This is a genomic window from Microcystis sp. M_QC_C_20170808_M9Col (assembly GCF_007095495.1).
Lineage (GTDB): Bacteria > Cyanobacteriota > Cyanobacteriia > Cyanobacteriales > Microcystaceae > Microcystis > Microcystis aeruginosa.
This window is the reverse complement of sequence record NZ_SFBZ01000311.1, coordinates 1-57,671: the sequence shown is the minus strand read 5'-3', so window position 1 is coordinate 57,671 and position 57,671 is coordinate 1. Positions and strand designations below refer to the sequence as shown.

Here is a 57,671-nt window from a genome sequence, read left to right as displayed (position 1 = left end):
ATAGGTAAAATCTTTAATTAAAGTATGATCGCCGTAAGCTTTCGAGATTTTTTCTACTTCGATAACTTTTTTGCCGATGCGTCTTCCTGCGGTGGCAATATCGACTTTTCCCTCCACCTGTTTAAATTCCTTAGTCCCCATTGCTTGAATGCGATCGATCCGCGCTTTTTGTTTGGTACTGCGCGCTTTTGGTCCCCGGGATAACCATTCTAATTCCCGTCGTAAAACTCCCGCGTGTTTGCGTTGACTACTGGCGATCAATTCTTCCGCTAAAGCTTTTTTTTCTAGATAATAGGCATAATTACCAGAATAAGTAGATAAATCTCCCCGATCGATTTCAATGATGCGATTAGTCACTCGATCGAGAAAATAGCGATCGTGAGTAATTAATAATAATCCTCCCCGAAAACGGGACAAATAACTCTGTAACCACTCCACGGAAAGCGCGTCTAAATGGTTTGTGGGTTCATCCATCAATAAACAGTCAGGATCGGCTAAAAGTGCGGTAGCGATGGCGATTCTTTTGCGATATCCCCCCGATAAATCTCCCACGCGAGCATTAAAATTATCGATGCCCAGTTTACTTAAAATAACTTTAGCGTTAGTTTCTAAATCCCAGGCGGCAAGTTTATCAATTTGTTGCGAAACCCTTGACAAACGCTCCATAATAGTATCCAGATTTTCTGGCTCATGGACAAGGCGATCGGACAATTCCTCGTATTCCTTAATTAAAGTCATACTTTCGCCACTATCGGCGAAAACCTGCTCTAAAACCGTTTTATCATTGTCTAGATCGGGTTGCTGGGGTAAATAGACGATTTTCATCCCCGAATTGATTTGAATTTCGCCACCATCGATCGCTTCTAATCCGGCGATCATTTTCAATAGGGTCGATTTTCCCGATCCATTCGTACCGATCAGGCCGACTTTATCGCGATCATCGAGACTAAAACTCGCATCTTTGAGAATTTCCTTGATACCGAAGTCTTTTTTGAGCGATCGAACCGTCAGCAGTGTCATGATTTCTGGGAATAATCCTTCTTTTCTAGTGTAGTGTCTGGACTAATGCAAAGGATAGATTAAGCAGGTTCTGCTGAAAAAGTTTTTCCCGAGGAAAAAAAACCTGCCCCTAATGCCGACGATAACGAGAAAAGGGACAGATTGGCTCAATTGCATGAGATTATTTTCAGGGGCCAGACGGCATTAGGAATTACATCATGCCCATGCCACCCATGCCACCCATGCCGCCCATGCCACCCATGCCGCCCATGCCGCCCATATCGGGGGCTGCGGCTTCTTTAACGGGTTTTTCCACCACGAGGGCTTCCGTAGTTAAGACCATACCAGCGATGGAAGCGGCGTTTTGAACGGCTGACCGCACCACTTTAGCCGGATCGATAATTCCGGCGGCGATTAAGTCTTCGTACTTGCCGGTGAGGACATTGTAACCGACGCTAAAAGCGGTATCGCGCACACCTTCCACGATCACATCGCCTTCCACACCGGCGTTATTAGCTAACTGACGCAGGGGGGCTTCTAGGGCTTTAGCGACGATATCGGCGGCGACTTTTTCCTCATCGTTAGTCAAAGAAGCTTTGAAAGCCTTCACCTTAGAGGCCAGATGAATCAAGGTTGTACCACCGCCCGGGACGATACCTTCTTCCACGGCGGCTTTGGTGGCATTGAGGGCATCTTCGATGCGGAGTTTGCGATCCTTGAGTTCGGTTTCTGTGGCTGCCCCGACTTTAATCACGGCCACACCGCCGGCTAATTTAGCGATGCGTTCCTGTAATTTTTCCTGATCGAATTCGGAATCGGTTTCTTCTAACTGTTTTTTCAGTTGGGCGAGACGTTTCTGCACATCGGCCTTATTGCGGCTGTCCCCGGAGGCGACAATAATTGTATTGTCTTTTTCTAGGGTGATTTTTGCCGCTTGCCCTAGCAGATCGAGGCTAACCGTGTCAAGACTTAAGCCCACTTCTTCGGAAATCAGACGACCGCCGGTGAGGATGGCGATATCTTGTAAAACCGCCTTGCGACGTTCCCCAAAACTGGGGGCCTTGATGGCGACGACATTTAGGACTCCCCGGGCCTTGTTGACCACTAGAGTGGCTAAGGCTTCGCCGTCCACATCTTCGGCGATAATTAATAGGGGACGACCTTGACGGGCAACGGCTTCGAGGACGGGGACTAATTCAGCGATCGCACTGATTTTTTTATCGGTAATCAGGATCAGGGGGTTGTCGTACTCGACGATCTGTCTTTCCTGATCGGTGATGAAATAGGGAGAGATATAACCGCGATCGATCTGCATCCCTTCTACTACTTCTAATTCCGTGGTTAAGGATTTCGATTCTTCCACGGTGATTACGCCATCGGTGGTGACTTTTTCCATGGCGGTGGCGATCATTTGTCCCACTTCTTCATCGTTGCCGGAAGAAACGGTGGCCACTTGAGCGATCGCATCTCCGGCGATCGGTTTAGCGACGGCGGCGATTTCTTCCACCAGATAGGCGATGGTTTTGTCTAGTCCGCGTCTTAAAGCGACGGGATTGGCCCCGGCGGTAACGTTTTTCAGACCTTCTTTAATTAAAGCCTGGGCGATGATGGTGGCGGTAGTGGTGCCATCTCCCGCTAAATCTTTGGTTTTTGCCGCTACTTCCTGAATTAATCTCGCCCCGGTGTTTTCGAGGGGATCGGACAATTCGATTTCTTTGGCGACGGTGATGCCGTCATTAACGATCTGGGGGGCGCCGTATTTCTTTTCTAACAAGACATTGCGTCCTTTCGGACCGAGGGTGATTTTTACCGCATCGGCCAAGGCGTTGACACCTCTTTCTAGGGCGCGACGGGATTCATCTTTAAAGGCAATGATTTTGGACATGGTATCGCTGTTGTAATAGGACTCCTTATAGTTAATTTAGCACTCTTAGGGCTTGAGTGCTAATCTAGGCGATCGACTCCCCTCCGATCCCTGAACCGAAAAGCGCGATCGTTTTCGTTGCCCTAGCTGGAGAGATGAGTTAGTCCCGATCTATCTTTTGTCCTTAAAAATGGGGTCTGGGAAAGTGAGCGATGTTAACTTGCATAATTTAAGATGAAGATGCCGACAGCCTAACCAGATCGATGATAACCAAGCTAACCCTGAGAAATTTCAAGAGTATCAAGGAACAAACCTACGAGTTTGCTCTCTTCGATCTCTTAGTTGGACGGAATAACAGTGGTAAAAGCACCATCTTACAGGCTTTAGCGATCTGGCAGTTCTGTATTGAGGAGTTCCGGCGGGCGAAACGGGGGGGAAAGACCGGCAAACAAGTTGTCCTTCCCAACTTTACAGCCCTTCCCGTTCCAGAATTTAATCTTTTGTGGCGAGAGAAGACCGAGCGCCACTATCCAAAAGTAGATGGTTCCAAAAAGCAAGAGTTTATTCTCATTGAAATTGATGTTACTTGGATAGCGGAATCTTCTGGGCCAAAACCATGCTCTTTGGGGGTTAAACTACGATATAGTTCTCCTCAAACTATCTACGCAATTCCTTCGGAAGGATGGGAACATTTCCGTGAATTAGAAGGAGAGTCAAATCACTCCCCTTCTCTTTTACCTATTATTGCTTACGTTCCACCCTTTTCGGGATTAGAACCCAATGAAGAATGGCGTGATGACGGACCGCTGCGAAAACAAGTGGGAAAAGCGCAGCCCGGAAGTATATTAAGAAATTTACTGCTGCGAGTTTGGCAAGAAAATCGAAAGGATTGGAGTGAAATTCAAAAGGTTGTCAAAAACTGGTTTAACGTTGATTTAAAAGACCCTCAATACGAACGAGGAGTGGACACCCAAATAATCTGCGAATATAAACAGGGGGGCAAATCCTATGACATTATATCTGCTGGCAGCGGTTTCCATCAAACTTTAACCTTGTTGGCATTTTTTTATGGTTATAAACCTACTACTATCTTACTGGATGAACCCGATGCTCATCTTCATGTTAACTTGCAAAGAGAGATTCTAGATTATTTTAAAAATCAAAAGGCGATCGAGAGAAATACTCAATTTCTTATTGCCACCCACGCAGAAGAGTTTATTAGAGGGGTTGACGTTCGGCAAATTATCTCATTACTTGATAGAATTCCTAAAAGAGTGGAAGCTACACCAGCGATTTTAACAGCGATGGCTGATGTTTCTAACTCAGAGATAACAGAGCTTTCGGAACGTAATTATCCCGTTATTTTGTATGTTGAAGGAGAAACAGATGGGCGTCTTTTACGAGGTTTTGCCACTTCTTTAGGAAGGCAGGATAAATTGAATCAGGTTTGTTGTCGGGTTATGGGAGGCGGCAATAAGAAGAAAATGAAAGAAGATTCTGATCGTCATTTTAACGGGATTAAACAAATAATTCCATCGGCGAAAAGGTTGGTATTGTTTGATTATGATGATGACGATCAGGCCTTCCACCCAGAAGCAAATGATCCGAAGCAATCATTATATGAATGGCGACGAAAAAATATTGAGAATTATTTATTAGTTCCCGATGCTTGGATGAGAGCAGCTCAACAAACCGGCGGTTTTAACGACCAAGATATTTTTTTCTCTCCAGTTCAAAAAATAATTAGGGAGTTTTTTGATAACGAAAATCTTACCCTGCCTCGAAATCAATCTTGGAGAGATGTCAAAGCAAATATTTTTCAAGTTGTGGATGGGAAAAAGCTATTGTTTGAAAATAAGGACTCTCTTTTTCAAAGGCTTAAATCTTGTCAACTTCCTTTAGCATCTGTTCCATCTTTAGAATTGACCCGTGAAATCGTCGCCACTAACATGAAATCTGATGAAATTCATGAAGATGTTCATCAATTCTTCGCTAAGTTGGATCAACTTCTGAGTTAAGCAAAATTGTTAAGTAGGGAGTATCGGGAAATAATGCAGTTTTTTTATCCTCAGATTTTTTTTAGGAGAAGACAATCATGATTAATCTAAATCCTGCTATCGAACAAAAAATTAATCAATTTATTCTGGAAACCCAAAATAAATTTAGTCAGGATAAATCAGCTACCCTTGCTAGTTACCAAACAGAAGCCAAAACAATCACTCAAGAGACTAATAATTTAAGAGATGAACTTATTCAAAAACTAGGTGGATTAACTTTTTCAGACCCTTTACCTAGCAGAGAAGAATTAGACAAACAAATAATAGCTCATACAGATCAGCTTGTGGAGACAATCAACCTTTTATCTACGGGCAAAAATTCAGAAACTCCTCTTGATACTTTAAGCCAAGAAACTGATAGTTTAGTTGCAACAATTACGACTCTATTCGATGCTAATGCTAACGATGCAAACTTGCCAAGACTTAAGGAAAAACTAACTGCTTGGCAAACAAAAATTAAAGATACTTTGGTTAAATTTTCCACGACTGTGGAATTACAACAGAAAAATGAGTCTTTGATTGCTGAACTGAAGGAAAAATTATCTGAATATAGTTCAGTAGATGAAGACTTTGAAAAGTTAATTAAGGAATTTAAAAATAATTTTGCACAACTACAACAAGCAAGTGTTTTATTTCAAAATTTAGACGATTTAATCAATGAAATTCAAGCTAGAGATGACGTGATCAAACTAAATCAAAGAATTGACATTTTGCTGGAAAAAACCAAAGAACAAGTAGCGGGATTCCCTCAAGAATTAGACCGGGAAGTACAGGGAGAATTAGCCAGATTAATTACAATACTAGGGATAGCGCAGGTAGAACTCATGAACATTTCAAAACCTGGTGATATCATGCAAGTAAAGTCGGTGGTAGATGCCGGAGAAATTGCGATTAAATCTTTAATAGGTAAACCTAATATTATTCTGGCACAAAAATTACGCTATGCCGCCAGAACGGGATTAAGAAAAACCCAGACAGGTTTTTGGACTCGTCTAGCCGAATTCAGAGATAATCTGTTCCATTCTTTCAAAATACCTACAAAAGTTTTAATTGGATTAGTGTTAGCTCTCCCTTTGAATTGGGGTATTATGAACTCCCTTCCAGTGAAAGATTTGCTTATGTCTTTACCTCCAATCATAAATTCTAGTAACCAAAATACTGAGGGTAAAAGTAACCAAAATACTGAGGACAAAGCTGGAAATTTTAGACTCTTGATATTGATATTGATGACAGGCACTTTAGGGGGAGCAGTTAGCCTTCTAACTCGTTTGCAAGATTTTGATAATCCCAAAAACCAAAAATATGACGATGACCTCTTGCCATTTATAATTGGTCTAACTAAGCCCATTTTAGGGGGAAGTTTTGCCTTCTTTATTCTACTAATTCTTAACTCTAATATTTCTCCCTTAGAAATTCGGGGTGGCACTGAAGATAATCGGAATGGCATCTATTTATATGGACTTTTGACAATGGCTTTTGTGGCTGGATTTAGCGAACGTCTTATTCCCGATTTAATTAATCAAGTGGAGAAAAAAGTAACTGTAGAGGCTAGTTCCACTGGACAGGGACTACCTCCAACGATTCTGATCGCTCCCTCTAGCGCAGCTTTAGCATTAAATGGAATCCAAGAATTTACCATTAATCCCGTTGGTAACTACACCATCACAATCTCACCGCCAGACAGCGGTGAAATTGATAAAAACACCACTGATGCCAAATTTACCTACACTGCACCTGCACAAGGAAATGCTGGGGATACAATTACTATTACTGCCACTTCTGATTCCGGACAAACTGCCAAGGCTACTATCACTTTAACTGCATAAAAAAAGACCAAGAGAGCCTTCTAGTTTGACAAAAAAAGGATAACTCCCATTTACCCCGATTTCGGATTAATCGGAATGGCCAATGCTTGAACTTGAATTTTTTTTAACTCGGAAACTAATCGAATCGCCTGCTGTTCGTAGAGGGGGGCGCCCAGAGTCGCCGGCAAATTTTCCATGAGATCGCTGGCGGTTTTCAGGGGACAATTAGAAAAACGACTGATCACGGTGGGTGCTTCTGCGGCAATATTGCGGTTAAAGGCTTTTTCCACCCGCACGCGCCAAGTTTTGGGAGTGCGACGACCCTGTTCCACCCGTCGCAGTCCGTTGATAGTGGCCAGCACTACAATGCGATCGCCGATGCGTAAGTTGAGATAGTCTTCGGGCATTAATTTCGGGGCTTGCCGTTCTCGTTGGTGTAGGATCGGCACGACTCGATAACCGTAGGCAATATCCCCGATCGAGCTACCATTGAGAGTATCCCCAGCTTCGATCTCGTATTCTGTCACCAGAATCGTTTTTTGCGCCCAACGGAACAGATAGATGATATTTTCTCCGAAAGCGGCCCCCGTAAAGGCTTCTGCCGCCACGGTGTTGGTTCCTAAAATGTGAGAGCGGGGCAGAATTTGACTTAATTGTTGACTAAGGTTGTCGTCGGTGGTGCGGATGACTAAGTAGCTTTGGGGGTTGAGTTTGCGGGTGGTTAGGGCCACTTCTAAATTGAGGATTTCGTCATCAGTAACAATCGCTATACTTTTAGCCCTATCTAAATTGACATTTTTTAAAGATTCTTCGATATTTCCCGTCATCAGGGGCATTTTTGGCAGGATAGTTGCATCAAAATCCCTATTTAAGCTGACCCCGACGATCGCCTGTTGCATTTCTAGTAATAAATTAGCCACTTCTCTGCCGACTCGACCTAAGCCAACAATAACGATATGATTCTGTTGGGGAACTGGGGGACGGTTAGGGATAAATTGAAATCTTGATGATAATAAAGTTTCTGTCAAAATGGCATAGAGAACCCCGATAAAAGCGGTTCCAGCTAAGGTTAAAAAGAGACTAAATAGCTGCATCCACCAGGGAACCGCATTTAAATCTTCGGGGTTAGAGCCACCGAAAACATCACCGTAACCACCTAATAAAAGAATCGCCGTTCCTGAAAGAGAGGAAATAAAGGAAGCTCTCGGAGCGTAGAGATGGAAAAGAAAAGTCCCGATAATTACTAGGAGGATAATGATAAATACTGACATGAAAGCCACCCGGTGAATTTGCTGCTGAAAACTCAATTGCCAGAATTGTTGGATTTCTTTGAGCAATTTTTGCCAAAAATCCCGCAACTTCTGGGGAGAATTTGACGGTTTCTGGCGGACAGCATCGATGTTTTGATAGGTAGTTTCGATGGTGGTAATGGTATCACCGGCCCCGATAGTGGTGGTGGGGGACCATTGATAAAATCCGGCCCTTAAAGGTTCATCGGGGGCTGTGTGTGCTAACAGACGACGGGTGGGGGTATTTAAATCACCTAAAAAGCGATCGAGTAAACCATCTTCGGGGCTAATTTGTCTCTGGATAATCCGCAATTTCTGACCGTCGAGATGCAAAAAACCGAGGGTTTCTGTGCCTAATGTGGCTAAAGCAAAGGCATTGGCGGGTAGTTGGGTGGGTTCATAGGCGATAAAATTGCCTAAACGTTCCTTAAGTAGCTGATTGAGATTATCTTTAGAAGAACGCACCACTAAGCGGGTAAGGGGATTTAATTGCCGAATAATTAGGGCAGTGGTGGCATTAATTCGCTCATCACTGGTGACAATTAAAGCAGCCCGACAGCGATCGATTCCCGCTCTTGCTAAAATGTTTTTTTGACGACAATCACCGATAATTATTTCCTCTAATAAATCGGGAAAATCATTAATTTCCCAACTGGGAGGCTGTATTAGTTCGATACCGACGACGCTAACCCCAAACTCTTTTAAAGACTTGACGCAGTGTTGTCCGAGACTACCCAATCCACAAACTAAAAAGCGATCGGCTAACTTGACATTCCCATCGACAAAGCTGAGAGATTCTTGGTTCATAGATTCTGCTTGTCTTAAAAAATAGAATGCTTTTTCAAACTTTTAATCCCCCCTTAATACCCTCTTAATAAGAGGGGTGTCTGACAATTTTTAACACCTACATAATTATAACATACCAGCATTTTTATTGCGTACCCGTTGATACATTTCTTCCATTACCTCGATAAAGGAAGTATCCTTATCCCAAAATGCCGGATAATCACCAGCTTTTTTAATGACAATTGCGGGAATAGTTGCGGCTTTGACTAACTGAGGATTTTCGGGTAAACGGTGATGGGAGTGCCAAAATTCTTTGAGATCAATTGTTTCTACTGCTGGTATGGTTTCGGGTTTAGTGTGATAGGAAGTAACCGGGTTAAGAGGAATTTCTTCCTCTTGGATGGAGGAGGAAAGCAACTTACCGAGGGGAGTTTTTGCTAACTCTTGCAGTAATTTTTGACGAGAGATACCCCGTAATTCAAATAAGAGGAAAGGATCCTGATCTAATTGGGAAGCAACGAGGTAATAAACTCCAGCAATATGTTTACAGGGATTTTCCCAATCGGGACAGGAACAATTGGTGATAAAATCCTTTTGACTGTGGGGTAATAAGTGCAGATTCAGATCGCTAAATGCTTCATCAATATTATCGGGAACTTCTTTGAGCAGCAGTTTAGAGATCATACTCGCTCTTGAACCAAGATTATATAAAGCTTGTGACCACTCTGCTTTAGTAATTGGTTTAATCTCGATACTCACCTTATACAAAGGTTCTTTGTAAACCCCAAAGTAGGGATTAATGGAACCTCTCACCTGAGCAGTAATTAAATTACCGTCAATTTTATAATTCTTGACTTTATCATTTTTGGCGTAGGAACGTCCTCGACTCAAGCGCGCTGAGTCGGTAAATTCCTCTAATGCTTCTATAAAGCGTTGTCCCCACCAAGTTTTACTAAATTTATTCATGGGTTTACCTCGATTAAATAATTGTCTGTTTATTCAATGCGATTAACTGACGAAAACTTTCGTTATCTAATTCCGTTAACCAGGATTCATCATTACTAACAATAGCATTAGCTACCTTTTTCTTTTCCTCGATCATTTCATCAATTCTTTCCTCTAAGGTTCCCAAAGTGACAAATTTATGCACGAAAACATTTTTTTGTTGACCAATTCTAAAAGCGCGATCAGTTGCTTGATTTTCCACCGCAGGATTCCACCAACGATCGAAATGAAAAACATGATTTGCTTTGGTTAAAGTAATCCCCACTCCCCCAGCTTTTAGGGATAAAATAAATACGGAAGGTTCTGTTTCGGGATGTTGAAATTCTTCGATCATTTGTTCTCGTTTTGGTTGAGAAGTCCCCCCGTGAAGATAATAGGTATTGTAGCGAAAAGTTTGTTTGAGGTACTTTTGTAAGGAGTCACCGATTTCAGTAAATTGAGTGAAAATTAGCAGACTATCTCCCTCTAAAATTACTTCTTCTAGCATTTCTCCCAAACGCTCTAACTTATGCGATCGCTCAGGAGTAAAAGCGCTGTTATCCTGTAAAAATTGACGCGGGTGATTACAAATTTGTTTCAAGCGCATCAGGGTAGATAAAATTAATCCTTTGCGTTTTATTCCCTCCGCTTCTTCTAATTGTTTTTCCACTTCTTTGATGACAACTTCGTAGAGAGAAGCTTGTTCTTTAGTTAAATTACAATACTGTTTGTTTTCCACTTTGTCAGGTAAATCTTTAATTATCTGCTTATCGGTTTTTACCCGACGCAGAATAAAAGGTTCCACTAATTTTTTGAGAACCGTGGACTGGAGACGATCATTTTGTTTTTGGATTGGCACTTCAAAAGCTTTACGAAATTGAGTTTCTTTGCCTAAATAACCGGGGTTAAGGAAGTTAAAAATTGACCATAAATCAAGCAGTCTATTTTCTACGGGAGTTCCCGTTAATGCGAGACGATGTTGTGCAGATAAACTCAAGATTGCTTTGGTTTGTGCCGCTTTAGGATTTTTGATATTTTGTGCTTCATCAATTACTAAACGTTGCCAGGATTGCGAGTTAAATAATTTCAAATCCTTGCGAACTAAGGTAAAAGAAGTAATGACGATATCCTTGTGACTAGCTACTGTCTGAAATTCGTTCTCATTTTGATAGCGCTTACTACCATGGTGAATTAAAACCTGAAGATGGGGGGCAAATTTTTCAATTTCTTTTGCCCAATTTCCCACCACAGAAGTGGGTGCGACTAGCAGAGTTGGTAAAACATTATTATCTCCCTCTCTTTCCCCAACCAATCTAGCAATTACCTGTAGGGTTTTTCCTAATCCCATATCGTCAGCAAGACAACCATTTAAACCCAATTGTTCCAGGTATTGAATCCAAGCAACCCCGCGCTTTTGGTACTCCCGCAGCGTTCCTTGTAATTGGGGAGGATTTTCGATCGGTTCTAGTTGACTAGGATTTTGTAATTTCTCTAGCATAGAACCCAAAAAATCATCGGTTTCAACAATAATTTCCTCTGGGTATTCGGCAGCTTTTTTCATTAATTCAATCAGATTCATCTCAGGATTTTCCTGCTGATATTTCTGCCAAAAATCCAGCATTTGCTGCATTTTATTTTGTTCTAGTTCTACCCATTGACCTCGAAATTTAACTAAGGGTGTTTTGGTGTTAATTAATTGTTGCCATTCCTCTTGGGTAATAGTTTCTTCACCGATGGCTAATTCATATTGATATTCAATGATGTTTTCGAGACTAAAAATCCCTTTACTAACGGGGGTAGATTTGCCCGATTTAGAAGTAGTTTTTAGCCGAACTTTGGCGCGCTGACGACCTTGGGGAGTCCACCAAGCGGGAATAATTACCTTATATCCCGCATCTTCTAAAATCCAAGCAGTTTCTTTTAAGAAAGTAAAAGCTTCTGTAAGGTTGAGATAAAATCCCGTCGGTTTATCCGTTTCTAATCCTTGCCAAATGGGGGGATAAATACGGGCAGCATAACCCAAACTTAGTAAAATATTTTTGTCTAAATCTTGACCAAAATGCGCTCGTATGCTTGTTCTATTTTCGGGTACTGCATACCAATATTCGTCTAATTCTAATCGCAGGGAGGGGTCTTGTTTAGAGATGAGGATAAAAGTAATTTGCCACTGTTCAATATTATTTTCTGGGGCCTCGGTTAGTTTAAAACCCAGGGTAAAATTAGATATATTTTGGTCTCCTAGTAATTGCTGTCTCCAAGTTTGCCACTGTTGATATTTTTCTAAAGCGGCAGCGGTTTGCAGAAATCCAGCAGTCTTAGTCACAGAGAAGCAATCACCTATAATTGTCTCGCTAATTTTTTTATCAAAACTGGCAGGAATTGCCGTATTAGTGACAATTTCATTGAGGAGACATTCGGAGAAGTGCCGGAGTAGGGTTTTGGGATCGTATAATTGTGGTGAAGCATGGGGATTTTCAGCACCAGCAAGACAAATGCGGGGAAGATATTCGAGATAGCGATCGAGATTGGTTTCGTAGGTTGCTGATATAATTTCCCAAAGAGGGTAGATGGCAAAGTTTGCGTTTTTCTTGTTATCTGTGGCTAATTCTCGATATTTAAAGGCAGGAATATAGTTATCTTTGAGAATTATTTCTTTAAAAGCTTGACTGTAGTGATACCAAAAAAGTAAATCTGCACCTAACTGAATCTCTGAGGAGTTGTCAAGACAGATAAAGTGCAGATCATTGAGCAGTTTAAGTACAGGATTAAGGGGATAACAATCAATTTGCCAAGATTGCCATTGGCTATTTTCTGGGGGTTCTTTTTCTAGATAACGTAGTAATTCTAAGGAGGGTAAAGGTTGATTCTCGTGACTAGGTAAAAGAAAGTAGCGGGGGACAAATTGCCGACTAAGAGGATTATAATTCGATTGAACTATTCCTAACTCTCCAGTGAGAAAGCTAGTTAATTCTTCTTTGCTTAACTGAAAAGGATGATAATTATCAGCAGTGGTGCGACTCTTTTTCGGGGTGATAGTTTCTCCCCAAAGATAAAAGCTACCCTTCTGAATAAATTCATCCGTTGATTGGGGAATCCAAGTACCGTGAAGAATTTTCATGGTTTTTAATGAGTACAAAAGAACTTAAATGAGGGCAATACTTAGCCTCTAGAAAAATTGTAGCGATTATGGGAGGATTCTCCACACTTTTTTGTCCCTTTGCGAACCCAGAAGTCCTCTGGATCAGAGAAAAAGGTTAATAGAGCTTCTAGGACAAAAAACCATTGAGAAGACGTGATCAACGGTTTTTTTGAGCTTAAAGCTTATCCCTATATGGGTTTAAAGCTATTTTTGTTCTAGGTTTTGTTGAGGTTCCACTAAGAAGGATGGCTAATTATATCAATTCTCCAAAATCCGGCTACAAGAGTTCGATCCCCCTACCTTCGGCATCTCCCTTAAAATGGGAAAAAGGGGAAAAGGGGAACTTAAATTCGATAATTCGATCTGTAGTTTTTATGGGTGATAATTGGTATTAGTTAACTTTTACCCAAATACTGCGGAAATATTTTTCGGGACTATTTTTATCGATAATATCTTTACAGGGAGTATTACCAACTCGCTCGATTGTACCATCATCGCTGAAAATCTGAAAGCGATCTGGGAAATGGGGATAAAACAACAAAGCTTCTGGACGAAACCCGTCAGGGAATTGCAGTGATTCTATCTTTTCTGGTGCATCTTCTTTTTTTCCTGACCAAGTATAGAAAACAAATTGATCGCCTCCATGAAATTCTCCGGCAATAATTAAATATACTTCTAAAGCTGGCCAAAATTCAATGCTACGAATTCCTAATCCTCCCAAATCTAGCAGGATAGGATCACCAAATTCAGCCCGAGCATTGGTGGAATTAATAACTAAACTTTCAGGATTTTTTAGAGTTAATAAAAGAGCTTTATCGTTTGGTATAGGATTACGAAAACCGATTAAGATATTTCCGTCTGGAGTTGCCGTTAAACCTTCAATATTTAATCCACCTTTAGCTTTGGGAGCTTTGGTTTCTGCTGTTTTGAAATCAAATATTTTAGCCAATTGAGAGTCTTCGATAATATCGCGCAAGACTAACTGAGTATAAGACTCACCCACTTGAACTATACTAGAGCCGTCATCGGTAATTTTACTGGCAAAAAATTGATGACGAGGGAGTTTTCGTTCAGCATTTTTATTGCGGCCATGAGAAGTAATCCAATAGATTATGTCATTTAGTACAGTTACCCCCTCCAAGTCGATTTCTTTATTTTTAGGATTGTTTTTCAGCCAACCATTAATGTCAATTGTTTCCAGTGCTTTTCCCGACTCTTGAGAGGAATAAATCCAGAGAATATTACCTAATTCTGGATCCGCCTCATCATTACCAATAACAAATTTATTTTCTCCTAAAGCAGTGGCTGCAGAAGCATCACAAATTCCTTGATGTTTGATTTCTTGGATAATAGAAAAGTTGAGAGGTTGCATGATTGTATTCTCCTTGTTAATTAGAAAAGTGAGGAAAATTATAGGCAATAAAAGACAAAAATACAAGAAATCACTAGAAATAATCTAATAAAGAACTGGTTTAAATAACTAATTTCTCTTAATTTCAAAAGTTTGTCGAGTGTCATAATTTATGTTAGTCCCTCCAAGACCCGATGATTCCTCCCATTGACCTAACGTCAAGGCAAAAGGTTTTGGGATCAAAGATTGGTTAGTTAGGGAAATAATTGGGGAACACTTTAACTCATTCGATGATAACTATAGATAGGCAAAAAATACTTAAATGTAACAAAAAAATACATAAGTGGGGAGGTGTAATTAAATATCAGACTTATCGAGGTTGAATTGAGCTATTAAACCCACAACTGGCATAGGTGATCAACTAAAGATGAAGTGTAACCTAATTTGGTATCGACGACCGACTCCCCAAAGCGAAAACTTTGTACCTCACCATTAAGATAACTGCCCTAGGTAAAAACGCGGATATCACTGCTAATAGAGTTCGGTTTTACCGTTATGGGATGAGCATTAACGGGGGTACTATTCTAGGTAAGGAATTTGTATCTAGTCAGTGATGAAGACGATGTTAAAGGGGTCTTTACCGAAATTAAGCGATATTTTCCCGCCGACTGACCATCAGGACCGGGAAACTTTCACCCCCAATGCTTTTTATCCTAATTTATCGGAATGGCTCAAGCGCTCGCAACTGAAAGCGGAAAGTGAATGGTTCGCAGCGATCGCCGCTTTAGAAAATATCTTATTACAAAACCAAAATAATGCTGCCGCCGGTCGGGGTTTAATTCTCTCCGGTCCGACGGCTTTAGTCAGAGAAAGCAAGGCTTTAACGGGTTTTGAATTTGGTGTTTTTACCGTTAAAGCTTTAAAACATTTACAATGGCCGGGTTTGCAATTGCCTTCTCAGGAAAAATCCGCCGCCGATATTTCCCCGACGGAGATTCATGAATTGCCTCTCTTGCCAACGGATCCGATTGCTAATGAAAGATTTTGTCTTGTTTTTAGCGAAAGTTTCGCTCTTTTGCTGGTTTTAGGCGAGGATCAGTGGGGTTTGTCCTCTTTTCAATTTTCCTTTGATCCCGTCCTCACTCAGCAAGCCTGGCAGCAGTTGCGGCAACGATTAGTTAATCTGCGTTATCCCCAAATCGGGACTTTAGAGGCAATTATCGAGGCTAATGGCAGTCCCTCGCCAGATTATCGTCTAGTTAGCCAATTTAGTCGCCAATTACTGCAAAATTTACCCAACCAGCCTAATTTAGACCTGAAAAAAACGAAATCGCCTATCAATGCCGAAATCACTCCGCCAAAGGAAGATAATTCTAATTTAGAATCGGGTTGTGATTTGGAGTTATTGCGAGCTTTAACCCACGAAATTCGCACCCCTTTAACCACCATTCGCACCATTACCCGATTATTATTAAAACGGGCAAAAGTAACGGAAGATGTGCAGAAATATCTAGAAACAATCGATTTAGAATGTAGTGAACAAATTCAGCGCATGGAATTAATTTTCCGAGCCGCAGAATTGGGTATTAATCCTCTGGGGGATAAACCGATTCAATTAATTCCAATTGCTCTAGAAAAAGTCTTTCAAGATAGTATTCCCCGGTGGCAAAAACAAGCTAAAAGGCGCAATGTCAATTTAGAAGTTAATGTACCGAAAAAATTGCCTTCGGTAATTAGCGACCCGAATTTATTGGATCAAATGTTAAATGGAGTCGTGGAAAAATGTACTCGCAGTATGGCTAGTGGTGGCCTGTTGCAAGTACATATATCAACGGCAGGAAATCAATTAAAAATGCAGTTCCAAACTCAGGTAAAATCGCCTAATCTTACTTTCAAAGATTTAGGAAAAGTCTTAATGTTTCAACCAGAAACGGGTAGTTTAAGCCTGAATATGAAGGTGACTAAAAACCTTTTTCAAGCTTTGGGAGGTAAATTTATTGTGCGTGAAAAACCCGAAGAAGGTGAGATTTTAACCATTTTCTTGCCCCTCGGACGCATTAAATAAGTTGGGATTATTCTGAATTTTTCATCTTGGAAAATAGGCAAAATTGCCAAGAGGATGCTATACTAGGGCAACAAACATTATTGATAGTTGCCATGGAAAAAACTGTTTTAATTTTAGGTGGCACTGGTCGCATTGGTCAAAGTGTAGCCCTAGATATTATTAATCATACTTCAGCTAAAATTATTATCACAGGACGCAAGGAAAAAGCCATTAAATTACTGCCAAGAATGCAGTTTTTGGCTTTGGATTTAGAAGAAATAGACAAGCTTAGACAGGCAATTAAAAATAGTGATTTAGTCATCCATTGTGCCGGTCCCTTTCATTATCGCGATGGCAGGGTAGTAAAAATTTGCATCGAAGAAAAAGTCAATTATATTGATGTTAGTGATCATCGTTCTTTTTATCAAAAGTTAATCCCCTATCGAGAATTAGCGATAAAAGCGGGAATAACTGCCGTGGTTAATACGGGAATTTTTCCCGGTATTTCTAATAGTATAGTGCGAGAGGGAGTCGAACAGTTAGATAGGGTAGAAACGATCCGTTTAAATTATGCCGTAGCCGGTTCAGGAGGTGCAGGATTAACCGTAATGCGGACTACTTTTCTCGGCTTAAAAAAGCCTTTTTTAGCTTGGATTGAGGGACAATGGCAAGAGATTGAACCCTATACTGCTAGAGAAGTAATTGACTTTCCCGCTCCTTTGGGTAAAACTGGTGTTTATTGGTTTGATATGCCAGAAACCTATACTTTTGCTGAATCTTTTCAAGTGCAAAATGTCATCACAAAATTTGGCTCTATTCCCGATTTTTATAATCATTTAACTTGGATTACTGCCCATATTTTCCCCGATGCTTGGGTAGAAAGTTCTCGGGGAATCGAGTTTTTTTCCCAAGTTAGTTATCGCATGACAGAAGTAACCGATAAATTTTCGGGAATTGGGGTAGCAATGTTAGCAAAAGTCGCCGGATGGCAAGGGCAGCAAAAAGCAGTTTATCAAGCGACTATGGTTCACGAAAACACTGCCCAAGCAGCGGGTTGGGGAACTGGCAGCGTGGCAGAATTAATCTTAGCGGCAAAACTCCAAAAAGCCGGGATTTATCCGGTGGAACAGGTGTTATCCACAGAACTATTCCATGCTACGATGAAAAAAAGAGGTATTAAACTCGATCGCTCCTGTGCAATTGTGGCTTAGAAGATGAAAAAAATCTGGCGTTACCTAGGGCTGTTTTGTTTAGTTTTGTTACTGACTTTATCCCCCATCCTCATGATAGCAGCCCAGAATAATCCTGCTAAACAAGGACAGGAAACACCCCTGGAAACTTTGGGAGAAGTTTTTCCCGTCATGCTTGATAATCAAGAACTTTTTACTATTCGGCAGGGAATAGGTTCTTTTTCAGCGCAAGAAAGAGCGAAATCGATTACAGCCAGAATTGAAAAAATTGCCGATGACGATGTTCTTTCTCCTGAAGATTTAACCATAAAAATCGATCCTGAAGACAAAAACCCTTCGATTATTTTGGGAGATACGGTTATTGCTACTATTACTTCTAAAGATGCCAAATTACACGCGGTCAGTCAAGAAGTATTGGCCGAACGAGCTTTGGCAAAGATGAAAGCAGCCATTGTCCGTTATCGTCAAGAACGTCAACCAGATAACCTCTTCAAAGATGCAGTTTTGACGGTAAGTGCTACCTTGGCCACGGTCTTAATTTTCTGGGTAATAATTTTTATATCTTCGCGGGTTTTTCCCCAGATTCAGAGATTAATCACCTCCCTAGTTCCTGGGGTCGTATTCCAAAATTTTGAGATTATTAGTTCCCAGACAATAGGAATTTTTTCCCTAAGAGTTTTGCAATTTATCCGCACTCTGATTATTTTAACTATTCTCTATTTTTATTTAACTTTTGTCCTTCGTCTTTTTCCCTGGACTAGAAAATTTGGTGATGGTTTTCTGCAATACTTTTTTAGTGCTTTGGAAGTTATTTCCCAAGAGATAGCAAAATATTTACCCAATATTTTTATTATACTGATAATTGTTTTTATAACTCACTATCTGTTGAGAGCAATTAAACCATTTTTCACTGGATTGGAAAGAGAAAATTTAGTAATTAATGGTTTCTATCCCGATTGGGCAAAACCAACCTATAATTTACTGTCACTGCTGATAATTGCCTTAGCTATAGTCATCGCTTTTCCCTATCTACCCGGATTTAATTCTCCTGCTTTTCAGGGGGTGTCGGTATTTTTAGGGGTACTATTTTCCTTGGGTTCCACCTCTGCTATCGCTAACGTGGTGGGGGGAATTATCCTCATCTATACCCGCTCTTTTCAACTAGGAGATAAAATTTCTATTGGTGATGTTATTGGAGATGTGATTGAAAAAGGATTATTAGTCACCCGTATTCGCACACCAGCTAATAGAATTATCACGATTCCTAATTCATCGCTGTTAAACACCAATGTGATTAACTTTAGTGTCTCTCAAAGGGAATTCAAACAGCCTTTAATTTTGCAAACCACAGTCACTCTCGGTTATGATTTACCTTGGCGTAAGGTCCACGCAACCCTGAAAGAAGCAGCCTTAGCAACCCAATTTATTGTCTCAGAACCTGCTCCTTTTGTCTTGCAAACCAGTCTCGATGATTTTTATGTCAGCTATCAGCTAAATGCCTACACCGATCATCCTAGCAAAATGGTGTATATTTATTCTGAATTGCATCAAAATATTCAGGATAAATGTAACGAAGTCGGTATCGAAATTATGTCTCCTCACTACAAGGCTCTCCGGGATGGCAATCACAGCACTATTCCTGAAAATTATCTGCCGGAAGATTATCAAAGTCCTGCTTTTGGTATTCAGTCAAATTCTCAGAAGTAATAATTTTCCTAATAGCTTTAATCCCATTTGTCAAGCCCTTTTTAGTTATTGTTGATAATTCTTCACCAAATTCACAATTAATAGCAGGAATAAATATTCCCCAGGCCCTGGGAGTTTGTTGATAAATTGCTTGAGTTAATGCTAATAAAGAAGCGGGACTTTCTGCATGACCGAAATTATTCCATTCGGTAACTGCCGCTAATTTTTCTATTCGGATATCGGTTTGATTAGATAATACCGCATCAACAAAAATAACTAGAGAAGCATCAGCTATATCGGCTGCTAACTCAGGAGTCAATTGATGGGTAGCGATGACTTGCACATTAGTCCAATTCTCCTCGGCAATAATTTCGGCTATTCTCACTCCCACTCCGTCATCATTTCTTAAAGTATTACCGTAACCGATGAGCAGTATTTTAAAATTATTCATGGTTAAATAGAGGAAACAGGAGTTGGAAACTTGACAGTAAGTAACTTTTCCCTAATCAGGTTAACTTGGTTCGGGATTTACTTGGTTGCCATGAAAGACGCTGTAAGCGGGAAAAATTAGTTTAAATACTATAAAAATATTCGAGATGTTGTTTTAGTTGACGAATTGCCATACTACTATTGCGATTGTCGGCAATTTCTCCACAGAAAGAAACTAGATTTTGTAGGTTAAAGTTAGGAAAATATTGACTTTGATGGCGAGGGATATACTCTTGATTATCTAGCCAATAAATATAGATATTTTTCTGACGATACAACCAAATTTCAGGCACTTGATAAGGCAGATAGTCATCCACATTCGAGTAACTGGTGACATCAATTTCTAATACTAAATCGGGAGGAGGATCATTTACCCAGTCAATTCTGGCTTTCCCTGCTATAGCCGGCCAATGGTCAATATAAAAACTATAATCTGGTTCAATACCACTTGTTTCTGGTAATTCCATGGTTACGGGAGTAAAAGCCTCGTACTCACGCCCCAGATAATCCAATAAGGTGATGATAATATTAGCAATTAAATGGGCATCACGTCCATGCTTAGGAAGTGGAGACATAAGCAAGACTTCTCCATTGTGATATTTGATTTTAGGCTGAGAATTGTCGCCCCTTTGCCGAGACAAAGTTTGATAATCTAGCCAAGTGGCAGGTAATCTCACTAAGGACCCCGCCGGTAGCTCGATTTTATCTAGTGAAACTAAGGCAAACATGGCGCAAGGTTCCAGGTAAATGATCAGAAACGCTGTAAAATAAGTATAGGATATCTTCGATACTCTCGATGCACAGCTTAACCTAATCGATAAATTAACTGAGTCTGGTAAGAAAACTTAAGCCTTGATAGTAGTTTCTTGATGAGCCAAAAATTATGCTATCGACTAACACAGTTTCCCCCCATATTATTCCCCCTCTCGAAAATGGCGATAGATTAACCCTTCCCGAATTCGAGCGCCGTTATCAAGCAATGACACAGCTAAAAAAAGCTGAATTAATCGCAGGAGTTGTTTATATGGCAGCCGCGGTGAGAGCCAAAAACCACGGTAAACCCCACGCTAATATTATCGGTTGGTTAACTGCCTACGAAGTGGCGACACCGGGAGTAGAAACACTGGATAATACTACTGTGCGACTGGATGGGGATAATCAACCACAACCAGATGCTTTATTAAGAATAGAAACCGGTGGACAATCAAGCATTAGTGAAGATGATTATGTAGAAGGCGCGCCGGAATTAATCGTGGAAATTGCCGCTTCTACTGCTTCCTACGATTTACACGAAAAACTCAAAGTTTATCGTCGCCAGGGAGTGCAAGAGTATATTATCTGGCGAGTTTATGACGTTCAATTGGATTGGTTTAGGTTAACTGATGGGGAATATTTGCCCCTAGAATCAACTCAAAATAACATCCTTTGCTCTCAAGTTTTCCCTGGATTATGGCTAGATAAAAATGCTTTATTATCGGGTAATTTAGCCGAAGTTTTGGAGGTGTTAAAGCAAGGAATAGTTAGTCAAGAACACCAAGATTTTTGTCAAACTTTGGCTAATCAATAACCCAGATAAATTTGATTTTTTTCTTAGTTGCCTAGGGATGGCTCAGAAAGATTAGCTGATTTTTCTTGCCAATCTTGACCGATTTTAATCGTCACATCAGAAGCGAGATTCCCCGTACTTTCCACCAAAACTTCCCCGACACCAAGGCTATTATGCAGGGCAGCAGCCAGGGAATTATCCCCTTTTTGAGCAATAATTTTGGTAGTTTCTAGAATTGGCGATGAAGACTTAGAGACAAAAACATTTTCATAACCAAACGAGCGCAGATATCTGACTAGAGCTTGCACCGCTTCTGGATTATCGATGCTATCTTCCACAGCTATGCGAGTCGGTTGCGTGGTTTCCTCAATGTCAGCCATAAAAGAGCCGTGGTTAAAATGTTGAGCCACTAGCTCTTGAATTTTACTTTGATTGGGCAACCAATAACTGATCCCTTGCCGACCATCACCATTAAAGTCTCCTGGTAGCAGTAGCATTTGCACATCAGCGCGCTGAGTTTTGGAGGCAAAGCCGGCTAGAGCGAGTAACTCCTCTAAACTGAGATTAGTATCGATATGATTGCGGATAACCTCGATAATATCGGGAATTTTCAATAAAGTTGCTGGTTTTAGGGTTTGTTCTACTAAAGACCGCATTAATTGCTGTTGTCGTTGGATACGACCGATATCGCCGTTAGCATCGTAACGAAAACGGGCAAACTGGAGGAATTTCTCGCCGTTGAGGTGTTGTTCCCCTTTTTTCAGGTCAATGTAGAGGTGTTGACTAAAATCTTTGTACTTCATGTCTTTGGGAACATATACCGTCACCCCCCCCAAAGCATCAATTAATTTTTCCACACCCTGCACATTAATGCGAATATAGCGATCGATAGCCACTCCGTCCAAAAGATGACTAACCGTTTCCGCCGTTAAAGCAGGTCCACCGAGGGCGTTAGCTTCATTGATTTTTTTCTCCCCGTAACCCTCGATATCGGTGCGGGTATCCCGGGGGATGGAAAGCATGGTTAACTTCTGTCTTTGGGGGTCAAAACGCAGTAACAGCATGGTATCGGTTAAACCATCCAAGGAATTAACCGGGGCATGATAACCCAGATCTGGGGTTTGTGCCTCCTTGACATCGGATGTCAACACTTTCGCGCCAACTACCAGAATATTAACGGGGCGGTTGAGGGCGGGAAGTTGCAGATTTTGATAGGATATCGCCTGCTGATTGTTAAAAGCGGCGGCTTCTTGGGGACTAAGAGCAGCTTGTCGCAAAGGTGTGGAGGAGAGAGACACAGCCAACATAGCCCCCGCCGTAGCGGAAACTAGGGCGCAGCCAGTTAAGCCTAGGGCTGTCAGGAACCATTTACCCGACAATCGCCGCTTTTTAACAGGTTTAGCTGCTAATTTGCTTGATTTTCCGCTTTTAAGCCTTGATTTCGTCTTATTAACCACAAATTGCCTCACACAGTCACTAATTATCTCCCTAAAACCATATTTTAAAGGGATGAACTATTTTTTTTCTCAGATACCCGGAAAAGATTATTAAACTAATCGGGTTTTCTAGAGAGTTAGCAGATAATATAGCAGAATTTTTCCTTATAGTTCTTCTGCATGGCAATTTTGTCGAAATATCTAGGGTTTGTTTCGTGGGAGTGGGAAGTGGGGAAGTGGGGGAAGTGGGGGAGCGGGAAGTGGGAAGTGGGGAAGTGGGGAAGTGGGGAAATTGAACTAAAACCCCAAAACCCCAAAACCCCAAAACCCCAACCCCCAACACCTAAAACCTGTCTCGGAGTCTGGGAGTCTCCTATCTCCTCATTGGCTGATTTTTTTGTGCAGAAATAACTTTTGTGGTCGATTAAATAACCAATTGATCAACCAACCGTCGGTTTTTTGCAGACGATAACCGCTACTTAAGTACAGTGACTGGGCCGCTAGATTATTATCGAGAACATGGAGGGAAAGTTCCTCAAAACCCCATTCTCTAGCGATCTGTTCACACTTGAGCAGCAATCTCCGGGCCAGACCGGCACGCCGGCGATCGGGACTAACGGCTAAATTAGAGATATAAGGAATGGGAACAGCTAAAAAAGAACTGGATTTTAAGCCGATTTCCGCCGTAGCAACAATAATTTCCTGAGGACCCGTGACGGTGACGCTGGTTTGACTGACTACCAGACAGTGATAGTAAGGGGTATCGGCGCGCAATCGTCCCCGTAAGTCCTCGTAAATGCCTAATTTAAAGATAGGACGCAGAAAAGACCAATAATTGGCCGTGGGGAAAAAACTATCGGTGAGAATTTCCGCCAAGCTTTTGAGATCTTGGCTTTGGGCCAAACGCACCTCGACGGTAATGGCGGCATTGTCACCGGTCGCTTCCGAGTCGGAGGGATTAGACAATAGGTATGAGATAAAACAGGAGTCCACTTTAATCACAGGAGTCGGCAGGGAAGGTGGGGATGGCAGTCCTTATCTGGGAAAGGTAAATAGGGGTGGGAGCTAGTTGGGAGAATCAAGCATCTATCTTAAGGAGAAGACCGCAATTTTTCAAGACTACTGAATCAAAATCTCATCCATTCTACTGCCTATAGCTCCAGTTGGGGGAAAGACCGCAATTTTTCGGGAATTTTTTTGATCTCCAGGCAATGGTTAAGATGGGATGATGCTGGTCAGAACTAATCTCTTTCTTTTTGGGTCAATTAACTATATTCTTTAATCTAATCTATCCTCCTATCCCCTCCATGATCAAAGAAATTTCCGCTTATTTGCAAGTGTTCCGCAGTCAAAAAATGGCGGCTTTGTTATTCTTAGGTTTCGCTTCTGGATTGCCCTTTTTTCTCACCGGTCGCACCCTGCAAGCTTGGATGACCACCGAAGGAGTTGATCTGAAATCGATCGGTTTATTTAGTTTAGTCGCTCTCCCCTACTCTCTCAAATTTCTTTGGTCTCCCTTACTCGATCGCTATCTTCCCCCGCTGCTTGGTCGTCGTCGCGGTTGGATTTTAATCGCTCAAATTTGTTTAACTTTAGCGATTGCAGCCATGGCTTTTCAACAACCAAAACAATCTTTAGAATTATTGGCAATTAATGCTTTACTGATTGCTTTTTTTAGTGCCAGCCAAGATATTGCCTACGATGCCTATCGCACAGATATTTTAGAAAAATGGGAGATGGGGGCTGGGGTGGCGATCGGGGTTTTAGGTTATCGTTTGGCTTTAATTTTAACCGGTTCGATCGCTTTAATTTTAGCCGATCACTTTCCCTGGCCTCTCGTCTATCTTTTCCTAGCTGGATTGATGGCTTTAACGATTATTTGGTCTTTTTTCGCCCCAGCTACTCCCCCTAGAGATGATACTCCTCAAACTCTTTTAGAGGCGGTTTGGTTGCCTTTCCAAGAGTTTTTTCAACGCTATCGATTAGGTCAAGGAATGGGCATTCTCGCCTTTATTGTTCTCTATCGTTTAGGGGATGCTTTAGTTAATAATATGGTGACTCCTTTTCTCTTAAAAACTGGTTTCAGTCAAACCGATATCGGGGCGATCCAAGGCGGACTGGGCATGATAGCAACTATGGTGGGAGTTTTATTAGGTGGTTCCCTGTTAAGTCGTTGGGGAATTAATCGATCGCTCTGGATATTTGGTCTGTTGCAAGCTGTTAGTAATTTAGCCTATTTTATTTTAGCAAATTTAGGTCAAAATTATCCTTTTATGGTCTTGGCTATTAACATTGAAAACTTCTGCGGTGGCTTAGTCACTGCCGCTTTTGTGGCTTTTTTAATGAGTCTTTGTAATGCTCGTTTTACCGCTACTCAGTTCGCCCTTTTATCGAGTTTAATGGCCTTTAGTCGCGATATTTTAGTAGCTCCCGCCGGAGTTTTAGCCGAGGCGATCGGTTGGCAGTGGTTCTTTTTAATCACAGTAATTGCCGCTTTACCCGGGTTAGCGTTATTGCCTTTATTCGCTCCTTGGCAAGAGCAGGATTAAGCTAATTTATGAGCTAGGAAATGATAATTTATTCCTCCGATTTCACTCGCATAACTACTAAAGTCATATCGTCACTACTGTCATTTCCTAAACCGGTAAAAGCGGCAACTTTCCCAAATAAATATTCCAGAATCTGTTCGGGATCGGTGTACTGTTGACAGGCTTCTTTAACTGCCGATAGCCAATTTTTCTGATCAAATCTTTCTCCTTTCGAGTTAACTGCATCGGTAAAGCCATCGGTATAATAGATCAGCGTATCTCCCGCTTCTAATTGCACTTGGGCATCGTCATAGATAGAATCGGCCTCTAAACCCACTAATGTCCCTTCCGTGTCGAGAGACTCTAACTCTCCCGTTTTGGCCCGCCACCAGAGGGTGGGATAATGGGCAGCATTACTGTAGCCAAGACGGCGCGTCAGGGGATCATACTCGGAATAAAATAATGTCACGAAACGATGAGAATTATCGAGATCGGCATACATAACCCGATTGAGATGACGCAAAATCTGGGCCGGGGAGTGACGATTTAACACTTCCGCTCGCAACATTCCCCGGGTCATGGTCATCAATAATCCTGCTGGGACACCTTTACCCATGACATCACCGATCACTATACTCCAAGGAGCGGTACTAGCTTCCATTTCCGCCTCCCTTGCCGGTTGAAATTGATCGTAGTTGCAGGGGATAAAATCATAATAATCGCCACCAACGCGATTAGCCGTTTGGCAGTGGGCCGCCAATTCTACCCCCTGAATTTTCGGACATTGCCGGGGTAAAAGACGATTTTGGATTTCGGCAGCGATTTCTAACTCTCGATCCTGACGTTCCTTAGAACGTAATTCGATCGTTAATTCATTATTAGCTATAGCCACCGCCGTTTGATCGGCCACTAGCTGCAGCAGTTTACGACGGGTGGGTGTCCAACCATAATCGGGATCGCGACTGAAAACGTATAAACGCCCCCGCTCACTATTTTTTACTAAAACAGGCGTACTATAAACCTGCGTACCCTGTCCGAGAGTTTGCCGGATCTGATGGTCGAGACTATCGAGAAGCGATCGACTATTTTTATTCTCAAGTGCCGCTTCTTGGTTTAATTGTCGGATAATTGCCTCTAATTGTCGGCGTAGTTCCCCATTAATTTGATTATCTTGGCAATGGAGTTGATCGAGCGCCACTTGACCGTTATTTTTGCTCAAAATCAACGCCCCTCCCTCCGCGTCTGCCACTCGTGCGGCCATCAAGGGGGTAAGATCGAGGAATTGGTTTAAATTATTGAAACTCCGCAGGGCAAAACCGAGGGAACTTAAGAGATTTTGAACTTTGTTTTGTTCGCGATATAAACTAGCGACTAACTCTTTTAAGGCTAAAATTGGCTTGATATCGGTACTTTGATCGCCCATATTGACGGTGGGAGTGGTGAGGGTGTCGCTCGGTTCCGGCTCAGAAAGCATAAAATGATCTTTGTGGCGGTGACATGATTATAGCTAGATGGTCATTGGGTTATGACCTGTTTAAGTCTAACAGTATAGTGGATCTTTTCCTGACCGCCACAATTTAACCCTGATGTTTTACTATTTCCGTTTTTTGACGCTCCCCGTCTAAAGAGACGGGGATTCTTCGTTCATTGAGTCTCCGTTAGCAAGCAGGATTTCTCCAACCAACCAAGAGGGAATCTCTCCCGAAGCGTTTAAAGTTTGCGTGCGCCCCACGCTACTTAATCCCTTTTGCAAGATGTTTAAAGCGGCGTTTCTGTCTCGACAATCTGTATATCCACAATGAGGACAAACATGGGTTCGAGTAGATAGCGACTTTTGGACTTTTTGTCCACAATTAGAACAATTTTGAGACGTATTATGGGGTGAGACAGCTATAGTTAACTTGCCGTATTTGTCCCCAAAATACTCTAGCCATTGCCTAAAAACAGACCATCCTGCATCGGTTATCGACTTCGCTAAATGACGATTTTTAACCATGCCTTTGATATTTAAGTCTTCATAGGCGATTAAGTCGTTAGACTTAACTAAACGGAGTGCCACACTCTTGACAAACTCTTCTCGTTGCCTACTTACTCTTAAATGTTTCCGAGCATATCGCTGTCTAGCCTTGTGATAATTACGAGATTGTTTTTTACCCTTGCGGTATTTCTTTGACTTTTTTTTATTTAATCGGTTTAATTGTTTTTCAGCTTTTCGATAGTAGTTCGGACAATCAATTTGATGGCCTTCGCTATCTACTAAGAAAAACTTTAATCCCACATCAATCCCAGTGGCTTTCTGGGAAGGTGTTAAAGGCTTAACCGTGTCTCTGGGGTCTAATTTAAGGCAAAACTGCACATAATAACCATCGGCACGATTAAGGATTCTTACCCGTTTAATCTGGTCTGGTTGATAGTAATTAATATCTCTAGAACCAATCAGTTTAAGAGTACCAATACCTTTTTTGTCTGTAAAGGTAATATGACGTTTATTAGCTGATAGCTTCCATCCAGATACTTTATACTCAACAGAACGGGAATGTTTTTTAAACTTAGGGTAGCCTTTCTTTCCTTTAACTTTATTTTGGCAATTATCGTAAAACCGAGTAATTGCCCGCAAGGTTCTTTCTACGGCAGTCTGGCAAGCATGGGAGTTTAAATCATCAACAAATTTAAACTCTTTCCTTAATGCTGTGTTGTATCGAAATAACTCTGTTTTGCCAACACCCTGATTATCCATCCAATAACGCAGGACTTTATTCCGAACAAATTGGGTTGTCCGTATTGCTTCGTTAATGGCTTCTATCTGATTAGGTTTTGGCTTAACCTTGTATTCTAGTACAAACATTTTGATACTGCTTGACTGAGTATCAATATCTTAACACAAAATTCTTTAAGTTGACAATACATATTTATTTAAAGCCGCCCGACCCTGCGCGGGCATGGCGGGGCTTGTACCCAAATTTTCGGTCACACCGAAGTCTAGGGCTGATAGCTTGACCTTATAATAATTAGAAATATGTAACTTGATCCACTGACTTTATGACCTTGCCTCTCGATGTTCCCACGGCGATTAATCAACGTCGTTCTATTAAAAATTTTACTACCGATCCGATCGCCCCAGAACTGCTGAAAACCCTAGTAGAATTAACCGTTGCCGCACCTAGTAGTTTCAACATCCAAGATTGGCGAATTATTTTAGTACAAGATGAGGCACAAAAGGCCGCTTTAGCCGAGGCCGCTTGGGGACAAAAGCAAATTATCCAAGCGCCGGTTACTTTTGTTTTCGCTGCCGATGCTGCCGCAGGAGGAGGAGATCTAACTCCTATCTATGAACAGGCTCTCAGTACAGGTGCCTGGAACGAAGGCACGGTAAAATATTTTCAACAGGCAATCCCGGGATTTCACAGGGATTTGGGCGAAAAAACCCGGGAATACGCGATTAAAGATGCCATGATCGCCGCTACTCATCTGGTTTTGGCTGCCGAAAGTCTCGGTTTATCTAGTTGTTTTCTCAACGGTTGGATCGAGGACAAGGTAAAAGCTGTGATTGGTGCTGCCGATCATCCCGATCTGGCGATCGCTGTTGTCGTTCCCATCGGTTACGCGGCGGAACCACGGCTTAATCCGGGGCGTTTACCCTTAGATTACAATGTTTTTGTGGATCGCTTGGGTAATCCCTATCAAATCTAAACTCTATTAACTGGATTTAATCTCGTTTTGAGCGCTGTTTTGGCCGGTGGTTTGGGGGTGGGTGTCGGTGTCGGTTTGCAGGAGTTGGTGTTGCTGATTTGAGATAGGAATCTTCTGGCAAACTAACTTTTAGATAGGATGGCACGGTTGACATTCATAGCTTGATTCAGCAACGCCGATTTTTCTAATATTGTAGTGTGGCGAAATTAACAATTTGATGTGCATCACGCCGCGCTAATACAGCCGACATCGATCTTAATTTTTTGAAAAGATATAAGGTTAATTATGACATCCCAGATTATCATGTCTAGGATTGACCATCTTTTAGCCTTATAGAGGGATTTCTATGCTGAAAAAATACTCATGGTGGCGGCCACTGACGATTTTATTTGTAATCAGCTGTGGAGTGATCTTAATTTTTGGTAAAACTTTCGCCCAATCCCCACCGATTAGCCATCCTCTCGATCCCCTCACAGAAAATGAGATTAAAATGGCGGTAACTGTGGTAAAAAAAGACAAATCCCTGACAGAGTTCGCCAGATTTCCTAATATTTCTTTACAAGAACCCGATAAGCAAACTGTTTTAAACTTTAAAAAAGGAGATGCTATTGCTCGTCAGGCTTTTTTAGTAATTCTGGAACCAAGACTGAATAAAACCTACGAGGCTATTGTCGATATCAAAGCGAGTAAAATTATCTCATGGCAAGAAGTATCGACGGGACAACCACCTTTGTTAGATGAAGAATACGAAATTCTCGATCAATTAGCCAAAGCCGATCTTCGTTGGCAAGAAGCTATGAAAAAACGCGGGATTGCTGACTTTGAAAACGTCATCATTGACGGTTGGGCAACTGGGATGATGAGCGAGAAAGAACAAGCATCGGGAAAGCGATTAATTCGCGGAATTACTTACTATAAAGGCAAGGATCGTAGTAATTATTATGGCGCACCAATTGAAGGTTTGTCGGTGACGGTAGATTTAAATAATCGCCAAGTATTTGAAGTGCGAGATACCGGGATTATACCTTTCTCAAAAGCCAATTTTGATTATGATGAAAAAACCCTTTCACCCCTTCAAAAAGCCCTAAAACCCTTAAGAATTAAACAACCGCAAGGGACAACTTTTCAAATTAAGGGTAACGAAGTTAGCTGGCAAAATTGGAAATTTCGTTATCTCATGCACCCAAGAGAGGGATTAGTTCTTTATCTAGTTACCTACAATGATAACGGTAAAGATAGAATGATTTTGTATCGTGCTGGACTGTCAGAAATGCTAGTTCCCTACTCCGATACCTCGCGAGAATGGGCGGTTCGGAGTGCTTTTGATGTGGGAGAATATCGTTTTGGTTGGCTATCGACTCCCTTGGATAAAGGTAATGATGTTCCCGAAAATACTGTCTTGTTAAATGCCTTGTTTGCTGATGATAATGGGGAACCCTATATCGGGGAAAATCTCATCGGTATTTACGAAAAAGATGCGGGAATTCTCTGGAGACATTATGATTTTAACACGGAAACCTTTGAAGGTCGTCGCGCCCGTCAATTAGTGGTTAGTACCGTGGCTGCTATCGGTAATTATGACTACGGAATTAACTGGATTTTTCATGAAGATGGTACTTTAGAACAGCGCAGCGATTTAACGGGAATTATGTTAGCTAAAGCGACTCCTGATGTCACTAATTATCATAATCATGGCGACCAATTTGGGACATTAGTAGCGGCAAATGTGGAGGCAATTAATCATCAGCATTTCTTGAATTTTCGTCTCGATTTCGATGTGGATGGGGTTAAAAATTCTGTGACTGAAATGAAGGTTTCTACCCGATCACCGGAAAAGAATCCCTTCGGGAATGCTTTCACTATGTCCGAAAGACAGCTTCAGCAAGAATCGGAGGCAATTCGTGATGTGAATTTAGCTGAAAGTCGCGCTTGGATGGTAATGAATAAGAATCAGAAAAACTCCCTCGGAATGCCGACAAGTTATATGTTAATGCCATCGACAAATTCAATTTATTATCCCAATTTCCAAGCGAATTCTCGTCAACGGGGTGAATTTGCTACCCATCATTTTTGGGCAACTCGTTACAAAGCGAACGAACTTTATGCAGCGGGAGATTACCCCAATCAAGGCAAAAAAGGTCGAGGTTTACCACAATATACTGCTGATAATGAATCTCTCGATAATGAGGATTTAGTCGTCTGGTATACCTACGGTGTTACCCATATTCCTCGTCCCGAAGAATGGCCGATTATGACCGTACATCCAGCCGGTTTTAAGATTATGTCTTGGGGTTTCTTTGACCAAAATCCTGTTTTGAATGTCCCGAAAAATAACCCAGAGAATTCTTAAACAATGTGGGGAGGATGCGTGACTGGACGCATCCTTGTATGTTGGAAGTGGAGGGAAAGGGGTTATCCTAACCTCAAGAAGAACAAGAAAGGGTTTAAAATCCCCGCAATCCCTCCAGTTCGAGCGATTAAAATGTCCTGAATTGATCGGATTGCCTGGCTCGATAACCATTTCGGTTCCTCTACATTCAGCCTTGATAAAACCTCTTTTGGTAAGATCACTCCTATAGAATTACCGATTTTTCGGAGTGTTAAAGTTGTCATAACTTATTTCTTCTCTTTATTTTTGGGAATTATACAAATGTTATAACACATTCTCTTTTTTATCTCAGTAAAGTACAAAACCATTGAAAGTCTTGCACGGCAACCCTTGGGTGACATAATCACGAAAGTCTTTCCAGATAATGCCTTGGTCGATTTTTGCCAGAGAAAAAACTACCGTCATAATGGCATCCTATAACCTGAAGATTAATCTTCAGTATGCTAGGCTAAAATCTGAAAGAATAACCAATTTTTAGCTTTAATTGACTTTGATCATTGCCATTAGGCAATATCTCCCTCGATACCCCAATCGATCACACCTTGGCGATTAATTTGCTGACGAATTCCCATACCAGTGCGAATTAAAACCCCACCATTACTATTATCGCTGGTAATTACGCCCAATTCTGCTAAAAAAGTGCGATCAAAACGTTTCGGATAACCAATCGGTCGCGAATAACCGAGAATGGCAGCGGGTAAAAAAGATCGATCGCCGTTATCGGGGTCAGTTTTTATGTTTAAATCGAGATTAAGATGTAAGCGATGGAATTGACCAACAGTTTTACTGGCAATTCCCCGCAGACGAAAATCTAATCCCCTAGCATTATTTCCCGTCGGTAATCCTAAATCGGTACGAATAGCAAAAGCGGGAACATTATCGTATTCACGATTGAAATTATAGAAAAAACCTACAGATAAATTTCCCACATCAAAATCCGTATCATCACTATTAACTCGACCTCCCACCTGCGGATCGATGCCGATAATAATATGACCATTGCGAATAATACCGTTGAGGTATTCAATATCAAAATCACCCCCAAGATTACTATTTTCAGGAAAGACTAGACTTCCTCCAAATTATATCGATTGTTCCCCAAAACCAAGACTCTCAGCATCATCAAAAGAAAGGGGACGACTAGAATCAAGATTTAACTCACCATGGTCATGAATTACTAAACATTCGCGGCTCTCTTGCAGACTTAAACCCAAAGATGGCAATCTTTTGACAAACAGCAAGCGATGGACAGTATCGGGAGTAAATAGGCTAAATTGTCCCTCTGTCCTCTCAGGGGACTGAATTAGTTCTAATTCCTCCTAATAACGAATCGTTTTCATCGAAACACCACTTTCTAGGGAAAGTTGACCGATTCTGAGCATTATTTTTGCTCCTTAATCCTATCGTTACCCTATTATAAAATCTCCCCCTGACTGGAGAATCAAGGGGGGGGGGAAAGAAATATTTTTTTAACTGACTTTACACTCAACTCCAAAACCGACCAAGAGAACTTTTTCCAAGGGTTCCCCCTTCTTGGGACGTTGATAGTTAATAATTTTGCGAATTCGCAGGTCTGGATTGATTAAAGTAATTGAATCCACGGAAACACTGCGAGTATAATTGGTGGTCATTAATAACTCTCTGGTAGTGGAATCAAAGCGAAAAGCGGAGATAATTGGTCTTGCTTCTTCGTAGGCGCGATCACGAAGATAATCCCCTTCTAAATAACCGTTATTTTCTGCTTTAACCACAAATAAAAGATTAAGATTTTGTCGCACTTCTTCCCCTTTTTCCGAGATGGTATAGAAACCTAAATTAAACCCGGGGATACTTTCTAAATCAGCAATATCAGGATAGTTATTATCTGTCAGAACTTTCTGTTTAATCTCCCTAGTCAGGGGTTGAATGAGGAATTCAGTACGGGAACGTTCCACTTCTTGATCGGCTAGATAATGATAGGTTCTTTCCGTTTGCCAACTACCGACACAATAGGCAAAAAATTGCTGAAAAACTTCGGTATTCATAGACTTCATTCTCCTCTTGTCAGTATTTTAATTTTGAGTTATTTTATCAGTAACTTGTTCCCGATTTTCAAAACCATAACAATCTCGAACCAGATAAAGTGGTCGGCCCTTTACTTCCTCATAAACCCGGCCAATATATTCGCCAATAATACCAAGAGTCAGTAATTGAATTCCTCCTAAAAATAAGATAGCAACCATCAGAGAAGCGTACCCAGGTACATCGATTCCTAAAATAATAGTCCTGAGCATTAAAAAACTAGCATAAACAAGACTAACAAGTGCAATGATAAATCCTACATAAGTCCAGACTTTCAGAGGTAAAAAACTAAAAGAGGTAATACCATCGATGGCAAAATTCCATAATTTCCAGTAATTCCATTTAGTTTGTCCTTGATACCGGGGTTCTCGATCGAATAAAATTGATGTCTGTTTATATCCCACCCAAGCAAATATTCCTTTCATAAATCTTTGACGTTCGGGCATCTTTTTAATTGATTCTACCACTCGGCGATCAATCAAGCGAAAATCTCCCGTATTAGGGGGAATAGGAACCCGACTTAATTTATTAATGACTTGATAGAAACCTTCTGCTGTAAAACGTTTCAACCAACTTTCGCCAATTCTAACCCGACGGGACGCATAAACCACATCATAACCCTGCTGCCATTTTTCGATCATTTCGGCAATTAATTCGGGGGGATCTTGTAAATCAGCATCAATAGGAATTACTGCCATCCCTTGACTGTAATCAATTCCTGCTGACATGGCAATATCTTTACCAAAATTACGGGATAAATTAACCACTTTAATTTGTGGGTAACGTTGATGATATTCCACGAGATTTTTGAGAGTATTGTCACGACTACCATCATTGACGCAAACGACCTCATAACTGGTATTTATTGTCTCTAAAACCGCTAAAAGTCGCCCAAAGAGAGCATCGATATTTTCTTCTTCGTTATACAGAGGAACAACAACAGATATTTTCACCGGTATTTGATTTGATAGCATATTAATTGACAAAAAACTAGAAAAATTTACTAACAAATATCAGCAGTCAAAACTTGTTCGTACTTAGTGGATGCTTGCTGCCAAGTATAATTATCTTCGATTAACTTGCGAGCATTTCTAGATAATTGTTCTCGTAACTCTGCCGATTCAAAAAGACTACTAATCGCCGTACAATATTCCTCAATACTATTAGCCCTTAAGGCTGCTAAAGGAACATTATTTCCTTCCACTGTTAACCCTTCTAAACCTCGATCGCTGGCTACAACCGGCACTCCCGCAGCCATAGATTCTAGGGTTTTAAACTTCATTCCAAAACCCGTTCTTAGGGGAATAACTGCCACAGTTGCCTGATGAAGATAGGTGGTCATTGATGGTACTCGTCCCGTCACAATCACTCCTTTTAACTTAGTTAATTCTTGCACTTCTAGGGATGGATTAGCACCGACTAGAGTTAAAGTAGTATCGGGGTAAGTAATTTGAAGACGAGGTAAAATTTCCCTAGCTAAAAAACAGGCCGCATCGATATTAACCCAATAATCTAACCCACCGATAAAAACTAAATTATGTCCAGCAGGCTCCTCGGGACGATAAGGAAATAAATCTAAATCGACTGCATTAGGAATTAAATAAATCTCTTTCTTAGGAGCGAATTCTCGCATTTGTTTTTGATCATCATCGGTGGTGACGACAATTTTTGAGAATTTCTGCACAGTTTTTTGTTCGTAGCGACGCAGGAGAGGAAGGTAGAGACGATCCCGTAATTCTTGACTAGAAACCCCAATTTCTAATTGACTTTTGCAGGTTTGATAGAGGGAACTATGCACATCAATTACTGTCCTAATTTGCTGTTGCCATTGGGGACGAATATAAATTTCATTAACACTATGTTCGCTGGTAATGACTGAGAATTTTTGACTCTTAACTGCCCTATCTATCCAGTTCTGCATCTCTTGAGAATAGCCAAAAAGTACATTGGGAGGGGTTCCCGTTTTCAGGAATTGAGCTAATCTTTGCAGTTTAGCAATTATTCCAGTTTTGGCATCTTGAGGACGGGGAAAAACTACCAATTCACTAACAAAGTTACCTAACTTTTCTACCTCCTCATCGCTGACATCAGCAGTACGCTGAACGATGAGAGTAATATCATGATTTTTGCTGAGATATTTGAGTAAATTAAAAGTTCTGCCCTGAGTTCCTCCTTTGCTGGGTGGATAGGGAAAGGTGGAACTAATCATTAAGATATTCATGGCTATTTCTCTAAACGATTTTCTACCATCATGCGGACAATATCAGTCATTTTGTATTGTGCTTGCCAACCTAATTTTTCCTTAGCTTTGTTGGGATTGCCGCGACTAATGGCTAAATCTGTTGGTCTTAATAAACTTCGATCGGAAATTACATGATCTTGCCAATTTAAGCCAACAGTAGCAAAAGCTGTGGCCACAAAATCCTCCAGTTTTGAACTTTCTCCCGTGGCAATGACGTAATCATCGGGTTGCTCCGGTTGCAGCATTAAATACATCGCTTCAACGTACTCCGGCGCCCAACCCCAATCCCTTTGAATATCCATATTTCCTAAGTGTAAAGTCTCGGGACTTCCTTGGGCAATTCTAGCCACGGCAGCAATAATTTTTTGGGTAACAAAGCGCTCGGGACGCAGGGGAGATTCATGATTGAAAAGTATGCCTGAACAGGCAAAAATTCCGTAGGCTTCTCGATAATTAGCCACTTCCCAAAAAGCCGCCGATTTGGCCACAGCGTAGGGACTGCGAGGACGAAAAGGGGTATTTTCGTCGGCAGAATTATCGCCGATATCCCCGAAACATTCACTCGATCCTGCATTATATAATTTAATTTTTGCTCCGGTAAATCGAATTGCTTCTAAGAGATTTAAGGTTCCCGTGGCAATACTTTCTAAGGTTTCCACTGGCTGCTCGAAGGATAAACCCACAGAACTTTGTCCAGCCAAATTATAGACCTCATCGGGCTGAATTTTAATTAACACCTGTAGGACACTGCGAAAGTCATTCAGTGCCATTGATTCTAGTTTTACCTGTTCCTTGATTCCCAAACGTTTCAGATTACTAAAAGAGGACATTTGGGCATCCCGGGAGGTGCCACAAACTGTATAGCCGGCTTTTAACAGTAATTCGGCGAGGTAGGCTCCATCCTGCCCCGATATACCACAAATTAACGCTTTTTTACTCATTTATTGACAATAATTTACTTTTGCGGGTTTAACATCGCCTTGGCGGCCTCGCTTAAATAACCGATTTGTCCGTAGGCATAGAGAAGATTATCAAAGCTTTTAGCGGGATCATTGATAAATTTGACATATTTAACCAATCCTCTCACCAAACGCTCACCTCCTCGCCTAAATTGAGCCAATCCCGTCCTTCCTGCCACTTCTTCCCGGTAGTGTTCGCTGATGCCTTGCCACCAACTACGACGCATAAACCATTGACGATTGATTCTTTCCGGGGCAACATTGTGTTCCACCAATGCTGCGGGAAAATAGCCTACTTGCCATCCCTGGGCGAGTGCTAGTTCTGTAGTGTATAATTCCTCGTTAGAAAGAAGTTTTTTACCAATTCTTCCCAAATTAGGGTCAAAACCGCCAATCTTCTCCCAGAAATCCCGCCGGATTGAGTAATTAACCCCTCGCGGAGTTAAATCCGCTTGGCTGATATATACCACATTGTCGCCCAAATCGAAAGCCCCTAAACCACCTGCTAACTGATCGGATAACCAATTGGGTTGACTGTAGCCTTGCGGCCAAATTAAGGTGACTTTTCCCCCAGCTACTGCCAGTTTTTGGTTATTTTCGTAGGCATTTAACAGAATTTGCAACCATTGAGGACTAGCGATCGCATCGTCATCCAAATAGGCTAAAATCGGCGCTCTAGTTTCCTTCGCCCCGCGATTTCTGGCGGTAGATAGCCCTAAAATAGGTTCGTAAACGTATTTTAGCCGCCCATCTCCCAGACGCGACTGGGCCACTTGACGGGTTTTATCGGTAGATGCGTTATCAACCACTAAAATCTCACAATCTAGGCAAGTTTGCGCCAAAAGACTATCGATCGCTCCTTCTAGGTAGTGATCGCGGTTGTGGGTACAGATAATCCCTGCTATTTTAGGAGCCATGGCTATCAAGGTTACTCATTCAATACCCTAAAACTTAACATTCCTTTGCAAAAATGTAAAAATACTTTTTTAACCTGGAGACAGGAGACAGGAGATTGCTTTTTACTTATAGCGTTTCTCGTAAAGATGAAGTATAACCTAATTTGGTATTGACGACCGACTCCCCAAAAGAAAAACTTCCTATCTCACCATGAAGATAACTGCTATAACACTCTCCACTCGACCAATCTAAAACCTAATTTGTTAAGCTAAAAGCTTTGATGTACTTAGTTTATAACCTTCTTTTTAGGTAGGAGAATTGCCAGATACTGTCTTTTGCCTTTTGCCTGTTGCCTCTTGCCTTCAGAAGCTGATTACTGATTACTGATTACTGAAAATATTATGCCGAAAGTAACTGTTTGTATTCCCACCTATAACCGCGCCGATTATCTCAGCTATTCGATTAATAGTGTCTTGCGGCAGACTTATGAAGATTTTGAGTTAATTGTTTGTGATGATGGTTCTTCTGATCATACTCCAGAAGTGGTGGCAGCATTTCAGGATTCGAGAATAATTTATCTGCGTCATCCCCAAAATCTTGGTAGAAGTTTAAATATGCGATCGGGTTTTACGGCTGCTCGGGGAGAATATTTTATTAAATTCGATGATGATGATGGACTAACTCCTGAATTTTTAGCGAAAACTGTCCCTATTTTAGATCAAGAAAAAAACGTTGATTTTGTCTGTACCGATCACTGGATTATTGATAAATTTGGACAAAAAGTTGCCTCAGCAACCCAGGAAAATTCAGCAAAATGGGGCAAAGACAGATTACAACAAGGGATTATTACTGATTTAGAGAGACAAACTTTTTACTATCAAAGTTTACAGGTGGGTTCGACTCTTTTTCGTTATCAATCTTTAGCCGATGTGGATTATATGCGCTCTCCAGCGGATGGTTGTGAAGATTTTGATTTATTAGTGCGTTTAGCTTTAGCGGGAAAACAAGCTTATTTTCTGCCGGAATTATTAATGGAATATCGTTTCCATGTCGGTCAAACTAGCTTAAAACAAGCGGTTCACTTTTTGCAAGCAAAACTGTTTTGTACAGAAAGTTATCACTTTAATGATCTAAAATTAGAAGAAGAAAGAGTAAAAAAAGCGGCTTTTTTACAGGAATCTTTGGGAATAAAATTAATTGAAAAGGGAGAAACCGAAGCTGGGCGAGTTTTAATAGAAAAAGCCTCGCAATTGTTAGGAAAATCCCGACGAGCTAGACTGGGTTTACTGCTTTCCTATTTACCTCTAAACTTGAGACAACTGGCTTTTCAAGGTTTCCGTCAACTACGCTCCAAAGATTACGCCGAACAGGTAAGAGCCGTCTAAACTATAATTTATAGCAGTTATCTTAATGGTCGGGTAGGAAGTTTTCGTTTTGGGGAGTGGGTCGTCGATACCAAATTAGGTTACACTTCATCTTTGTGACCAACGCTGCCAGTTTTTAAATTTAACTAAGCTAAGACGCATTTAACCCGCTTATTCTTAGATTAGCCGAACCTCCCCCAATCCCTTTACTGTTGCCTTTTGCCTTTTGCCTCTTGCCTCGTCTCAACAAGCAATTTAAATTACGAACAGCTTATCTATGGATACTATTCACGTTACAGGAATTCGTGCCTACGGTTACACAGGATATCTGGCCGAAGAACAGGTTTTAGGTCAATGGTTTGAGGTGGATTTATCCCTAGAAGTTGATATCAGCATTGCTGGCAAAAGTGACGCGATTGAAGATACCCTAGATTATCGACAGGCGATCGAAATTGTCAAACACCAGATTGAAACCGGCAAATTTGCCCTAGTGGAAAAATTGGCCACGGTTATCGCTGAGGATATCCTACAACTCGATCGAGTGCGACAGGTAAGAGTACAATTATCGAAACCTGCCGCCCCAATTCCCCATTTCACCGGTAAAATCACCATCGATATTACTAGATCTCGTTGAGTTTACGGGTATGATCGACTAAACTTCGCGCAAAAGCGTCAAAACGTTGGGAAAGCTTCTCGTCAAGGATTTCTCCTTCTTCGTTGAAGACTTTCCACGCTTGTCCTAAGCCAATTTGTTCCGGAATTACCCAAGCATGAACCCAACGGAGAATAATTCTTAAATCATTGAGGGCGTTACTATTGGATTGGCCGCCTAAAACACTGATTAACCCCGCAACCTTTCCCGATAACTCCTCAAAACTCATTAAATCTAGGGCATTCTTCAACACACCACTGACACTGCCATGATACTCCGGTGTCGCCAAAATTAATCCCGCTGCCGATTTAACCGTTTGCTGCATTTTGGCCACATCGGGATAGTCAGAATAGTCATCTCCCCCGTTACAGAAGGGTAAAGAGAGTTTTCTCAGGTCAATTATCTCCGTTTCTACCCCTAACCCCTGTACTCGACTGATAGCAACTTCTAACGCCATCGCACTATAGGAGCCGGGGCGTAAACTGCCATTAATACCAACGATTTTGATCATAGAACTTATACAAACTCATAACGACTACATATAAGCTAACAAAAAAAGAGACAATTGGGGAAGCTTAGTTAAAAAAATATGTCGATGGGGCGGAGAGAGCGATCGATCTAAGTTTTAATGGGAGTAGAAAGAAAGATTTATTCCATTTCCCCTCATTGCCATGCCAGAATTTCTCGATTTTCTCAAACATAAATACGCCTATGTGGCTATTGGTGAATTCAAACCGGGGTGTTTTTCCGAGGCCCAAAAACTCTACGAAAAGGCCGTTTCCACCTATTCCACGGGATTCCAAGGAGCTTTTCTGCTGCAAAAACCCGGAACCGACGAAGGAATTGCCGTGATCATCTGGGATAAAATCGATGATATGGAGGCAAATAAAAGCGAAGCCCACGAATTATTGCTGAAATCCATGGGTCCTCTGTTTGCGAAACCTCCTGTCACCGATTTTTATGAAGTATGTAGCGAGATAGAAGGTTCCCCCATTTAGGGATAATGTTTCTTTTCGGTGGCGATTAATTTGGCGGCTAAAACCCCGCCTAGGAAACCAAATAAATGTCCTTGCCAAGAAATCCCCGGACGGGAAGGCAAAACGCCCCAAATTGTGCCACCGTAGAGTAAAAAGACTAGAATTGACAAGAGTATAGAAGGAATATTTCTCTGGAAATAGCCCCGCAGTAATAAAAAACCTAAATAGCCAAAAATCAAGATACTTGCCCCGATATGGATGGATCCGGGAGCAGCAAATAACCAGACTCCTAACCCCCCCACCAGCATAGTCAACCCAGTCACAATAAAAAAGTCACTGGTTTCCTGTAACATCACCAACCAACCGAGAATCAGGAAAGGAACCGTATTAGCAATAAGATGGGGAAAGTCCCCGTGTAGGAAAGGTGCGAAAAGAATACCCCGCAATCCGATGACTTGATGCGGAATAATCCCGAAAATGTCTAAACTGCCCCGAAAAACAAATTGATCTAAAATCTCTAACAGCCAAAAAATCGCCACAAAGGTAGCGAGGATTATTGCTTGGGTTTTTATTTCTTGCCGAGATCCTTGACTCATAAGATTGATGGATGAGCTATTTTTTCCCATTATAGCCCCCCACATCAGTTATCAGTTATCAGTTATCAGTTATCAGTGATTCAGTTACCAGTGATTCAGTTACCAGTTAAGTAGGTGGGTGGAATTAAATATAAGATGAACGTAGGTTGGGTTGAAGCATGAAACCCAACGCCTGCATGGGTTACGCTACCGCTAACCCATCCTACAAATAATTGTGCCTCCCTACTTATCAGGTGTGAGTTATCAGTTTACTGTTTACTGTTTACTGCGGGACAAAGAGTGGCTAATTGACAGGAAAAACAAGCGGGATTTCTCGCTTTACAAACTGCCCGGCCGTGGTAAATAATACTAATAGAAAAAGTTTCCCAATCCGGTTGAGGTAGTAAAGCCATTAAATCCCTTTCAATTTTCACCGGATCGTTATTAGTAGTTAAACCCAAACGATTACTTAAGCGCTTAACGTGGGTATCTACTGTCACCCCCTCAATAATCCCGTAAGCGTGAGCGAGTACCACATTAGCCGTTTTTCTAGCTACCCCGGGTAAAGTTAATAATTCCTCCATTGTCTTGGGTACTTCCCCCTGAAAATCCTTGAGGATTTTTTGACAAGCACCCTGAATATTTTTAGCTTTATTGCGATAGAATCCCGTGGAACGAATGAGCGTTTCTAACTCCTCTCGCTCGGCAAAAGCTAAGGATTTAGCATCGGGAAAACGAGCGAATAAAGCAGGAGTCACCTTATTTACCCGCTCATCAGTGCATTGTGCCGAGAGAATCACTGCCACCAATAACTGCACGGGAGTTTGATAATTTAAGCTACAGGTTGCCTCTGGATATAATCGCTTTAAGTTGCTTAAAATTTCTAGGGCGCGCAGTTGAGGTTCAGTTTTTTTTCGAGAGTCCATCACTGGAATAAATCCTGAAAAACTGCTAGGTTAGCCGTGTCGCGCACGATTAAGAAAACTCCTAATCCTAAGAGTAAAACTAGACCTGTTTGCATGATGTTATCTTGCAGTTTAGTTGGGAGAGGTTTACCTACTAAAGCCTCGATTAATAAAAATACTAATTGACCACCATCAAGAGCAGGTAAAGGCAGAATATTAATCACCGCTAAGTTAATACTAATTAGGGCGGCAAATTGAAAAAGATTACCCGCATCATTACGAGCGATTGCTGCTCCATATTCGACAATTTTAACCGGTCCTGCTACCTGTTGAACACTCTCTTTGAAGTTACTAACTAACTGCCCAAAACCTTGCACGGTTAATAGGGTTAATCGCTGAAATTCACCCGCACCCAAGCTAAAAGCTTGACCAAAACTATCGGCTTTCAGGCGAGTTTCTTCACCGTTAGGAGCCAATCTCACCCCAATTTTACCCTGACCATCACTTCCCAATTCAGGAGTAACGATTAAATCGATCGTTTCTGTCGGGCGTTTGATGGTTAATTTTAGGGGTTGATCGGGGGAAGATTGAATAATGTCACGGAAGTCAATAATGGCATTTTGAGAAGCACCAAGGGGCTGATCATTGATAGCGAGGACAATATCTCCTGCTTGTATTCCCGCTTGTTTAGCGACGGAATTTTCCGAGGTGAAAACCTCTGGAATAATTACCCCTTCTTGATAGTTAATTTGGGGAAACCCCACGGTAGCGACTTGGGTAACAAGCAAAAAATAGGCAAAAATTAAATTAGCAATTACTCCCGCACTAATGACGATAGCTCGATCGAAAACAGGACGATTGCGTAATAAATCAGGATCGTTATTGGGAATTTGACTATCGGGATCGTCATCGGGAAAACCAACGTAACCCCCTAAAGGAATGGCGCGGAGGGCGTATTCCGTTTCTTTACCTTGATATTTAGCTAAAGCTGGACCAAAACCGATGGAAAAGCGATTAACATGGATAGATTGCCAACGGGCGGCGGCAAAATGACCCAATTCGTGAACGACAATTAATAGGGCAAGTACACCGATCGCTATTAAAACTGACATGATGATCAAATTATAATGACTTAGCTTTTGTTTATTGTAAGCGATCCTCTTGGATAGATTTCAAAAAATCTGGAGTTATCGCTAATTTTTCGATCATTTATGATAGAAGTGATCTTAACTGCCTAATCTGACCTAACGGAGAGCGATCGATGCCTTTGAGTGAGCGCGCCCAGCAATTAATCCCAAAAGCGAGAATCATCAGTTTCGCTAATTGGCCCTATCAGCAATCAGCGATCGCTATTTGGCAACAAGCGGATGATCAAACTTGCTATCTCAGCGATAGCGATTTAGATACTATCGTCAATTTAGAGCCTGATTTACTTGTTTATAGTCAACAAGCTCGAAAACTGCGGGATAATGCTACTTTTATCGTCGATAACGCTCGGGCGATGATTTCGGCCTTAGAAGCCTTAAAACAATACAGCTTAGAGTATTTTAGCGACTCAGAGAAAAACGCAATTACTACCTATTTCGATCACTTAATTACGGTTATGAAAAAGTTTTAAAACTGCGGCATTTAATCTGTGTTAAAATAATCAAGTCAACAGTTGAAAATGCCGCTCACCGAGGTTAAAACCCCGTTGAAACTCTCAAATCATCGGCGCAGGTGAGCCTCTGAGGGCCAGCCAAAACCTTGAGTGATCGCCCAGCGGGTTGAGGTAGTTGATAAAATAAGGGAGATCAAACCTCTTGCATAATTAATTTTTGAGGGTTCAAAAACGGCACAAATAAGGATTAAATTGCCTAAAATCTATAAATAGACCATTTAATTGATTATTATTCATTCGTAATTCTCCTGGCTACTGACTCCTAACCCTAACAACAATTTTTGATTTTTACAAGAGGTCTATTCTATGGATGCCAAAGCGAAATTATTAGAATTGATCGCTGGTAGAAATCGTGGACTCCTGGCCACGGAAAGCGACCGCGTGCGGATTTTAGCGGCGATCGAACAATTGGAGGATCACAATCCCCATCCCCATCCCCTCGAAGTTAAACAACTATTAGGGGGCAATTGGCGTTTGCTATTCACCAGCAGCCGCAACATTCTGGGAATAGATCGCCTACCTTTTTTTCAATTAGGGCAAATTTATCAATATCTCGACCTGAACAAGGCCAAACTCTACAATATCGCCGAAATTATCGGCGTACCTTGGCTAGAAGGGGCAGTAATCGTCTCCGCTACCTTTGAACCCACATCCGAGCGTCGGGTAATGGTCAAATTTGAGCGCTCGATCCTCGGTCTGCAACGTCTTCTCAATTATCATTCTCCCCAAGAATTTATCGATGCGATCGAGAGTGGCAAAAAATTTCCTCCCCTCGATTTTTCTTTCAATAATCGCCAACAAACAGGTTGGCTCGACATCACCTATCTCGATGAAGATCTCCGCATCGGCCGCGGCAGCGAGGGCAGCGTCTTTATTCTCGCTAAGGAAAAAACCTAACTTACAGAGCTATTCAGGAGACTCCGAGACTCCGAGACAGCTTTTATGTATTCTCCCCACTACCCCACCTCCCCACTTGCTGCTCCCTTGCTCCCTTGCTCCCCCAGATGAATGCCCCGATCGGTTAGAATCAAAATATGGGAAAAAAATTATTTATTTTCGGGAACCTTTACTGAATTATCCCGTCCTCAAGCTCTGAGTGAGGAGTTTATATCCTTAGAGGAAATCCCATGAGTCAATCGATTCCAGCATCTTGGTCACTTGAGGCCAAAAAGTCTCAAAACCCCGTGTCCCCTGACAAACTCTCCAACTACGATCTAATTGCACGCTGTCAGGAAGGGTGCCAGCCCGATCGAGCAGCTTTTGCGGAACTGCTGCGGCGCTATCAAGCTCATATTGATAAATTACTCTATCATTTGGCTCCCGATTGGCAAGATCGCGCTGATTTGGCTCAAGAGGTCTGGATTCGCGTCTATCGCAATATTAACCGTCTCCATGAACCCCTCAAGTTCCGCGGTTGGTTAAGTCGCATTGCCACTAATCTTTTTTACGACGAATTGCGGAAACGCAAGCGGGTTAATCACCCCATTTCCCTCGATGCTCCCCGGCGCGTGGAAGATGGCGAAATCGATTGGGATATCGAGTCCGATTACCCCAGTCCCGATGAACATCTCACCACCCACGAATTCTACGATCAATTACAGGCGGCGATCGCTGATTTACCAGAAGCTTTTCGGACAACTATTATTCTGCGAGAAATTGAAGGCATGGCCTACGAAGAAATTGCCGAGATCACGGGAGTTTCTTTAGGAACTGTTAAATCTCGCATTGCTCGCGCTCGCGCTAAATTACAATCTGTTTTACAGCCCTATTTTACAGAAGGCTAAAGAATATTGTGGTGATTCGGCACTAACGGCCGAAGTGAGGAGTCGTTAAAGTTAACTAGCTCCGTGCTGGTGAAAAGTGATTGTATACCGATCGCTTCTGGTCGAGGTCAACCATGAATAATTATCAACCCGAAGACGTTCAATGGATCAAGTCTTTGTTACGTCACGATGACAGCGATTGCAACTCCGCAACCGAGGATATTTTATTCTTAGAAGAGGATAACGAAGAAGCTCATCGTTTCGATTTAATTAGCGCCTATATTGATAACGAAGTAACGGTAGAGGAACGGAAGCTAGTTCAGCATTGGTTAGACCATGATGCTGCCGCTAAAAAACTCTATCAGCAGCTCTTGGGATTACAAACTAATTTAAAGCAAATTCCCGTACCAGTTACTATGGCCAGCGACCGATTGGCAGAACAGGTGTTCAGAAAAGTCGATGGTCAGCGTCGTCGGCAATATTATGTTTATGGTGGCGCAATTTTCACCGCTATGGCGATCGCTGTTGGCTCCTACTTCGTCTCGGTACGCAATGATCCCCTCTCCCAAATGGCGAGCAGTCCGAGCAGTATTAGCCAAGAGGGAGACCATTTGATGATTGCTCTTAACCATCCGATTATGGAGATTCCCGCAACGGAACAGCCAAAAGAGAATGGCCAAAGGTAAGGTCTATTGAGATAAATGCCAGCATTCTCGTGCGATCGCCCAATCTTCCGCCGTAGCAATTACCATCACTCGCACTTTAGATGTCTCGCTGGCGATATCCTCATCCCGGGGACGAGCGGCATTTTTAGCTAAATCTAACTCTAAACCGAAAAAAGACCAGCCTTGACTGGCTTTTTCCCGTACTAAAGCTGAATTTTCGCCGATTCCTGCCGTAAATACCAACACATCCAACCCCTCTAGAGAAGCGATCATCGATCCGATTAAACCTTTCAGACGATGAATATACATCTCAAATGCTAATTTTGCCCTCTGGTTGCCTTCGGCCATCGCCGTGGTAATTGCCCGCATATCCCCAGAAATACCAGAAATTCCCTTTAAACCGGATTCTTTATTGAGTAAACTATTTAAACTATCGGGATTATATTGATATTCTCGCTCTAGATAAATCAGAATCCCTGGATCGATCGAACCGCTGCGGGTTCCCATCATCAATCCCTCTAGGGGAGTAAATCCCATAGTAGTATCGATACTTTTACCCCCCTTGACTGCCGATAGGGAAGCACCATTGCCCAGATGACAGATCACCATTTTCAACGATTCTAGGGGTTTTCCCAACAATTCGGCGGCCCGTTGCGAGCAGTACTGATGACTGGTGCCATGGAAACCATAGCGACGGATTCCCAGTTCACTCCATTGGTAGGGAATGGGATAAAGAGAAGACTCAGGAGGGATAGAACGATGAAAAGCGGTGTCAAACACTGCTACTTGAGGAACATCGCCCAAAACTTGCTCGATTGCCTCAATTCCTTCTAAATGAGCGGGATTATGGCTAGGAGCCAGGGGAATCAGCTTTTTAATCGTTTCTTTGACCTGGGGAGTGATCATGGTAGCCTGGGAATATTCCGTGCCACCATGGACAACTCGATGACCGACTATACTAATGTCGGCGAGGTTGGCTACTACCTTAGTTTCGCCAGTGACTAAGGTATCTAACATCCGAGCAATTCCTGCCGGACGATCCTGACTAGAAAGATTAATTTCCTGTTTAATTCCCTGAGCTTTTACCGTTAAAACCGCGTAATCAGGGTTAACCGTCCAATCGATCCCCGCTTGCCAAATTGGTTGCGGAGGATGGCCAGGGAGAAACTCTAAATCGTACAAACAACTTTTTTGACTGCTCGATCCCGCATTTAAGACCAGAATTTTCATAAAAAAGCTCAATTAGGAGGTGGCTTGTGCTGATCATAATCAAACTCAGGTTAAGCCTAGATAAAATCGCTGACTTTTCGGGTTTTTCTTCCAGAAAATTTGATCTGGCTGCCATCACCCATCCTTGACTCGGGCAATATTACAAAACTTTATCAAAAAAAAGTCAAAATAGAGCCTCTAGGGTTATAAAATAGAAGAATACCCCTTGTGAAATTAATCCAAGAAGCTACCTCTGATGCAAGTTAAGGCCTCTACAGTGGATTTAGAGCTAGTTCTCGTCCTTTTCACCAGTGGAATGTCCACATCGCACCACGAATCTCTAGAATGGAATTTTTGCGTATTCTAGATAACCGTGATTACTAGAGGATTTCTTAAGTATGTCAGAGGTTCCTGCCGTTACAGATGCCACCTTTAAAGAAGTAGTTTTAGATAGTGCCGACCCTGTCCTAGTGGATTTCTGGGCTCCTTGGTGCGGCCCCTGTCGAATGGTGGCTCCCGTTGTCGAAGAAATTGCCGAAATGTTCATAGGGAAAGTCAAGGTGGTGAAACTCAACACCGACGAAAACCCCATTATCGCTAGTCAGTATGGGATTCGCAGTATTCCTACTCTGATGATCTTCAAAGAAGGTCAAAAAGTTGATATGGTGGTCGGGGCTGTACCGAAAACCACTTTAGCTACCACCCTAAATAAACTCCTGAAACCTAATGATCCTCAAAAGGGGTCAGAAAGTTGATCTAGTGGTCGGGGCTGTACCGAAAAACACTTTAGCTAATACCCTAAATAAGCATTTGGGGGTTGACTAGGTTTTCTGGTAACGCATACCGGGTAACTGAGTCACTAAACCCATTAATTCTAATTCCAATAAGATCCCCGCCACTTCTGAGGTGGGGATTTGCATTTTTTGAACAATAATGTCAAACAACAGGGCATCTCTGTCAAATAACTGATACACTTGTGCTAGTCTAGGTTCTAGATTGACTGGAGGAGCAGCATTAACGACCGGGGATGTCTCTAGAGGGAGTGAAGGGGAGAGATTAACCGGTGCAGATTGGTTCGTGGTGGGAATTGCCCCCAACATTTCTAATAATTTCTCCTCAGAAACGATAATTTCTGCCCCCTGATGAATCAGTTGTAAACAACCCCTAGCAGCAGCAATATCGGGAGAATTGGGTAAAGCATAGATATCGCCGCCAAATTCGTTAGCATAACTGGCCGTGATCAGGGAGCCTGACCTTTCGGGGGCCTCGATAACAATCGTCGCGCGACTTAAACCGGCGATAATGCGATTACGACTGGGAAAATGGGCTTTATTCGGCTGAGTTGCGGCAGGATGTTCACTAATGACTAAACCCTGCTTTTGGATGTCCGTGTGTAGCTGCCGATGACGACTAGGATAAACCACATCGACCCCCGTTCCCAAGACGGCAATCGTCCTTCCCCCCGCTTTTAAACAGCTTTGGTGCGCCTCGCCATCAATTCCTTCGGCCATACCAGAAACAATAGTAAATCCCTGTTGGGCCAAAAGGGTACTTAAGCGCCGCGCCCAGCGCCGGCCGTGATCCGTGGGGTTACGAGTACCCACAATGGCGACGGTGGGGATATTTCCCTGATTTTCCTCTAAATTGACCTTTCCTTGATAGTAAAGTAAGGGGGGAGGACTGGGAATTTCCCAGAGAAAGCGGGGATATTCTGGGTCGCTAGGAGTCCAAAAAAGGGGGTTTTTCTGGATATGTTCGGCGAAAAGAGCTTCTGGGTCAATTTGCGATCGCCCTTCCCGTACCGCTACCATTAACTTTTTGCCAAATCCCGCCCCTTCTGCGATCGCAGAATCGGAGGCATTCCAGGCCACAGCGACACTGCCAAAATGCTGATAGAGTCGCTTCAGGGAAATTGGCCCAACTCCAGCAATACTTGACCATGCTAACCAATAAACGCGATCGTCTGTCAATTTGAAAAGCTCCTCAGACCAGGTAATATTTTCAGTCAGTTTTAACCGACTGCGGCCAGATGACCTTAATTTATTTTAATGTTGCCGGAATACTTTCCATTAGTTGTTGAGGTATTGTTGAGCCTCGTTAATGTCTTTCACTTTTTTAAAATGTGAATCAGTTGTTCTTGATCTTCTGGGGGAAGTTGTTCAGTTGCTTCTAGTATTTCTGCAAAAGTGGCTTGAGTCATGGTTTTAGTTGGTTATAGTGGTCTTTGGAGCCAATTGTAGCAGTAACGGTAGAATATGTTAGCATAGCGTAACGGATAATAATATGAAAATGTCTAAAATGTTTCACATTAAAAGGCACGTTAGGTAACGTATCCTAAAAGATCGGTGGTTGCGTTTTTTCAAGAAAAATGCTAGGATATCTAGAAGTAGAGTAAATGAGTTATTATGTCATCTTTAGTGCTTAAACAGCATATTGAAGTAACACCCGGTGTTTGTGGCGGTAAACCTCGTATTGCTGGACATCGTATTAAGGTACAAGACATTGTTATTTGGCATGAAAGAATGGCGATGTGTCCTGATGAAATTGTTTATAATTATCCAACGATTACTTTAGCTGATGTTTATGCAGCTTTAGCTTATTACCATGATCATCGAGAAGAAATTCGCCAAGATATTGAATCCAGCGAAAATTTTGCTAAACAGTTACAAGGGGATAAACCTTCATTGGTCGAAAAACTTTTAAAGGGAAATAATGGCCAATAAGCTTAAGTTTCACCTAGATGAAAGCGTCTCTAATGCGATCGCTAAAGGTTTAAGAATGCGAGGGATTGATGTTACAACTTCTCCAGAAAAAGGACTGATGGGGTCTTCCGATGAGGAACAATTAGCTTATGCTTTATCGCAAGGCCGAGTCATTTTTACTTTTGATGATGATTTTCTGGTTTTGTCTTCAATGGGATTAGAGCATTGGGGGATTATTTATTCACATCAACGTCAATCTATTGGCAAAATTATTAGTGATTTAGTTTTAATTTGGGAATGTTTAGAGCCTGATTATATGTATAAAAATGTTGAGTTTTTATAAAAATCATAATTCATAGAAAAAAGGTACGTTGGGTAACGCAATTTACAAGATTGAATCTTTACACTGTGATTATATTCATTACAATCCTGTGCGGCATGGGTTATGTTTAAAACCGTAGTATTGGCCTTTTCCTAGTGTTTATCGTTTCATTGATTGAGGGCTTTATCCGACCGATTGGGGAGTGACGGAAATACCCATTATTCCTGATAATATGGCCGATGAGTAACCGTAGAATGGGTTAGCATAGCGTAACTATAAAGCGGATAAATTTATCGTAATTTAAAGCCAAAAACTGCGTTAAATAATGCCCCCGAAGAAATCAGTGATCGTATTTTTTTTAAGAACGTAGAATATCGGACAAAATATCTACAATTAAGGGTTGGGTTTTTAATGATAATGAGCCTAGTTCACGCTGAATCAGTGAAGAGCGAAGTGTTACTAAATGATCAAGTCTGATGGCTGACGATTGGCGAAGACCACTGATCATAAAATCTGGATTTTCTGGTCTCAGAATAATATCTGTATGAAGGGGATTTTCTGGAATACGACTGGTAATTAGGGCAAAAATAATGTGTTGATAGCCTCCAATTTGATTGGTTAGGCAATAAGCAGGACGAACCTTACTGGAAGATAAATCGTCGAAGGGAAATTAAATTAATACAATTTTACCCTTCATTAGTTACAGGTTGTCCATCGTTAAGGGTATAAATATCTTCTTCGGTATCTTGCAGAAAAGCAAAGCTAGGGTTATGGGAAACGGCATCTAGCCAGTTTTTTTCGTTCAGTTCATCCTCCGACATCAAAAGAATGACGCGCACAAACCGATCTTTTTCTTGGGGAATAGGATGATCAAGTTGAATTTGCCCTTGGGTATTGAGGATACCAGTGGTTTCAATCGCACGCATAGCAAAACCTAAAAGAAGTGATTCGATTCTAACATTAAAGTAACCATAAAAAGCGGTGATGGCTAACTACAGCGATCTCCATTCTCAGGCTCGCCCTATTAGACTTCATCTTTTTATTGGTTATTGGTGCGCTTCCATATAGGCTCGGAGCAACTCATTGATCTGTGACTGATAACTGTTAACTGTTAACTGATTGGGGGAGATCGCACACAACACGAAACCCGAAGTCGCTGCGCAGGTAAGCGTCGGGGCTGTAACGATCCGCGGAACGGCAAAGCCCGGGATAGGAGTTAAAATCACCGCCACGTATTATCATTAATGACTTATTATTTATATTGCTATCTAGCCAGGCAATGCTGCCGTTTTTCTTGATATTTTCTGGTTTATTAACATAACTTTTATGATATTTATCCGCACACCATTCCCAAACATTGCCGTGCATATCATAAATTCCCCAAAGATTAGGTCGCTTTTGCCCAGCAGGATGAGTTACATTATCTGAATTATCAATAAACCAGGCATAATCTCCTAGTTGACTTTCATCATCGCCAAAACTAAATCGGGTTTCTGTGCCAGCGCGACAGGCATATTCCCATTCTGCTTCTGTAGGCAAACGGTAGTTTTTTCCGGTTAACTTGCTCAGTTGTTTACAAAAGACTTCAGCATCATCCTTACTAACAGATTTTACTGGGTTCTGGGGATTTCGTGAAAAACTTGAACTAGCTTTTTCCATCACCGCTTGATACTGTGCTTGGGTGACGGGATATTTGCCTATCTGAAATGCTGGCACAATTACTTCATGTATCGGTTTTTCATCTTCATACTCATTAGAACCCATGTTAAATTTACCGGCGGGTATATCCACCATTTCTAAGTGAAAGTCTGGAGGCAATGAGGTAATATTTTGGCTAATTTTTATATTTTGACTAATTTGTTTTCGTTTTTGTTTTCGTTGAATAGGCTCATTAGCTGACCGAATTACCCTAGGTGATACTTGTAATAATTTATCAACATTTACCTCTGCCAAGCTAAATTTAGAGTTAGCTGCCAATTTGTCATGACCGTAAGCCATTAAAGCTTTTAGCTTAGTATAACTACCCCAATAGCGAAGCGACTCGTCATATTCTTTGGTTTCTTCTTCATTTGATTGCATCGACTCTCGCAGTGCAAATTCTTCTAGTTTTGCTAAAATTTTCTTATCATTTTCCAAATCTGACAATAACAATGGCCATTTTAAACTAATGGCAGTAAATTTACCTAACTGTTCAAAAGTTAGAGAAGGAACTAACAAATTATCATTCTCATCTCGCTCCTCAAAAAATAAACCAGTTTCATTAGCGATATAAACCTTGAGACGAAAGACATTGATAAAGTGTTTAATCCGTCGCGGATTGTAATCCAATGCAGGAGCCACCATCATAATGACATTCCGCACTGTTTGGGAATCTCTATTATCAGATTTGTTGACTTGAATCGCTTCTAATCGCTTAATTACAGCTGCTTGTGCTTTCTGTTTTTCGGTTTGTTCGGATTCTATCGAAGGATTATCTAGAGACAAGTTTTTTAAATCACTTGTCTGATTACTTGTTGCGGAAGTGAGATGCTTTTGCGAATTATTTCTCTGGGGTAAAGCTAACTTAAACTTACCCCAGAATGACTGAAAAAATGTAAAACGAGGTTTAGCTGGCTGTAAATTGGGAGGAGTTGAAGTAGCAAGCTGAATCAAAAAACGCTCAAAATCTGACCGGGATGGTTGGGGAACTAAAAAGGGAAGCTGGACAAACTTTTCAATAAAGGTATAACCATAAGCTAACCCTTTATTAGCACTACGTCTCGCTAAAATATCAGGATCAATTTCTGTGGTTTCCGACGGTAAATACTTGAGAATGTTTTCGTATTTTACCGCTAAACTAGCGGCTACTTTTTCTCTGTCCATTCCTAAAATAAACACCACTGAAGGATCATCAGCAATCATCAAATTAATCGCTTGCATCAAGTCCGCTGATTTTGGATGTTCACAACGATCTAAATCGTCAATAAATACATATACCCGATCATTGCCAACATAGGCATCGACAATTTTAGCAAAATCTTCATGAAATTCTTCTACAAATGCCGATTGTTTTTTATAATCTGGGGCTTCTATGTATTTAATTAGGTTGTTTTTGGGGTTTTGGAGTAACCTTTGAAAATTTCTCAATAAACTCTTAATACCAGCGAAAATACCTGCTCCTGATAAGGTGACACCGACCGCAGTAAATAATAATTTAAAAACTGAATTAATTTTGCTCCAAAAAACATCTTGAGAGGTTGTTGCTCTGATTAATTCGTTAATTCCTTCAACTCCATAAATGATTAAAATAAAAGGAATGGCAATTGATGCACAAATCACAAAAATTATTAATGGGAAAGCTTTAATTAATTCAAATAAGCCTTTTTCTAAGTTAAAACGCAATAATTGTAATTTAAAGTATCCTAGGATAATTCGAGGCAAATCTCGCCAATTTTTGGGCGTAGAAATCTGCTTAATAAAAGACAGCGCAAAAGCTGCCCATACCGACTCCGCCTTATCGTGTCGCCAAGCATTAAACCAAACCGTCCGACCTCCCTTTTTTCGTAAATATTCCTCCAACATTTTCATAAAAGAAGACTTGCCACTACCCCACTCTCCCTCAACCGATAAAGTTAGGGGTGGTTGTGTCTGCTGATGCAACAAAAATTCAGCGATCGCTATTACATAAGGCTCAAATCCGAGGGCATCATTATTAGTAGCTTGATCGCTGACGCTAGTATTGCGGATAGATTCAGGATAATCGGACATGGTAGTTATTTTTAGGTGACAGAGAATGGAGAAGAAAATAGATTACCTTAAGTAGCTGGTTATAATTAAATTAAAAATAGATTTTAGGTTCGATCCCCCCTGCCCCCCTTGATAAGGGGGGTGCCGATAGGCGGGGGGATCCCCCCTTAATCCCCCCTTGATAAGGGGGGCATCTGATAATTTTTAACGCCTACCTACTTATCAATCCGAGAAACGCTGTATATAACCCCCTATGCAACAAAAAAAGCAACGAAGAAAAGACATTTTCATAATATCATCTAAACCCTATAGGTTCTGTCAGGTAGGGGATAGAGAATTTAACTTAGTGTCTATAGAGTTATTGCGGTTTAGTTTTACTAGGAATCAGAATTAATGACCAGTAAGTAGCAGCCTCTGGATCGACTTCTGTAATCGGAATAATTTGCTGATTGGGTAAGGTTGCTCGTTCGATGTAGAGGGCGCGTTCTAATAATCCTAATTCATCGAGAATATTGCGAACTTTAGCGAAATGTCTGCCTAATTTAATAATCGCCGCTGCATCGATAAAGGCTAGGCGATCACGCAATATTTCCGCCTCTAAAGTAGCGGGCATAATACTAAATACGTCATTTCGATAAGTAATAGGTACACCCAGCATTGCTGCACTTGCCATCACTGAAGAAATACCCGGCACGACTTCAATTGAAAAGCGATCACACAAGCGATTAAAAATATACATAAACGTGCCATACAACATCGGATCGCCCACACATAGCACCGCCACATCTAGACCTAATTTTAACTGTTCGGCGATATTTTCGGCGGCAATATCATAATGAGGTTGAGAACTGCGCTCGACACTAAAAGGTAAAGGCATGGGAATTTCTATCTGCTCGGGACGGATAAAATCCGACACAATTGCCCGTGCCAAAACTTTGCCACTTTCTAAGGTAGGATAAGCAATTACCGGAACAGTTGTGAGAATTCGGTGTGCTTTGAGCGTCAACAATTCGGGATCGCCGGGCCCGATTCCTAATCCATAAAGTTTGCCTAATTTATTCATAATTCGTTCTCTTTTGCTAAAGCATTGACTGCTGCTGCTGCGATTGCGCTGCCTCCCCTACGTCCGTGCAGGGTAATAAATGGCACGCCACGACTATTAGTTGCTAATTCTAATTTCGACTCTGCCGCTCCCACAAATCCCACGGGAAAGCCTAAAATCAAAGCCGGTTTATCTACATTTTGATCGAGCAATTCTAGCAGACGAAAAAGTGCGGTTGGTGCATTACCAATGGCCACCACTGCTCCAGCTAAATGAGGTCGCCAAAGTTCTAAAGCGGCCGCGGAGCGAGTATTATTAATTTGCCGTGCTAACTCGGTCACTTCTGGATGATTGAGGGTACAAATAATCGGATTATTTTTAGGTAAACGGGCTTTGGTAATGCCATTAGCGACCATTTGAGAATCACAGAGAATTGCTGCACCCCCAGCGAGGGCATTTCGTCCGATTTTAACTGCGTCCGGTGATGCTTCTAAATCTTTTGTTATGTCTGTCATCCCACAGGAATGAATTAGACGAACCGCCACAGGAGCTAAATCATCGGGGAGATTTTCCCAGTTAGTTTCAGCCCGAATAATAGCAAAAGATTTGCGGTAAATTTCCTCACCATTCTTAATGTATTCCATTCTATTTATCTAAAATTTTCGAGTTTTGGGAGCTTAAAATTTGGGCTATGAGGGGGGGAATCTTGGCAAATTCTCCCTCAAATATGGGTGTTTCTAAGAACTTTTGACTATCACCCACATAGACTTGATAAGCTTCTAGTATTTGGCCATTTTGCTCGATGGTAGTTCCTAAAAGGGTAATTTCGGCTGGACCCGGTTGAGCGCAGGATTTAGCACAACCCGTCAAATGAATATTAACAGGAGAATTGCAGGTTAAGCGTTCTTTCAAATAATCTGCCAAGAGAGAAGCATGAATTTGAGTTGCAGTGGCCGCCGCCGCACAGCCCGGTTTACCGCTACAGGCAACTATCCCCGCATCCCATCCAAGAGAAGCGGATAATCCTAAGAATGCCAGTTTTGGCAACAATTCTGACACTTTTTCATCGGGAATATCGGGTAATATAACAGTCTGCCAAGGGGTTAATCGTAACTGACCACTGCCAAAAGTTTCTGATAGTGCCGCTAATCCCCATAGTTGATTAGCCGTCAATTGTCCTAATCTTAATGATAGACCAATATAAGATAATCCAGGTTGCTTTTGAGGATGAATTCCCAGATGAAAATAGGGTTGAGTAGAATGGGCAGCCTGCTGGTATTCTTGCCGGTGTATTATGCCGGTAGAAGTCCGATGTAATTGGTAGTTAACTTGTTCGAGATATTTTGTCAATCCCCAATCTTTGAGTAGGTGTTTCATCCGAGGTTTTTTACCCTTGATATTGGGGGTTTGTTGAACATAATCGACATAAACCTTTACTAGAGCTTTCACCACAGCTAAACAGTTTTCTGGCTCAATTAATAAGTCCGTGTCATAGAATTGTTTATCTCCTCCGAGGGCTAATCGAAAGCAAACAAGAGAAGTTAAATTTGTCGGATTATTGACGGTAATTGCCGATAGCTGAATCTCGTTATAGCGGTGTTGCCAGGCCATAGTTGAACCAGTGCCAATTCCCACTGCACCACCACCATCGATCCCGATACTAAATTTAGGACTTAGTTGGGCAATTGATGGATAATTTTGGATAAAATTATCTAATTCTTGGACTAATGGACGAGTATCGATCGATTCTTGACAGTCAATTCCAGCCGTGGGACTGGACATGATGTTACGCAGATGATCGATACTGGGATTATGGGAAGCTAACCCTAATTTTTGCAGGGTTTGAAATTCTTCTAAACTGGGGGATTTTTGCAGTCCGCGAATTTGCAGATTTGCCCGATTGGTAACTTGTATTGTCGTCTGCCATTGTTCGAGCCAAGTGGCGATCGCTTTTCCCTGTGGAGAATTGAGCCATCCACCGGGGGTGCGGAGACGAATTAAAAACCCATCCTGGGCAGCAGTTCCATAAAATAAACCTGGACAAGCATTTGCTTCAACTAACCAATTCACCGTTGTTTGTTCTCCATGCGACGCAGAGAAGTAGTTAGAAAATTATTTGTCTATCTACCGATTAAAAACTTGTAATTGGCATTCTGACTCGCAAGGAAAAAGGGAAGATGTACTCTTTTTACTTTTTACTTGATTACAGCTGCGGCACAGTACCAGAATTGCACTGGACTTTCCCAAAGACAAGCTTAAGTATTATACCACGTTTTCGGTTGAAACTCAGTATCGTTAAGAATCGCTACGTTTTCACCCCCCCTTTGTGCCAAGACAAATAAACCTTGACGATAGGCATATTTATCCGCTCCTTCTTCGATTTCAATGCCTGCTACTGCCCCATATAATTGTTTGTGGTTATATTCGGGAAAAAATTGTCTACTAAATTCTGTTAGATTCTTGATTAATTCTTTGACATCATCTACACTTAAACTACTTTTGACTTCCACTACTAGCACATGATTTTCATTAGTTACTAACACATCAATTTCTAAGGTTTTACCGTCGAGACGTTTTCTGACTCTTTGACTAACTTGATGTACGGGAATCTGACGATTTAAAAATAAAGTCTCACAAGCTGGGGCTACCATATTTTCGACAAAACGTCCCCATTTACC

Annotated in this window: 48 protein-coding genes, 2 pseudogenes and 1 riboswitch (1 of these 51 running past the window's edge); of the genes and pseudogenes, 19 read left to right on the top strand and 31 right to left on the bottom strand. The window is 41.6% G+C overall.

The window, feature by feature from the left end:
* Positions 1–1,020, bottom strand: the 5' portion of a protein-coding gene (locus tag EWV68_RS19965) for an ABC-F family ATP-binding cassette domain-containing protein (protein ID WP_287170819.1). Its footprint begins 870 nt before the window's first position; the window shows 1,020 of its 1,890 coding nt (coding positions 1–1,020); its start codon is at positions 1,018–1,020; its stop codon lies off the left edge, out of view.
* A gap of 190 nt (positions 1,021–1,210) precedes the next feature.
* A complete protein-coding gene (gene groL / locus EWV68_RS19960) occupies positions 1,211–2,884 on the bottom strand; it encodes a chaperonin GroEL (protein WP_287170818.1) in 1,674 nt (557 codons plus the stop codon).
* 242 nt (positions 2,885–3,126) lie between these two features.
* Between groL and EWV68_RS19955 the strand changes: the two genes are divergently transcribed.
* Complete coding sequence (locus EWV68_RS19955) at positions 3,127–4,881, top strand: ATP-dependent nuclease (RefSeq protein WP_061432581.1); 1,755 nt, start codon at positions 3,127–3,129, stop codon at positions 4,879–4,881.
* Positions 4,882–4,958: 77 nt separating this feature from the next.
* Positions 4,959–6,746 (top strand): coiled-coil domain-containing protein, encoded by a 1,788-nt coding sequence (locus tag EWV68_RS19950; protein WP_061432582.1) that lies wholly within the window; start codon positions 4,959–4,961, stop codon positions 6,744–6,746.
* Positions 6,747–6,796: 50 nt separating this feature from the next.
* On the opposite strand, the gene EWV68_RS19945 is transcribed toward EWV68_RS19950, so the two are convergent.
* The 4 genes from EWV68_RS19945 to EWV68_RS19930 all read right to left on the bottom strand — a co-directional run bounded on the left by EWV68_RS19945 (position 6,797) and on the right by EWV68_RS19930 (position 14,295).
* Positions 6,797–8,821, bottom strand: a complete 2,025-nt coding sequence (locus EWV68_RS19945; RefSeq protein ID WP_287170817.1) for a potassium channel family protein — start codon at positions 8,819–8,821, stop codon at positions 6,797–6,799.
* Positions 8,822–8,926: 105 nt separating this feature from the next.
* On the bottom strand, positions 8,927–9,766 hold the full coding sequence (locus EWV68_RS19940; RefSeq protein ID WP_287170815.1) for an SWIM zinc finger family protein: 840 nt from the start codon (positions 9,764–9,766) through the stop codon (positions 8,927–8,929).
* Between the two features lie 13 nt (positions 9,767–9,779).
* Positions 9,780–12,902 carry a DEAD/DEAH box helicase gene (locus EWV68_RS19935; RefSeq protein ID WP_287170814.1) on the bottom strand — a complete coding sequence of 1,041 codons (3,123 nt, stop codon included), beginning with the start codon at positions 12,900–12,902 and terminating at the stop codon, positions 9,780–9,782.
* A gap of 412 nt (positions 12,903–13,314) precedes the next feature.
* Entirely contained in the window at positions 13,315–14,295 is a 981-nt protein-coding gene (locus EWV68_RS19930) for a DUF3616 domain-containing protein (RefSeq protein ID WP_287170813.1), read from the bottom strand.
* Positions 14,296–14,896: 601 nt separating this feature from the next.
* On the opposite strand from EWV68_RS19930, the gene EWV68_RS19925 reads away from it, so the two are divergent.
* From EWV68_RS19925 to EWV68_RS19915, 3 genes are all read left to right on the top strand, one after another.
* Positions 14,897–16,339 (top strand): sensor histidine kinase, encoded by a 1,443-nt coding sequence (locus tag EWV68_RS19925; RefSeq protein WP_061432589.1) that lies wholly within the window; start codon positions 14,897–14,899, stop codon positions 16,337–16,339.
* Positions 16,340–16,431: 92 nt separating this feature from the next.
* Positions 16,432–17,529 carry a saccharopine dehydrogenase family protein gene (locus EWV68_RS19920; protein ID WP_287170811.1) on the top strand — a complete coding sequence of 366 codons (1,098 nt, stop codon included), beginning with the start codon at positions 16,432–16,434 and terminating at the stop codon, positions 17,527–17,529.
* A gap of 3 nt (positions 17,530–17,532) precedes the next feature.
* Positions 17,533–19,215, top strand: coding sequence for a mechanosensitive ion channel family protein (locus tag EWV68_RS19915; RefSeq protein WP_287170809.1), 1,683 nt, complete (start codon positions 17,533–17,535; stop codon positions 19,213–19,215).
* Here the strand turns inward: EWV68_RS19915 and EWV68_RS19910 are convergent.
* Together EWV68_RS19910 and EWV68_RS19905 are read right to left on the bottom strand one after the other, a co-directional pair.
* Complete coding sequence (locus tag EWV68_RS19910; RefSeq protein WP_287170808.1) at positions 19,142–19,645, bottom strand: hydrogenase maturation protease; 504 nt, start codon at positions 19,643–19,645, stop codon at positions 19,142–19,144. The two genes, EWV68_RS19915 and EWV68_RS19910, sit on opposite strands and share 74 nt — an antisense overlap.
* Positions 19,646–19,766: 121 nt before the next feature.
* A complete protein-coding gene (locus EWV68_RS19905) occupies positions 19,767–20,411 on the bottom strand; it encodes a Uma2 family endonuclease (RefSeq protein WP_061432592.1) in 645 nt (214 codons plus the stop codon).
* 155 nt (positions 20,412–20,566) lie between these two features.
* Between EWV68_RS19905 and EWV68_RS19900 the strand changes: the two genes are divergently transcribed.
* A complete protein-coding gene (locus EWV68_RS19900) occupies positions 20,567–21,250 on the top strand; it encodes a Uma2 family endonuclease (protein ID WP_287170807.1) in 684 nt (227 codons plus the stop codon).
* A 23-nt stretch (positions 21,251–21,273) separates the two neighbouring features.
* Here EWV68_RS19900 and EWV68_RS19895 read toward each other — a convergent pair whose 3' ends face one another.
* Both EWV68_RS19895 and EWV68_RS19885 read right to left on the bottom strand, forming a co-directional pair.
* Positions 21,274–22,686: an LCP family protein gene (locus EWV68_RS19895; RefSeq protein WP_002797667.1), complete on the bottom strand. Its 1,413-nt coding sequence runs from the start codon at positions 22,684–22,686 to the stop codon at positions 21,274–21,276.
* Positions 22,687–23,046: 360 nt separating this feature from the next.
* Positions 23,047–23,667: a GNAT family N-acetyltransferase gene (locus EWV68_RS19885; protein ID WP_061432595.1), complete on the bottom strand. Its 621-nt coding sequence runs from the start codon at positions 23,665–23,667 to the stop codon at positions 23,047–23,049.
* Positions 23,668–23,972: 305 nt separating this feature from the next.
* Here EWV68_RS19885 and EWV68_RS19880 point away from each other — a divergent pair, with 305 nt between their 5' ends.
* On the top strand, positions 23,973–25,214 hold the full coding sequence (locus tag EWV68_RS19880; RefSeq protein WP_287170806.1) for an AmpG family muropeptide MFS transporter: 1,242 nt from the start codon (positions 23,973–23,975) through the stop codon (positions 25,212–25,214).
* A 28-nt stretch (positions 25,215–25,242) separates the two neighbouring features.
* On the opposite strand, the gene EWV68_RS19875 is transcribed toward EWV68_RS19880, so the two are convergent.
* Entirely contained in the window at positions 25,243–26,667 is a 1,425-nt protein-coding gene (locus EWV68_RS19875; protein WP_287170805.1) for a PP2C family protein-serine/threonine phosphatase, read from the bottom strand.
* A 147-nt stretch (positions 26,668–26,814) separates the two neighbouring features.
* Complete coding sequence (locus tag EWV68_RS19870; RefSeq protein WP_287170804.1) at positions 26,815–28,038, bottom strand: RNA-guided endonuclease InsQ/TnpB family protein; 1,224 nt, start codon at positions 28,036–28,038, stop codon at positions 26,815–26,817.
* Between the two features lie 194 nt (positions 28,039–28,232).
* Here EWV68_RS19870 and EWV68_RS19865 point away from each other — a divergent pair, with 194 nt between their 5' ends.
* Together EWV68_RS19865 and EWV68_RS19860 are read left to right on the top strand one after the other, a co-directional pair.
* On the top strand, positions 28,233–28,883 hold the full coding sequence (locus EWV68_RS19865) for a nitroreductase family protein (RefSeq protein ID WP_061432597.1): 651 nt from the start codon (positions 28,233–28,235) through the stop codon (positions 28,881–28,883).
* Between the two features lie 346 nt (positions 28,884–29,229).
* Positions 29,230–31,233 carry a primary-amine oxidase gene (locus EWV68_RS19860; protein WP_287170803.1) on the top strand — a complete coding sequence of 668 codons (2,004 nt, stop codon included), beginning with the start codon at positions 29,230–29,232 and terminating at the stop codon, positions 31,231–31,233.
* A 487-nt stretch (positions 31,234–31,720) separates the two neighbouring features.
* On the opposite strand, the pseudogene EWV68_RS21990 reads toward EWV68_RS19860, so the two are convergent.
* The 6 genes and pseudogenes from EWV68_RS21990 to EWV68_RS19825 form a co-directional block, all read right to left on the bottom strand.
* Positions 31,721–32,576: pseudogene (locus tag EWV68_RS21990) on the bottom strand (MerR family transcriptional regulator).
* Between the two features lie 165 nt (positions 32,577–32,741).
* On the bottom strand, positions 32,742–33,296 hold the full coding sequence (locus EWV68_RS19845; protein ID WP_287170800.1) for a phycobiliprotein lyase: 555 nt from the start codon (positions 33,294–33,296) through the stop codon (positions 32,742–32,744).
* Between the two features lie 27 nt (positions 33,297–33,323).
* Complete coding sequence (locus tag EWV68_RS19840; protein ID WP_287170798.1) at positions 33,324–34,307, bottom strand: glycosyltransferase family 2 protein; 984 nt, start codon at positions 34,305–34,307, stop codon at positions 33,324–33,326.
* A 29-nt stretch (positions 34,308–34,336) separates the two neighbouring features.
* Positions 34,337–35,554 carry a glycosyltransferase family 4 protein gene (locus tag EWV68_RS19835; protein ID WP_081106822.1) on the bottom strand — a complete coding sequence of 406 codons (1,218 nt, stop codon included), beginning with the start codon at positions 35,552–35,554 and terminating at the stop codon, positions 34,337–34,339.
* A 2-nt stretch (positions 35,555–35,556) separates the two neighbouring features.
* On the bottom strand, positions 35,557–36,516 hold the full coding sequence (locus EWV68_RS19830; protein ID WP_061432601.1) for a GDP-mannose 4,6-dehydratase: 960 nt from the start codon (positions 36,514–36,516) through the stop codon (positions 35,557–35,559).
* Between the two features lie 14 nt (positions 36,517–36,530).
* Positions 36,531–37,451: a glycosyltransferase family 2 protein gene (locus EWV68_RS19825; protein ID WP_061432602.1), complete on the bottom strand. Its 921-nt coding sequence runs from the start codon at positions 37,449–37,451 to the stop codon at positions 36,531–36,533.
* Between the two features lie 381 nt (positions 37,452–37,832).
* Between EWV68_RS19825 and EWV68_RS19820 the strand changes: the two genes are divergently transcribed.
* Positions 37,833–38,816, top strand: coding sequence for a glycosyltransferase family 2 protein (locus EWV68_RS19820; RefSeq protein ID WP_287170797.1), 984 nt, complete (start codon positions 37,833–37,835; stop codon positions 38,814–38,816).
* A 256-nt stretch (positions 38,817–39,072) separates the two neighbouring features.
* Entirely contained in the window at positions 39,073–39,429 is a 357-nt protein-coding gene (folB, locus tag EWV68_RS19815) for a dihydroneopterin aldolase (protein ID WP_002755742.1), read from the top strand.
* Here the strand turns inward: folB and EWV68_RS19810 are convergent.
* Positions 39,416–39,958: an NADPH-dependent FMN reductase gene (locus tag EWV68_RS19810; protein ID WP_061432604.1), complete on the bottom strand. Its 543-nt coding sequence runs from the start codon at positions 39,956–39,958 to the stop codon at positions 39,416–39,418. The genes folB and EWV68_RS19810 overlap by 14 nt on opposite strands.
* Before the next feature lie 160 nt (positions 39,959–40,118).
* On the opposite strand from EWV68_RS19810, the gene EWV68_RS19805 reads away from it, so the two are divergent.
* Positions 40,119–40,445 carry an antibiotic biosynthesis monooxygenase family protein gene (locus EWV68_RS19805; protein ID WP_287170795.1) on the top strand — a complete coding sequence of 109 codons (327 nt, stop codon included), beginning with the start codon at positions 40,119–40,121 and terminating at the stop codon, positions 40,443–40,445.
* Here the strand turns inward: EWV68_RS19805 and EWV68_RS19800 are convergent.
* The 3 genes from EWV68_RS19800 to rseP all read right to left on the bottom strand — a co-directional run bounded on the left by EWV68_RS19800 (position 40,442) and on the right by rseP (position 43,016).
* Positions 40,442–41,050: a rhomboid family intramembrane serine protease gene (locus EWV68_RS19800; RefSeq protein WP_002804258.1), complete on the bottom strand. Its 609-nt coding sequence runs from the start codon at positions 41,048–41,050 to the stop codon at positions 40,442–40,444. The two genes, EWV68_RS19805 and EWV68_RS19800, sit on opposite strands and share 4 nt — an antisense overlap.
* A gap of 218 nt (positions 41,051–41,268) precedes the next feature.
* Positions 41,269–41,925, bottom strand: coding sequence for an endonuclease III (gene nth, locus EWV68_RS19795; RefSeq protein ID WP_287170794.1), 657 nt, complete (start codon positions 41,923–41,925; stop codon positions 41,269–41,271).
* Complete coding sequence (gene rseP / locus EWV68_RS19790) at positions 41,925–43,016, bottom strand: RIP metalloprotease RseP (RefSeq protein WP_287170793.1); 1,092 nt, start codon at positions 43,014–43,016, stop codon at positions 41,925–41,927. Before rseP ends, nth begins: the two co-directional genes overlap by 1 nt.
* Positions 43,017–43,165: 149 nt before the next feature.
* Here rseP and EWV68_RS19785 point away from each other — a divergent pair, with 149 nt between their 5' ends.
* The 4 genes from EWV68_RS19785 (at position 43,166) to EWV68_RS19770 (ending at position 46,013) form a co-directional block, all read left to right on the top strand.
* The gene (locus EWV68_RS19785; protein ID WP_061432607.1) at positions 43,166–43,522 is read left to right on the top strand and encodes a globin family protein; all 357 of its coding nucleotides are present in this window, start codon (positions 43,166–43,168) and stop codon (positions 43,520–43,522) included.
* A gap of 348 nt (positions 43,523–43,870) precedes the next feature.
* On the top strand, positions 43,871–44,461 hold the full coding sequence (locus EWV68_RS19780; protein ID WP_061432608.1) for a PAP/fibrillin family protein: 591 nt from the start codon (positions 43,871–43,873) through the stop codon (positions 44,459–44,461).
* Between the two features lie 230 nt (positions 44,462–44,691).
* A complete protein-coding gene (locus tag EWV68_RS19775; protein ID WP_002802236.1) occupies positions 44,692–45,348 on the top strand; it encodes a sigma-70 family RNA polymerase sigma factor in 657 nt (218 codons plus the stop codon).
* A gap of 113 nt (positions 45,349–45,461) precedes the next feature.
* On the top strand, positions 45,462–46,013 hold the full coding sequence (locus tag EWV68_RS19770; RefSeq protein WP_287170792.1) for an anti-sigma factor family protein: 552 nt from the start codon (positions 45,462–45,464) through the stop codon (positions 46,011–46,013).
* Between the two features lie 3 nt (positions 46,014–46,016).
* Here the strand turns inward: EWV68_RS19770 and EWV68_RS19765 are convergent, their stop codons facing one another.
* Positions 46,017–47,222 carry an acetate kinase gene (locus EWV68_RS19765; protein WP_287170790.1) on the bottom strand — a complete coding sequence of 402 codons (1,206 nt, stop codon included), beginning with the start codon at positions 47,220–47,222 and terminating at the stop codon, positions 46,017–46,019.
* 377 nt (positions 47,223–47,599) lie between these two features.
* Between EWV68_RS19765 and trxA the strand changes: the two genes are divergently transcribed.
* A complete protein-coding gene (trxA, locus tag EWV68_RS19760) occupies positions 47,600–47,956 on the top strand; it encodes a thioredoxin (RefSeq protein WP_061432611.1) in 357 nt (118 codons plus the stop codon).
* A 66-nt stretch (positions 47,957–48,022) separates the two neighbouring features.
* Here the strand turns inward: trxA and dprA are convergent, their stop codons facing one another.
* A complete protein-coding gene (gene dprA / locus EWV68_RS19750) occupies positions 48,023–49,171 on the bottom strand; it encodes a DNA-processing protein DprA (protein ID WP_287170789.1) in 1,149 nt (382 codons plus the stop codon).
* 435 nt (positions 49,172–49,606) lie between these two features.
* Here dprA and EWV68_RS19745 point away from each other — a divergent pair, with 435 nt between their 5' ends.
* Both EWV68_RS19745 and EWV68_RS19740 read left to right on the top strand, forming a co-directional pair.
* Positions 49,607–49,924 (top strand): DUF433 domain-containing protein, encoded by a 318-nt coding sequence (locus EWV68_RS19745; RefSeq protein WP_002750425.1) that lies wholly within the window; start codon positions 49,607–49,609, stop codon positions 49,922–49,924.
* The gene (locus tag EWV68_RS19740) at positions 49,914–50,246 is read left to right on the top strand and encodes a DUF5615 family PIN-like protein (RefSeq protein ID WP_002736383.1); all 333 of its coding nucleotides are present in this window, start codon (positions 49,914–49,916) and stop codon (positions 50,244–50,246) included. Before EWV68_RS19745 ends, EWV68_RS19740 begins: the two co-directional genes overlap by 11 nt.
* A 337-nt stretch (positions 50,247–50,583) precedes the next feature.
* On the opposite strand, the pseudogene EWV68_RS19735 reads toward EWV68_RS19740, so the two are convergent.
* From EWV68_RS19735 to EWV68_RS19705, 7 genes and pseudogenes are all read right to left on the bottom strand, one after another.
* A pseudogene (locus tag EWV68_RS19735) lies at positions 50,584–50,859 on the bottom strand (type II toxin-antitoxin system PemK/MazF family toxin); the annotation flags it as partial.
* A gap of 52 nt (positions 50,860–50,911) precedes the next feature.
* Positions 50,912–51,151 (bottom strand): hypothetical protein, encoded by a 240-nt coding sequence (locus tag EWV68_RS19730; RefSeq protein WP_002797650.1) that lies wholly within the window; start codon positions 51,149–51,151, stop codon positions 50,912–50,914.
* A gap of 178 nt (positions 51,152–51,329) precedes the next feature.
* The gene (locus EWV68_RS19725) at positions 51,330–53,972 is read right to left on the bottom strand and encodes an SUMF1/EgtB/PvdO family nonheme iron enzyme (RefSeq protein ID WP_287170788.1); all 2,643 of its coding nucleotides are present in this window, start codon (positions 53,970–53,972) and stop codon (positions 51,330–51,332) included.
* 337 nt (positions 53,973–54,309) lie between these two features.
* Complete coding sequence (cobI, locus tag EWV68_RS19720) at positions 54,310–55,014, bottom strand: precorrin-2 C(20)-methyltransferase (protein ID WP_287170787.1); 705 nt, start codon at positions 55,012–55,014, stop codon at positions 54,310–54,312.
* Positions 55,011–55,637: a precorrin-8X methylmutase gene (locus EWV68_RS19715; protein ID WP_061432614.1), complete on the bottom strand. Its 627-nt coding sequence runs from the start codon at positions 55,635–55,637 to the stop codon at positions 55,011–55,013. The genes cobI and EWV68_RS19715 overlap by 4 nt, the downstream gene beginning before the upstream one ends.
* A gap of 1 nt (position 55,638) precedes the next feature.
* Positions 55,639–57,063, bottom strand: coding sequence for a precorrin-3B synthase (gene cobG, locus EWV68_RS19710; RefSeq protein ID WP_287170786.1), 1,425 nt, complete (start codon positions 57,061–57,063; stop codon positions 55,639–55,641).
* Between the two features lie 56 nt (positions 57,064–57,119).
* A riboswitch (cobalamin riboswitch) is annotated at positions 57,120–57,278 on the bottom strand.
* A partial coding sequence (locus EWV68_RS19705) for an NERD domain-containing protein (RefSeq protein ID WP_287170784.1) occupies positions 57,249–57,671 on the bottom strand: 423 nt, incomplete at its 5' end. It overlaps the preceding riboswitch by 30 nt.

Coding starts and splice junctions, on each gene's coding strand:
- groL (WP_287170818.1), bottom strand. CDS start 2,884: ATGTCCAAAATCATTGCCTTTAAAGATGAATCCCGTCGCGCCCTAGAA.
- EWV68_RS19955 (WP_061432581.1), top strand. CDS start 3,127: ATGATAACCAAGCTAACCCTGAGAAATTTCAAGAGTATCAAGGAACAA.
- EWV68_RS19950 (WP_061432582.1), top strand. CDS start 4,959: ATGATTAATCTAAATCCTGCTATCGAACAAAAAATTAATCAATTTATT.
- EWV68_RS19945 (WP_287170817.1), bottom strand. CDS start 8,821: ATGAACCAAGAATCTCTCAGCTTTGTCGATGGGAATGTCAAGTTAGCC.
- EWV68_RS19940 (WP_287170815.1), bottom strand. CDS start 9,766: ATGAATAAATTTAGTAAAACTTGGTGGGGACAACGCTTTATAGAAGCA.
- EWV68_RS19935 (WP_287170814.1), bottom strand. CDS start 12,902: ATGAAAATTCTTCACGGTACTTGGATTCCCCAATCAACGGATGAATTT.
- EWV68_RS19930 (WP_287170813.1), bottom strand. CDS start 14,295: ATGCAACCTCTCAACTTTTCTATTATCCAAGAAATCAAACATCAAGGA.
- EWV68_RS19925 (WP_061432589.1), top strand. CDS start 14,897: ATGTTAAAGGGGTCTTTACCGAAATTAAGCGATATTTTCCCGCCGACT.
- EWV68_RS19920 (WP_287170811.1), top strand. CDS start 16,432: ATGGAAAAAACTGTTTTAATTTTAGGTGGCACTGGTCGCATTGGTCAA.
- EWV68_RS19915 (WP_287170809.1), top strand. CDS start 17,533: ATGAAAAAAATCTGGCGTTACCTAGGGCTGTTTTGTTTAGTTTTGTTA.
- EWV68_RS19910 (WP_287170808.1), bottom strand. CDS start 19,645: ATGAATAATTTTAAAATACTGCTCATCGGTTACGGTAATACTTTAAGA.
- EWV68_RS19905 (WP_061432592.1), bottom strand. CDS start 20,411: ATGTTTGCCTTAGTTTCACTAGATAAAATCGAGCTACCGGCGGGGTCC.
- EWV68_RS19900 (WP_287170807.1), top strand. CDS start 20,567: ATGCTATCGACTAACACAGTTTCCCCCCATATTATTCCCCCTCTCGAA.
- EWV68_RS19880 (WP_287170806.1), top strand. CDS start 23,973: ATGATCAAAGAAATTTCCGCTTATTTGCAAGTGTTCCGCAGTCAAAAA.
- EWV68_RS19875 (WP_287170805.1), bottom strand. CDS start 26,667: ATGCTTTCTGAGCCGGAACCGAGCGACACCCTCACCACTCCCACCGTC.
- EWV68_RS19870 (WP_287170804.1), bottom strand. CDS start 28,038: ATGTTTGTACTAGAATACAAGGTTAAGCCAAAACCTAATCAGATAGAA.
- EWV68_RS19865 (WP_061432597.1), top strand. CDS start 28,233: ATGACCTTGCCTCTCGATGTTCCCACGGCGATTAATCAACGTCGTTCT.
- EWV68_RS19860 (WP_287170803.1), top strand. CDS start 29,230: ATGCTGAAAAAATACTCATGGTGGCGGCCACTGACGATTTTATTTGTA.
- EWV68_RS19845 (WP_287170800.1), bottom strand. CDS start 33,296: ATGAATACCGAAGTTTTTCAGCAATTTTTTGCCTATTGTGTCGGTAGT.
- EWV68_RS19840 (WP_287170798.1), bottom strand. CDS start 34,307: ATGCTATCAAATCAAATACCGGTGAAAATATCTGTTGTTGTTCCTCTG.
- EWV68_RS19835 (WP_081106822.1), bottom strand. CDS start 35,554: ATGAATATCTTAATGATTAGTTCCACCTTTCCCTATCCACCCAGCAAA.
- EWV68_RS19830 (WP_061432601.1), bottom strand. CDS start 36,516: ATGAGTAAAAAAGCGTTAATTTGTGGTATATCGGGGCAGGATGGAGCC.
- EWV68_RS19825 (WP_061432602.1), bottom strand. CDS start 37,451: ATGGCTCCTAAAATAGCAGGGATTATCTGTACCCACAACCGCGATCAC.
- EWV68_RS19820 (WP_287170797.1), top strand. CDS start 37,833: ATGCCGAAAGTAACTGTTTGTATTCCCACCTATAACCGCGCCGATTAT.
- folB (WP_002755742.1), top strand. CDS start 39,073: ATGGATACTATTCACGTTACAGGAATTCGTGCCTACGGTTACACAGGA.
- EWV68_RS19810 (WP_061432604.1), bottom strand. CDS start 39,958: ATGATCAAAATCGTTGGTATTAATGGCAGTTTACGCCCCGGCTCCTAT.
- EWV68_RS19805 (WP_287170795.1), top strand. CDS start 40,119: ATGCCAGAATTTCTCGATTTTCTCAAACATAAATACGCCTATGTGGCT.
- EWV68_RS19800 (WP_002804258.1), bottom strand. CDS start 41,050: ATGGGAAAAAATAGCTCATCCATCAATCTTATGAGTCAAGGATCTCGG.
- nth (WP_287170794.1), bottom strand. CDS start 41,925: ATGGACTCTCGAAAAAAAACTGAACCTCAACTGCGCGCCCTAGAAATT.
- rseP (WP_287170793.1), bottom strand. CDS start 43,016: ATGTCAGTTTTAATAGCGATCGGTGTACTTGCCCTATTAATTGTCGTT.
- EWV68_RS19785 (WP_061432607.1), top strand. CDS start 43,166: ATGCCTTTGAGTGAGCGCGCCCAGCAATTAATCCCAAAAGCGAGAATC.
- EWV68_RS19780 (WP_061432608.1), top strand. CDS start 43,871: ATGGATGCCAAAGCGAAATTATTAGAATTGATCGCTGGTAGAAATCGT.
- EWV68_RS19775 (WP_002802236.1), top strand. CDS start 44,692: ATGAGTCAATCGATTCCAGCATCTTGGTCACTTGAGGCCAAAAAGTCT.
- EWV68_RS19770 (WP_287170792.1), top strand. CDS start 45,462: ATGAATAATTATCAACCCGAAGACGTTCAATGGATCAAGTCTTTGTTA.
- EWV68_RS19765 (WP_287170790.1), bottom strand. CDS start 47,222: ATGAAAATTCTGGTCTTAAATGCGGGATCGAGCAGTCAAAAAAGTTGT.
- trxA (WP_061432611.1), top strand. CDS start 47,600: ATGTCAGAGGTTCCTGCCGTTACAGATGCCACCTTTAAAGAAGTAGTT.
- EWV68_RS19745 (WP_002750425.1), top strand. CDS start 49,607: ATGTCATCTTTAGTGCTTAAACAGCATATTGAAGTAACACCCGGTGTT.
- EWV68_RS19740 (WP_002736383.1), top strand. CDS start 49,914: ATGGCCAATAAGCTTAAGTTTCACCTAGATGAAAGCGTCTCTAATGCG.
- EWV68_RS19730 (WP_002797650.1), bottom strand. CDS start 51,151: ATGCGTGCGATTGAAACCACTGGTATCCTCAATACCCAAGGGCAAATT.
- EWV68_RS19725 (WP_287170788.1), bottom strand. CDS start 53,972: ATGTCCGATTATCCTGAATCTATCCGCAATACTAGCGTCAGCGATCAA.
- cobI (WP_287170787.1), bottom strand. CDS start 55,014: ATGAATAAATTAGGCAAACTTTATGGATTAGGAATCGGGCCCGGCGAT.
- EWV68_RS19715 (WP_061432614.1), bottom strand. CDS start 55,637: ATGGAATACATTAAGAATGGTGAGGAAATTTACCGCAAATCTTTTGCT.